Below are 55,221 nucleotides of genomic sequence, written 5' to 3' on the forward strand. Positions count from 1 at the left end.
TCTGAGGCGTTGTCGGGTGAGCAGCAATTTAAGCATTTTAACGCTCAACTAAAAGAGGGTAAACATGCCTCATATATTGCGGAATCGGCCACATACATTATGGCGGTTGATGAAACCTACGATTTCGCAATTTATGAAACAGAGACATATGCAGAGGCATTGCACCGTTGGTTGGGTGACCACGGTTACTTAACTGTTGGTCAGTTACTTGATCTTAAGCAGGTATCTGTATTGCGTGGTCGTGCAGATGCGACATATCAAATAACCAGCTCACTGCCTGATGCGATTGATTCGCTGATTGATAAGGCGAAGGGGCAGTTAGTGGTTCATCGCAAGGGAGAGTTAAGTCAGGGCGATGTTGAATCGTTGCACTTCAGTGTTGAATTAGATGCTGAGTCACAGACTGCAATTGTGACTTCATCAAAATTGCCGGTGACCATGTTCCATGTTGAGCCTGGCTCCTTGATTGAAAACTTCGAGCGTCTAGGTGAGCACTACGGTTGGAAGGCGAGTGAAGATATGTACTTGGCGCGTCAATACCAAGTGCCATTTGGTTATCCGGTTGTGACAGAGCAGGGAAATGTTAAGCGTGCGCTTGAGCAGATGCTATCGGGTTTTTCAACACTAAGAGGTGCTGTCGTTCCGTCAGTGCGTGAAATCTACGTTCTAGAGGAAGTGCGTTAATGATTAAGAAGTTATTTTTAGTTAGCGCAATTGCCGCTGCTGTGTCTGGGTGTGGTGCGCTTAAAACCTACGATGAAGTAAATGAACATGCGCGACTGAGTGGTGTAGAAGTTTTGGAGGTTGTGGAAGCCACTGAATACTCGAAGGTATTCACGATGGACCGTCCTCCGATGTTAACGGCAAAGCTTATTGAAAAGTCTGAACCTGAATGGCTGTCGGAATCTGTAGATTTGATTGCGGAGCAGTTTCCATTGAACTTGGTGTTAAGGGATGTGCTTGGTGATGATATCCGTATTCGCTATGGCCATGGTGTCGATCCAACGACGCCAGTGTCTATCTATTTCGAGGGTACAGCAAAAGAGGCGTTAAACATTCTATCGGTGTCCTCGAACTACGGTATTGATTATACAGGGGAGCTTGTAACTGTTGATAACGAGGTTATTAGGACCTTCTTTATACCTGCAGTAGCAGGGACAATGAGCTATCAGTTGGGCTCAAGTGGCGCAGGTTCGTCCGGTGGTGGGGATGCCATGTTAAGTGGCAATGTGTCTACAACAGGTTCCGGAGATGGTCAGTACTCATCGATTGGTGCAGACAACTACAGTGCGATTGAGCATATCCGCACGGGTGTGGAAGCGTTGCTTGTTGGGCGCTCTAGTGATGGTCAGGCGATAGAAGAAGGTTCGGTTGAGATTGCACCTTTGTTGAATTCTATTGTCGTGAAAACCAACCCAAGATTGATGGCTCAGATTGAGAAATACATTGCAGAAAGTGTTGTGGAACTCGAGCGCGAAGCGATTCTTGAAATTGCGGTAGTCGAATACGTATCAGATGGTTCAAGTGAAATCGGAGCAGAACTTGAAGCTGTTCTTAATACAGGTGGTTTCGTTGGTGGGATTACGGCACTCGCACCGAATTTAGGAACGTCGCTGTATGGTGAGGGGTTGAATCTTGGCTCTTCTAAAGGTGGTTCGGCAGGTACGAGTGCGCTGATTCGTTACCTAAGTAAGTCGGGACAGGTCTCGGTCAGAACGACTCAAAGAGTGAAGGCTTCAAACTATCAAGTCCAAGAAATCGATATGTCAGAGAGTCAGGAGTACATCAGTGAAACTGAGGTGACTTATGCGTCAGACAGTGCGGCCTATCCGACAACCAGTATCTCTAAGAGCATAGTTCGCGATGGTGTGAAGATGCTAGCGAACGTGACCATCAAAGAAGATGACATTTACCTGCGTTTGACGGGTGTCCTGAGTAAGTTCCTGCGTTTTGATGAGGTTGCTATCGAAAGTGTGACCATTAAATCTCCGCAGGTTCGTCAAGCGCGCTTCAATACATCGGGTAAGTACAAGTTCAATGAAACTATTGTTGTCACTCATATGCGTCAAGAGAGTGTGACTACTTCTGAGGCGAAATTCGCTGAGACAACAACGGGTAAGGCGTCATCTAAAAAGGTGATTGATACGTTGGTGTTGGTGACTCCTCGCCGTGAAATGGTTACGCATTAGTAGCGGGAGTTCTTGATGAAAGTTGAAACGGGAATAGTTATACAGGCAGTGGCCGTCACGAGTGGTGGTCAAGAGAAAACTCTCCTGAAGAAGCTAAGGGCTACTCATAAATTGAAGTATGAGTTGGCGCTGTTTCGCGATGATCAGGTTGTTAGATATGCGAGTGAATCTCCTGGTTTAGTTGGAGTGGAACTGGTTATTGATTTAGTTAGAGATCAGTTTGGTGAGTCCGTTGTTGGTGATGGCTCGTTCACTGTTATCGCTGAAGATATGCATGGTAAACCGTGTGTTTTCTTGCACAAGAATTGGGTCTGTATTTCCTTAAAGCCGGTTGTTGAGGGAGAAAGCCCAATAACGATAGGTGAAGTGTTCTCATTCGCTGGTGTGGATACGGGTGATGTGAAGGTGCGCTTACTGTCGTCTCCAAGAGAGATAGATAAGAACGCTTATGCATTGTCTGGTTTTATGCATGAAGTGAAAGTCCAGCAGAAGCGAATTCTGTCAGCTGCCGGTGTGGGGGTTGTCTTAGCGTGTTTTGGGTACATTTGGCAGGAAGTCACAAAGGTAGAGCAACAGATAATTCGCCAAGAAAAGATTGTCTACGTTGACAAGTATGAAGGGTATAAGAATGTCATATCTGAGGGTGTTGTACTGAGTCATGGTGTCGTTCCTTCGGTGGAGGCGATTACGATGCTCTCGGGTCTTCCTGATGGATGGCGCTATGAGGGAGTGACTTATTCTCGGGGGTTGGTTTCTGCGGGAATTGTGAATGCTGGGGGGTCGGTTTCTGAGCTTGAGCATTTCAGGTATGCGCAAGTGCGCCCTAGTGATTTGAGCGTAAATGGTCAGAGCGCAGGGTATGCGCGTGAGGTTCATAGCAGTCCCTCGCTCAAGCAGGATTGGACGACAAATATTGTAGCGATCAATGAGTTAAGAAATTCTGTAATTGATGTTTTTGTCGCGCTTGGTGCCAGTGTTATGTCGAACTCGGAGGTATCTAAAGGTTCGTACAGTGAGCAGAGTTTCATGGTGTCTTTCGTTGATGTACCTGCATATACGCTCATCAGTGGTGTGAAAATTTTTGATGGTATGCCGATTGTATTGCGCTCAGTGAATATGACAGAGCGTGCCGATAGTCGAGTCTCAGCCGAAATCGAATTCGTAATTTACGGGGTTAAATAGAAAAATGGATAAAAAACAAAAGAATCAAGCCGCGGTGCTTGGGGTAATGGTATCTGTGCTTGGGTATTTAGCCTACGACACGTTGTTCGATGGAAGTGTTGATCCTCGCGCTCAGAGAGCGGGACTTGCTGTGCAGAATACAGAGGATAGTGGGCGAGTGCTGGTTCATACCGTTGAGGTTGAGAAAGAAGTTGAGCCGCCAGCGGTAATGCAATTTGTAGGTTTACCTGAGTTGTCTGCATCTGATGCTGAATTGCTCTCTTTGAGTCAAGAGTCTCGATTGCTAGAAGCGAAAATCAATCAGGCGAAACTGTCGAACGAGTTAAGAGAGTTGACCGGTTCAAGTCAACGTAAGGTATTGCCGGCCGAGTTGGGTGGTCTAGTGTTCAATTCCCCGCGTAACCCTGGTGTTGAGTCTGGGATGATGCCACCACAGCATCCAGTCCAAGCGATACCAGCTGCTCCGTCTGTTGTCGATGTTAAGCAAGAGCCAAAGCAAGGGCAGAAGGACGATAAGTTAACTACTGAAGAGATCGAGTCTTTGTTCGCGCACTTAAAGGTAACTTCGGTCACATCGCGTAATGGTGCTAGTGTTGGGTGGATTCAGCTTGGTGAAAGGCGAATTCAAGCGGAAGAAGGGATGACGTTTGGTGGTGTGTTGGTGAAAGATATTAGTAGCACATACATTGAGTTTGAGCATATTGATACTGAGCATTCACGTAAGATTTTTGTTGGTTACACGCCACAAGAATCAAAGGATGCTACGTCGTCTACACATATTGAATCGGGTTACATGCCCCCTATGCATTACTAAGGGCGGAAAGATACATGCTTGATTACATTAGCAATCGAACAATCATAGATAGAACGATAGAGTATGGTGTTGCTTATATTGGTGAGCACGGTGAAGTCTGCACGTATGACATGGAGCATGATGGTGTTCATGACTTAGCTGAGTTGCTCCGAAATGATGCGTCGTTGTTTGGCGGTAAGTATTATGGTCAGTATCCAGAGATCAAGGTGCTCGATAAGCAATCGATAGATGAGCGTATTAAGCAACTGAAGATGGAGTTAGCGTCCAATCGTTCAGCATCAAATCGAATTAATGAAACTGAGGCTTCTAAGAAGCTGCAGCGTTTGCTAGAAAATGCAATTGAGCGTGAAGCGTCAGATATTCACATAGTTAATGTTCTAGGTCAGAGGACGGAGATTGGTTATCGTATTTTCGGTGATTTTGTACCCGTTAGTGAGCAGACAGCAGAGTATGGTGAGGAGGTTATTACTTACGCGGTGATGAACCTTGGTCAAGGGCGAAACTATTCAATCGTAGGGCGTGCTGATGTTACGTTTGAGATTGAATTAGAAGAAACCGTGATAGTGAATGGGCGCACCACTACAAGGACGAAGTTAACGAGTTGGCGTCTTAGTCAGCTTCCGGTAACAAAAGGCTCCAAAGTGACAATGCGTTGTGTTGAAGCGGGTGCCGGTTCGATTCCTACATTAGATCAGTTAGGTTTGGCGCCAGGGCAAATAAGAGCTGTTGAATCGTTAGCTAAGAATGCTCAAGGGTCGATGCTTGTTACGGGTGAGACGGGGTCAGGTAAAACTTCGACCATTAACTCAATTCTAGAGTATTGCATCCCAGATAATCGCTTTATTCATACGTTAGAAGATCCACCTGAGAACGTAATGGTTAAGCCCAATGCAGTCCAAACACGAGTGGATGAAAGTGTGACGGATAAGGACGGATTGAAACCAAAGGGTTTCACTCAGTTAGCGAAGGCCCTGCTCAGGAATGATACCGACTGTGTGCTGTTTGGTGAGGTAAGGGATGCTGATGCGGCGAAAGAATTTATGCGAATGAGTGAAGTAGGTAACTTTGTTCTAGGTACAATTCATACGAACAATGCTGTGTCTGCCATTAGTACCTTGGTCATGCAGATGGATGTATCTCCGTTCCAGTTAGGAGCGCCTGGTGTGTTAAGGGCTCTTGCGCATCAGCGATTGGTGAAGCGAACGTGTCAGTGTGCGTTGAAGCACTCGGAAGTGATGGCGCTTGGCGATGTGCCAGAGGTGTTGAAGCAGGCAGTTGCTAAAGTGGAAAGCCTAGATCTCAATACATCTAAGATTGTGTACGCCAACCCTGAAGGGTGTTCTATCTGTGATGGTACGGGTTATAAAGGCCGAACTGCTTTGTTTGAATTGGTGCTAGTGAATGATAAATCGCGCGCGTTCATCCGAGAGATGGATTTGACGGGTTTGATAGAATACATATCTTCTATAGGTTGGGCTTCGGTTCGTGAGCACGCTATCCACAAGATTGAAAATGGCTGGACGGATGTTATGGCGGTTGAGGCTAAGGTAGACAACCTGATCCCAGTCGAAGAGCAGGATATCTACGCAGATACCTTTTAGGTGATGTTCTAGTAAGTGAAACCGGTGAATGGCTATTGGCGATTCACCGGTTTTTGTTTAGGAAAGTGAGTTAGAAGTCAGTCTAGGTGCTACTTCTATCGCATAGAGTCGAAATAGCACGATGGCGAGTGTAAATAGAAGAGGTCCGTAGACTAGGCCTATAAGCCCAAAGATATGTACGCCACCTAGAATGGACAATAGAACCATCATAGTGTTCATGTGTCCCGCGCCACGCATAAGAAGTGGTCTCACTAGGTTGTCGATCGCGCCTACCACCCCTACAGACCAAACGGTTAACAAAAGTGCTCCTGAGTAATCCTGTGTCAGTAATAAGAACAGGATTGCAGGGATTAATACAATGGATGTTCCAAGGATTGGAATGAGCGATGCGACACTTATGATTGCACCCCAAAGCAGGCCTTGAAATCCAACCGCATACATTCCAACTCCGCCGGCGAATCCTTGAAGTAGTGCTGTGGCCAATGTGCCAAAAATAATGGTTCTGGAAACGTGTTTCGTTTGGGTTAGCAGCAGTTGTTGTTGGCCTTCGGGTAATACTACGAGTGTTTTGATGTTGGTGATGATGCGCTCGTGATCTCTCAAGAAGAAGAACAAAACGAAAATCATGATCAGAAATGCTATGACGGCATTGGTAAGGTTGGCGAGTAAAGTTCCGCCGTACTGAAGAGCTTTACTGCTGATAGAGGCGCTGTATGTGAGGATGTGTTGATTTATGTCTTGGATGGTAAGCGGTTCGAGCAGTACGTACTCGTTCAGCCACTCGAGATGTGTTTGAGACCAATCTGCCGAAATTACGTTCTGGAGTCCGCTGCTAACCGTCCACTGATAGATGTCGTGTGATGTGGTGAATGCCTGTTTGGAGATGATTAGAGAGGTGAAAACTAGAGGCGTCCATATTAAGAGTGTTGTGGCGATGCATATTACGAGTGCGCTCATGTTCGTGCCGAATTTCTTGGTGAGCTTGCCGTGTAGAGGTTGAGCAACAAGAGAGAGTAGGAACGCTATCACCAGTGAGTGGATGAACGGAAATATGAGGGCAACACAAAAGAGCATGGCTATTTTTAACCAGAAGATCAGAAAGTAGTGCTCGGTTTTCAAATTTTTCAGATTCATAGTGATTCATATAGTTGGGAGAGAGGGTAGCGGTTGATGGTATCTGTGGCGGAAAAGGTTAAGCAGGGGAAGAAGGATAACTTCGAGGTGTCTCGCAAAATCAAGTAGAGCCAGAAAAATACGCTGACAGCAGTTATTACGCTTGGTGAATCACGTATCCACGAGCATAAAACTTGTGGAGTAATTTGTTGTGAGAAAGAAAGGTTCTAAGTTTGGGATGTTAAGTTTGGCTACGGCGGTTGCATTGGTGCTACCGGCAGTAGTTAGCGCTGGGGTTTGGGAAGAAAGGGCGTTACTAGAGCGCTACGTGAGTCAACTTGATCGGATGAATGAGACATTGTTGGTTCAGGCTGAAGCGTCTGCAGACACTTCGGCGCGTTTGCAGATGGACTATGAAGCTCTGCGTGGTGATGTGGAATTGATATCGGCCAAAATAAAGCATTACTTGGAAACTCCACAAAGAGACTTTAGTCGAGGGGCGGGTGATGGTTCTAAGTAAGTGGTGGTGGTCAGGTCTGCTTTTGTTGCTGCCAGGTCTAGTGTCGGCAGAGATTGTTGTGTCTCCAGGTGGAGTCTCAGCGCAGCAAGCGTGGGATCACATATGGCCTGGGACGTTTAATTTTCTTTCAACGTCTATAGCTTCGTTTGTTGTAGCAGTAGTCCTAGTGTTTATGGGATGGGTAATGACGGGTTTGTATCTGGCATTTATCGTTAAGGGTCAGATAGATCTTGTTGATGCAGGAACTTTGTTTATCCGTTGTATGACTCTGTGCATGATGATTCTTTGGTTTGTGACGTAGGTGAAGGTATGAGTTTAATTGCTAAGCTGATGATGTCATCGGGCCAAAAGATAGATTTATTGGCTGACATTGAGGACTTGTTAAAAGAAGGTACTTCGATAGTAGATGTTGCTAATGACTTGGTGGCGTTCGGTGCGGGTGCAGAGAAAGATATTGGTCAACGCTTACTGGATCAGGTCGGCAACGGTAAGTCGGTCGCGTACGCTTTTGAAGGTTATGTATCTGACATTGTGGTTCAGACTTTGCTAGCAGGTGAGCGAGCGGAAGATCTTGCGGGAGGGTGTAAGAACGCCGTTACTGCGATTCAGAATACAGGTGGTGTGGCGGGGTTGATTGCTTCGAGTTTAGGTCCTCCGATAGCGCTGTTTTTACTGATCTTCGGCGTAGTAATCGCATTGGCGGCCAATATTTTCCCTACTCTGGAAGACATGGTGCCAATGAATATGTGGCCAGGGTTTAGCCGTAACTATTACTTGTTTGTTAGTGATGTGGCAGAGAATTGGCTAATGTATATGGGGATAGCGATAGCGACTCCTGTTTTGTTTATTACATTCTGTCGAAATGGTACCGGTGGAATTAGAGAGCTTTTGGATAAAATGCCGTTCTTTGCACAATATCGTTATGTTATTGCGTCTCAAATCATGTTCACAATGTCAACGTTGCTGCGAAATGGTGAGTCTATGGCGGATGCGTTGCGGTTCTGTGAGAGTGGAGCAAGTCGCTATCAAAAATGGAAAGTTGGTCAGATCAAAGAGAGGATGGAAGAGTCTCGGTCGGCGTCTATTGGTAGTTTGTTAGACGTTCAATTGCTCCATGTTAGGCAGTTGAACAGACTGAGAATTACCGGTTCGCTTGGTGGAGGTAATGATGAGCGTCTATTTAGAGCGGCGGAGAATCATACAGGCATGTTGTCCCGCCAGATTACAGCGTTTGGCAAGACGTCAAAGATTTTGGTAATGGCGTGTAGTGTGCTTTTGTTGTTGCTCTTGATTGGTTCGATCATGTTATTGGTAATGACGATGCGTTCGGCTATGTAGAAAAATTAATTATAGAAAGCCCAAGTGCAGTTTCTCGCTGCGCTTGGGCTTTTTGTCGTTTAGAGGGAAAGCAAAAAAGAAACGTAACTAACTTGGTGTGTTGTTGGAGTGCTCATATCGGTAGCTAGTAAGCATATTCGTCTTATGAGTAAAACAACATATAGAGAGTTAAAGATATGAAAGAAAGCATGCAAAAGTTGTTCCTGAAGTTGGGAGTTATGGCGACGATGGCTCCGTCTTTGGTGAGTGCTAACCCTATTGGAAACGTGAATCCTGACTATACGACACCAGATCACGATTACTTGGGCGTGTTCAGTAAGATTTTCAAAGATTCGTACACAACAGGTACGACTGTGATTGGTGGTGCGATTTTTCTGGTTGTCATTTTTGCCGTTCTATCGGCGTTCTGGCAGTACAACAAAGGTAAGAAGGAATTGGGAGATGTGGCCACGATCGCTGCAGTTGGCGGCATAGTTATGACAGTTGTGTTCGTATTGATTAACGCAGGTAGTTCAACGTTAGGTGGTTCATAAGTATGGCTAAAGACGAAGGTACTGTCAATGTCGTGATCGATCAGTTGGATTTTGTGCCCAACGCATTTCTCGGTTTCACTAACTTTGAGTTCATTGCGACCATTTGTGGGGCGTCGGTGGCATTTGTAATTCCTTTGTCACCATTGTCTTCGTTGATTTTAGGTAAATCAATATTTGGCGTCATAGCTGCGATGGCTCTTGGGGTTGTCTTTGGGGTGTTAGCGGCGGCTAGGGCGGAGACTCTTAAAAAGGGTAGGCCGTCCTACATGATTTGGAGTGACCTGAGAAGAAGGTTGCAGATTAGGGGAGTCCTCGGCTGGAAAGCTAAGTTCGGTTTTGTCGAGACCACCGCGTGGGATGTTTTGAATGAGCGAAAATAAAAAAAGTAAGGCCGCTGGGAAGTCAGGTGCTTTGCCTGCGTCAATGGTTCGAGCAAAGGATGAAGTGGCAAAGCATATTACAACACTGCGAGTAGCTCTGTTGTTTGTTTGCTTGACCTTGTGTGTGTCTATCTATGCGAATGTGACAGCGCTACAGCGAATCACGGTCTATATACCACCAGATTTATCTTTTGGGGCGGAGATGGAAGTTGGTGAGGTAGGAAAGGCAAATGTCTTTACGAACACTGCGTACTTGTGGATCGAATTCAATACATGGATGACGTCTGGTGACGCAGATGCAGAGCGTAATACGCAGGTTTATCGTGAATATTTCTCCCGTTCATTCCTATCTGTTATGCGAAGTGAATACGCTAGAAAGCGTCTAAACGGCTCACTGGATAGGCAAAGACGATTGACGTTGGTGCCTGGGACAATGGCAGAGGCTGAGCAACGTGTGGTTCCGGTCACAGCGAATTCATGGGTGGTCTATCTCGATGTGGTGGATGAAGAGTGGTATTTGGGAACTCGAGTAAAAAATTCGAAGGTTCGATACTCTCTGTTGGTAGAGAGAGTGGAAACTACTCCAAATCGCAACGCGATAGGTATGCAAGTTGTGGGCTTTAAAGATGAGCCACGTTTATTGGCGGAGAATGGTTGATGTCTTCAGTAAGGTTTTTGATTGTTGCGCTAGTAGCGTTTGGTTCTTGTCTGGTTACGGCTGGCACTGAATTTGTCGTCTGGGATAAGCGTCCGATAGTAACGGAATTGCATGTTGGTGAAGAGCGACTCGTCTATTTTGGGGATGACGTGTCGGTTGGGTTGCCGTCTGCATTGCGTGAGCATTTGCATGTGACATCGGCAGGAGGTGTTCTCTATCTAAATGCTTCATCTGTGTTTCCAAAGTCACGCATTATCGTTCAGTACATAGCAACCGGAGAGCAAGTATTTCTAGATGTAGTTGCTTCTAAGCGGGGCGATGCCGAGAAATTAAAGTCGCTGAAGGTGATCTCTGAAATGCAGTATGCGCAACAGACAGCTGTCGAGCAGGAGAGATTCTTAGCGTCTGCGGATGTGTCAGTGCAGGATCTGGTTCGTTATGCCTCTCAGGATAGCTATGCTCCCACTCGTTTGAAGGTGCTAGATCCGCGTGTATCGGTAACGGATATGAGTGGATTGGGAGAGTTGGATATATCTCTGATGTTCATGGGTGTATCTGCTGGTATGTATGAGTTAACACCTCTGAAGCAGTACCGCACGGTCAACTACTACCTGACAGCTATAAAGGCAAAGAATACTACGGCAAGTAAGCAATACATTCGCTATTCAGATGTATACCCCGATGTGGTGGCGGTGTCGTCACAGCATCCTTGGGTTGGTTCTCGTGGTGGGTTGGATGACACTACCTTGATCTACTTGGTAACGAAAGAGCCACTGCACAAGTACGAGGTTTATACCAAATGAATCAAAAAGTAGTTTTGTCTGTTGGGTCACTCGTTTGTTGTGGGTTGATCTTATATTCGGTTTTGGGTGGAGATTCTTCACCAAAGGAATCTGGTGTGCAGGAACCGTCATTCATTGGGGTGAATGACAGTGTTGGTGCTATTAGTGATTCGACGTCAGATACGCTGAGGACTTTGATTGCAGAGAATAGGCAAAAAGAGCAGCAATATCTGCAGTTGGAGCGTCAATTTAGAGAGCTTCAAACTAGTGTAGAAGTCAGTGGAAAGCAGCAGGGTTCAGTGGTTGGTGATGGGTCGTCAAAAGCAGAGTTGGATGCCTTGAAAAAAGAGATGGAACTGCTTAGAGCTCAGGTTGTTGAGATTGAGGTAGGAAGCGTCTCTGACGGCTTATCTGAGTCATCAGCATTGCCAGCGCAGTTGCCAGCAGTAACTCGCGAAGAGAGTGAGGGGGAGCGGGCGTCAGGTCCTTCGTATCGAGATTTAATTCCAAAGTTAGTGCTACCAGGTACGAACTTGAAGCCGTCGGGCAGTGAAGGAGTGTCGGACGGTGCTTCATTGAAATTGCCTGGGCAGGGTGGATTGTTTGCTAATGATGACGGTCTTGTGTGGTTGGATCCTACAGATGCGCAGGTTACTTATGACAGTAACGGTAATGCAGTTACTACATTCCCAAGTCAGGCATTGAATGCTCAGAAGACTGAAGCGGAGCTTGTATCGGCGGCCAAAGAAGAACCAACGCAAATACCTTTTTACACCATACCGCCAAACTCAATATTTACTGAGGTAACGAATGTAACTGCGATTATTGGGCGTGTGCCACAGGCAGGGACAGTGGTAGATCCGTTCAGGTATTCATTAACACTTGGCTCTGAAAATTTGGCCGCAAATGGGCATCACATGCCTTACTTGCACAGTATTGTCGTTTCCGGAACGGCAACAGGCGATTTCACAATGAAGTGCAGTCGAGGTTCTATAGATTCATTAACGTACATCTTTATGGATGGCACGATTCATTCAGAAACGGCTTCTTCAGCAGATCCTTATGGTTACATCACCGACGAATATGGTGTGCCTTGTATTAGTGGTCACTACATAACGAATGTAGATGAATACCTAGCGAAGAAAGGTTTGATGGCTACAGCTGTTGGTATTGGAGAGTCACTGGCGGCAGGTCAGTTAACTACGACGGGGTCTGGTGATAATGCATCAACCTCGCTTACGGGTTCCGAGTTGAAGTATGCAGGAGCTAAAGGCTTATCTGGGTCAATCAATGAACTATCTGACTGGTTGGAAGAGAGGCAGCAGGGTGCGTTTGATGCAGTGTTTATTCCTGTTGGCGAGAAGTTTAGTGTGCAGTTCGACCGAACGATAGAGATTGACTATCGAGTGAATGGTCGCAGGTTGAATCATGGTTCAAGTGTGGGTGTAAGGTAATGAAGTTTCCTAAGTGTTTGTTAGTAGTGTTGTGTGTTTCTTTGATGGCGGCATGTTCCAGTGGGGCGAAGAAGAATCAAATAATCCCAGAGTCGGACGTAACGGTGAAGGAGGTTATGCAGCGAACGTCGGGCGGAGGAGCGGGGCAGGTTTCTGCTCGTGGAGTTTTGGTTAGGCCGGCAAGTGAAGCTGAGTTACTCCAAGTTAATCATGTGGTGAATCATGTAGGTCATGCTAGTTACCGTTTGCTTCCGAATCCCACTTTGCATATTTACTTTGCGCCACAGATTGAGAGTAAGGGTGGTATGCCGAAGCCGGCATGGATGAGTGAATTCAAGATGTACGACCGCGATCATTATGCTTTACCAGGTGAGTTGTCGTTGAGTGGGGCTAACTAATGAGTGCGTTTGGTGCGGGTGTAGATGCAGTAAAAGAATTCTTTGGCGCAGATGAACTATTTAGTAAGGAGGATCTGGCGAAGTTGTATACGCGTGATCTGCCTTCGTTCGCTGCGAAGTTGCCATACAATGGCTTCGATTCTGAAACGGGAACTTTCATTCTTGAGGATGGAGTCTCGAGAGCGTTGAGTTTCACCATAGAAACAATTTCCACTGAGGGACGTTCAACGGAGTATCTCTGTCAGATGCGAGAGATGCTAGAAGACCTCTATATGGCCTTTGATGCAAAGGGTGATTCTGAGGGGCAGTGGGTTATACAGGAGTTCATCTACGATGACTCATCTGTTGAATCGATTATGACCAGAATGGAAGACTATGTAGCGCCTATAGCCAAGGGGACACAGTTCACTAACGAATATCTGAAAATGGTGCGTCACCATTTAGAGGGGTTACGTGCAGTGGATGGAGGTATCTTCACCGATAAGGAAGTTACAGGTGAAAAATGGGGTCTTAAGTTACTTAAGACCAAATACATTATATATCGCCGTGTGGTGCCGTCTGAGTCAAGACTAATCGATAGTGGGAAGTATGACCCTGCCAGAGAGGTCAATCAGGTTTTTGAAAGCTTGAAGATGAAGTTCAATCAAGCTGGCGTTAGCGTTGTAAGGGATTCATTTAATGATATTTATGCGTGGTTGTTTGCCTTCTTTAACCCACAGCCTGACACGGTGGGCTTTAAGACAAAGGCGGATTACTACAAAGCAATGACAAAGCCTGATCCTGAAATTATTTCGGGTCAGATATCGGAATCATTGTTAGTGGATTTCCCAAAATCCAGTATTGAAGACAACTGCTGGTATTTCAATGGTAAACCAACCAGATTCCTGAGGTTTGGCGGTCTTCGACAAGCCCCTCGTATTGGTCAGTTAACGGGTGAAGTTGCGAGTGGTGCAGCCGGCAGTACCACCGTGCGCTGTATGAGTGATTCAATGCCAAAGGGGACGGTGCTAACTAAGACTGTGGTGATTACGACTCAATCTGAGTTTGAATTGCGAATGCAAAAGGTTATGAAGTCCTCAAATGGTGCTACTGCAGAAAGTGAGCGCAAGTTAGCCGATCTTCAGGCAATGAGAAATTCTGAAGCGGGTGCTCGAATGAAGGTGCTCGTGACTATGGGTGCTTACATCAGTGGTGATGATCTAGATGAGTTAGATGAGAGTCAGCGTAGAGTGATCACTGCAATGAATAATAACAATGTGGTGCTCTATAAAGACGATGTTGACTCGCTGGGTCTGAATGCTTTTCTAGTGCATTTGCCAATGAATTTTCACCCACTGGAAGACAAGAAGCGATACTACTTGCGCTCGATGCTAGCGCAACATTCAGCAAACCTATCGTTTGCGTTTGGTCGCTCTGAGGGCAGTGGCAATCCAGTGATATTTGGGTTCAATCGGGGCGGTAGTCCGATGTTTGTAGACCCGTTCAATCCAGAAGAAAAATCAAAAAATTCAATGGGTTATGTCGTTGGCGGACCAGGCAGTGGCAAGTCAGTCAGCCTGTGCAATATAGCCTATTCAATACTTGGGATGAAGCGCCATCGGCTCTTTATAGTGGAGTATGGAAATTCATTCTCTGTGGCAGCCCAGGATTGGCGCGCTAAGGGTTTGTCGGTAAAAGAAATGGTTTTGAGTAAGGGCAACTGCCCTTCGGTCGCACCGTTTGCGTCAATTGATCGTGTCTTGGATGATGAAGATATTGATAAGCATGTGGGCGACGTTAACTCGGAAGAGGTTAGCGCCAGTAACGATGAAGATGAAAGCGCTATTGATCATGGTGGTGTCGATACATTAGGTGAGCTTGAGTTACTTGCCTTCCTAATGATTACAGGCTCGGACCCGAAGGAACGTGAGCGATATAACAAGGGCGATCAGAGTTTGGTAAGAAAGGTTCTTATTGAAACTGCCCGTCGTAACCGTGATGCGGGTCTCTCAGAAGGGTTGGGTAAGGCAAAGCCGACAATTACACAGGATGTAATTGATACGTTTCGACTGATGGCGAAAGAGCCTGAAATGAGTCCTCGTCAAAAAGAGGTGCTTATGGAAATGGGTCAAGCTATGGAGGGGTATACCACGGGTTTTGCGGGTCAGTTGTTCAATCGTCCTGGCGAAGAGTGGCCGGATGTTGATGTTACTTTGATTAACTTGGCAACGCTTTCTGCAGAGTCAAATAGGCCGCTACTGAATACGTTCTACACGTCTTTTTCACAGATGATCACTGCACTTGGCGAAAGTACGCAGTATGACGAAAGAGATGTTGTGTTTATGACGGATGAGGCTCACTTACTATTGTCGAATGACATGCTTTCACAGTTGATTGTTAGGCAGGTGAAGACAGCTCGTAAGCTGGGGATAAGCTGTATTCTGGCCAGCCAGAATGTTTCTGACTGCTCGGGTGAGGCCGAAAAATTGTTGAGCATGCTCGAGTGGTTCTACTGCTTGAATACGACGGTCAGTGAAGCGCGTCTTGTTGCTAAATATAGAGAATTATCAGATGAAAAGGTAGATATGATTGTATCTACAACCAAGCAGGCTCGAGCGTACACCGAAGGTGTCATCATCTCAGACAAGAATGAATATCTGATGAGGTTTGTTCCACCGAGTCTAATGTTGGCCGTCGCTATGACGGAGAGTGCGGAAAAGGCAGAGCGAATGTCTTTGCAAAAAGAGCACTCGTTGAGTTGTGAATTGGAGGCGGCTTACATGGTCGCGAGTAAATTAGACAAGGCACGTGGAATTCCAGGTGTGCTTGAATTTCCCGGTCTAGAAAGTGAGTCGTAATAATGAATAAGTTTATAGTTTCTTTGTGTGTTCTGTTTAGCGCGAGTGCGATGGCATCAACTGTAACGGCGTATGATCCGCAAGTATATTTGGACGACCAGTATGAGGTGATACAAGAGCATTTTTCTGGTTTTGATGTCACAAAGGAAGAAGGTTCGATTGTTGTAACTATCCCTACCGATAAGGGGTTCGCAGTTGGAGGTCATACTTTGACTCGTTCAGTCCGAGATAGGGTAAAGCGCCTTGGTGTATACCTGAATGAGCACAATGAATCGTTGATAAACGTGTATGGCCATACTGACTCAACCGGCAGTGCCACTCGAAATGAAGAGTTGTCATTGCAGCGTGCAAACACGGTTGTGGAGCAACTGTTGGCTGTATATGTAAACCCTTACCGTATTACCGTGAAAGGCGAAGCTGCGGAGGTTCCTAAGTGTACTAATGCAAGTGAGCGAGGAAAGGCGTGTAATCGTCGAGTAGAGATCGAGATTACATTCTCACAAATGCGTTTTTAGGGGTTGTCATGACGTTCATTGGTTTAGTTGGTTTGTTGTCAGTTTTGGCGGTTTCGACAGCGAATGCTGCACCTCAGGATTATTGGCCTGAGCGAGTAATATATTTTGTATCAGACTCAACCAGTGAGCGAGAGATCCGAAGTGGTCGTCATGCGGCTCGCGGAGCTGAGTTCGATGTGCTTCGTTTGGATGCGGGGATGGCAAGAGTAGCTGAGTTGGAGAGGTCAATTCCAGAAAGCGTAGTTCTCGCTGGTGATGAGGCGGTGTATCAATTTGCCAAAGAAAATATAGTTCCTGAGTTGCTTCAAATAGCCCCTGATATTATGGAATCTCAACACTCTACGGCGCTAGCTCGTATTTATGGTGTTGAGCGTTTGCCTGCAGTTGTTATCGATGGAGAGTTTGTTGCTTATGGTGTGTCTGTTAGCAAGGCAATTCGTGATTTCCAGTGGGCGAAGTATAAAGAGGACGGTGACTTATGATGAAGCTGAAGAGTCGAGTTGCTGTAGCGGTTCTTATGTCATTTTGTACTGTGTCTTCTGTAGCTGCGCTGGATTATGCTCATGTTCTTGAGAAGGCTCAGGAATTAAAAGATAGTGATTTCTATGGTTATCTAGAGAAGGCTAAGGAATACAAGGATGAGATGGAAGAGCGTTTTGCTCCTGTATTGGATGCGGCGTCGGATGTAAAAGAAGCGATACCAGACGAAATCAAAGGGGCGTTGACTGAGGCTCAGGTTCGTCAACAAAAAGATCCTTGGGATATAGAAGATGAATTGATGCTAGCTATAGATACGATGGCGTCTCCATTGGATTTCTTGGACTGTGTAGATCATCGTATTTTAGGTTTTTGCATCAGCTTGAAGACAAGTTGGTGGCCAAAGTTGTACTTCACGACCATACAAGAAAACTACTCGCGAGATAGTCATATTGAGGTCAGGAATACAATTCGAGATGTTCAGATTGGAGATATTTTCTCAACTGATACGCAGGATAAGGCATCTCCTACATCAGCAATGGTTGGTGGACTAGCAAGTAACATTGCGACCGGTCTAGGTAACTTTATATCGTGGTTGGGTGACTTACTTTACAGTCCAAGTAAGGATCAACCGAGGCAAGGTGAGGCTTCATCAGACACATCATTCGATGAGTCCGGCTATGTCTTCAAAGAGGTCATGGTGATGGGTAGTCCTGAGAATTTGGCCATTGATGCATACATGTCACTGATCACTTTTAACACCTGGTGTAGCTCCAGCAACATGCCTTGGGTGCCTTACTTTCATTCATCTCAAGATGTGCTGTCTTGGCGTTGGATGGCAACGAGTGAAGTGTTGTCGATGGGCTCTTATGGCGTAAAGCAATTGGCATGGGATGATATAGGTTCGGGCTATGGCTCAACTTTCCCACGAAGTGGGTATATTCAACAACGAGACCCATTCAAGGCTAGTGTGGTAGCAGCGTATCGAGGGTTTGATATTGTAACGTCGTACGATGAGTATACGAGTACAGCTGGTCTTCATGTTTCCAATACGATGGATAAGTGGGCTTCAAGCACTTGGCAGAGAGATGGTTATCTTACATCGGAAACGTCAAATAAGAAGAAACTGCAGATGATCTACCCATTTCAAGGTGAGATGTGTACTCGCTATAAGAATCGCAACTCTTTGTTTGATAGTGATATGAAGAGGTTCATGGATGGTAACGCTGCTCAGAGTGCTGCTTTTAAAGGGTATAGAGCGTTCAGGTGTTGCCGAAAGCGAGGGAATAAGTTCTTAACTAATGTCATGTTGAGAGATGGGAATTTATAAGTAACATCGAATTCATAAGTATTGAATAAAGAAGAGCGGGCCTTTGGCTCGCTCTTTGCGTTTAGGGGCGTTTTCATTAGTGGTGATAGATGTTCGCACCTGCCTCGACCTTGGCGTACTAGATAGCGAAAACCAATAGTGGTTATTTCAATGCTACATAAAGTAGGCAAGGAGCAAAAAATGGAGTTATATCGGTTAGCAATGTTTGCTAATACCTTTACCAAAATAAAGGGTATTAGCTTAAAAGTTGGTGATGAGGTTCATAGTGATATGAAACAGGTGGTGATTCCAAAGCCTGTGGAGGGTTCGGAATACTTGTCATTTACTTACTTGGGTAAAGAAGCCTCGAAGCTGAGATGGTCCAATTTCACGGCGCTAGACAAATTACAGAATGAGCAACAAAAGCAACTTGCGTTCTGGGCGGAGAGTACTCGTCTTGATAGGAAGTGGCAGGAGTTGTGGCCTGGTATGAGATCTAGTTATGAGAAGGTTTCTCGTCAAACATTTGATGAGAGTGCGTTCTTTGAGTTGGAAGATTGTGATTTTGTGAGGGGGTATATCTATCACCATGTTCGTTGTGCGTCATTAAATTATGACCATGGGCGATGTACTCGTGACTTTGATGGAAAGTTACGTTCTTTGTTGGGGGTGGCGCGCTTTAATCGTATGCGTACGCTTCTATCCATAGTTCCAAAGCTTTCAGTGACGCGAGATTCCGTAACTTGGTCGGAGTATATGATTGAGTTTATGGGTCATTTGCCGGTGGAGTTAGGTGAGTATGAGGATTCTGATGGTGGCGAATCGGAAGGTGATGAGCAACTACAGGATGATCAGCAGGGCGAGAGTGATAATTCTCAAGCTGGCGGGTCTGAAGGTGATGAGCAATCACTGGATGAGCAGCAGGGAGAGAGTGCTGATTCTCAAGGTGACGGATCGGAAGGTGATGAGCAATCACAGGGTGATCAGCAGGGCGAGAGTTCTGAGGCGCAAGGTGTAGGCTCGCAAAACAGTCAATCATCTGGTGGTGATCTGATTGGTGGTGAGCAAGCACCCGATAGTGAGGCTATTGCTGCGGAAAATGGGATAGCAGTCCCAACACCGCAAGAATTGATGGACAGCGAGAGCGAAATATTGGTCGAAGCGGTAAATGCCAATGCTGATACTGATAGTTTGCTTGATAAGTTCAAAAAGGAAGTCAATAAGCTCAGTCCGGACTTAGAGGTTCAACTGCGAGAAAAAGTTGATGATGAGCGGGTTCAATACACGCCAGCAGTAACAGGTCTTCAGAGGCAAGCTTTTGTGTCGGGAAATACTCTTCGTGAGTATATGTCAGAGCAAAAGCGAGTAAAGAGTGCATTGATGAAACATCGTCAGTTTGTACTTTCGAAGAAGAAAGAAATTTCTCGTAATGGTAAGCGCATCAATACAAAGCGTGTTGCTCGTTTGAGACAAGGGGATGTGCGTGTCTTTTCACGGACGTTGTTCTCAAAGGGAAACACAAGAGTGGATGGTCACTCGGTTGTGTTGCTCGATACCTCTGCGTCAATGTCTTCTTGTAACCTGATTGCTCGTGCGTCTCGTGCTTGTCATGCTTTGTTGGGTGGTCTAAACGCCATAGATGGGATGTCTACGAGTTGTCTTACGTTTGGCGGTACAGGAAACCGTATTGTCCATCGCGTAAAGGAAGAGCGTGAAAAGGTTACCCGAAAAATGGTAGAGCGCTTTGAGGCGATAAGCCCGGCAGGTGGTACACCGTTGGCAAGTGGGTTGTGGTCTGCGATGGCGGATGTAGCTCTCTCTGATAAAGAGGTGGGGGACATTTACATTGTGACTGATGGTTACCCTAACGATGCGGCGTGTGGCTTTATAGAAACCAGAGAAGCAGTAATGGCTCACAAAGAAACAGGTGGGCGAGTGTATTGCATTCAGATCTTAAATGGTGAGTCAACGAACGCGTCCTATGATGCAGCGTTGAGTGCATTATTTGGAACTGGTTTTGTGCAGATTACTGATCAGAGTGAGTTGTCACGGTCATTGCTAGAAGTAAGTAAGACTGCAGTTGCAGTTTAACCAAGCAGCGGTCTTCGGGCCGCTGATTTATCTTAATCGATGATAAGGAAGAAACGATGGTAGATTATACCGAAAGAAACAACGCAAGGGCCGATCTGATTGCTCGATTTGGCTGGTTTTCAATCCTGGCTGGGACGACAAATCTAGAGAAGTGCATTTCAGGTCATGATAATGGTAAAGGTGCACGCAATTTGGACATTTGCCCAAAGTGCGGAGAGCCTGACTTCTATCTGATTAAGGGTGCTGATGTGCATGGCTGTGGACGTTGTTGGAAATGCTTTGCCAAAGGGGTTGGTGATGAAAACGGAAAAAAGTCGTGGGACGGTTTTCGTATTGTCGGACTAGCTAATGGCTTAAGTTTTCCAGATGCCGTTAAGATGGTTGAAGGCTATATCGGTTTTGAGTGGAATGGTAAAAAGGCGAAAGCCACCAAGCCAATCAAGCGGATTGAGCCAAAGGTGACGGCTATCAGTCCAGAAGAGGAACAAAGACGGATTGAGTGGAAAAGGGGTATGATTAACGACCTGTGTAAAGGTGCCGTCGAGTTTGGCGCGCCAGGTTCAGAGGTTGGTCTAATGTATCTCGGGAATAGAGGGATTAAATCCTTCTCTTCCGTAAGTCCGAACAATCTGTTTTTGCATCCAAGCGTGCCGTATATTGTGACTTTTGAGAAGCCACGAGACGGCAAGTTGTCTTCTGATGATGCTGAGATCTTTGAGTGCTGTAAGCAAAGTGGTGTGATGGAGAAGATAGATTATCATGATCCTAAAACCAAGGTGCTGCCAAAGCGAATACATATGGGTTCATACCCTTGTATTTTGCAGTTGGTGAGGTGCTCACAGGCCTTTAGTGGTTACTCGATACAGCGTATATATTTGACTCAACAGGGTCAGAAATTGCGATTCGAGCCACACCACAAAGGGTTAGGTTCTAAGTTGCAGTTGTCGATACCTCATGAAGGTGGAGGCGCAAACTACTTAGATCCACCGACTGAGATCATGGCGATTGCAGAGGGGTTTGAGACATTAGCTTCAGTCAGACCTTATACTGATGCCTCATGTGCTTGTACTATTAATGCGAATGGCATTATTGCTTTTTGTCCTCCTAAAGGGGTAAAGGTGGTGCTAGTGCTCGAGGATAAAGATAGATCGGAGACAGGAGAGCGAGCGACGGATGCTTTGAGAGAGCGTTTAGCCCCGCAGGGTATTGTTGTGGTTCGTGTGGCGATACAAGTTCCCATTCCGCCAAGTGCGAGAAAGGGGATAGACTGGCTTGATGTGATGAATTCACACGGAGTTAGTCAGTTGCCTCAGTATTTCACTAATACTTCGTCTGTTAAAGATTGGTCTGTTTATGCCAATAACTAGCGTGTCAAAGATAGCGACCCTTCAATTGAAGGTGTCGCTGTTATTTCTAAGGGTTCTGCGTAATAGAGCTTTTAGCAATGATGGGTACTTATAGTCCGAATTAATCGAGATAATTAGAGATGGAACAGAATCAAGCGCAAAAGCACATAGTTGAGGTGGTAGCCGGAGATGTCATTCGCGAAGGTGATCGTCGTCCAACAGTCTATGTGGTTCCGGTTTACTGGCGTGTAGAGCTTTGCGAAGAAACGCTCTCTTATCTCGGTTCGAAACGAAATAAGCACTATCCAGAAGAGATTAAGACTGGGGTTGGTCGATTGGATGTCTTGGTTTCACGAAAGGTGGTATCAGAAGAAGATATGCCAGCTTACGCTGAAGCGGTAGCAGCGGTATATTTGTATCACCAGGCGGGCGTTAATGTTTTTGGTATGGATCGTGAAAGTGGAAGGCCTCCGAAGATAGCGACTCAATTGGCCTTATCTCAACCTTTAGCGCGTTCACTCGTCGCTAAGGACCCGTATGAGACTAAGGCTCTTCAACGTGATGGTAAGAGTTATCTTTTGGCGCATTTTGATTTTGCTGCTGCGTATTTCTATGGGGTTTCAATTGGTTCATCCGATCCTGATTCAGGTTGGGTCAAAGAAGGTCAGCGAGATGAAGATGGATTGTCAGCGTTTGGTCGTGTGTCCGGTAATTATGTTCGACGTCGTTTGAATATTGACACCGATCTGGGCAGGTTGAAAATTACATATAGGACGGTAGAAGAGTTTTTTGCAATGCCGTTGGTGAAAGAACTGATTGAGGTTAAGGGGCAGGTTTATGCTCGCCCTTACGAGTCAGTGCATGAGCAGGTGTTAAAGGCAACCAAGCATGTAGAGAGTGACAATCCTCACTTGGTTAAGTTGCGAAACAAATTTGGGAAGAAGGCGAAGAGTCTACTGTCCGAGAATCCACCGACATTTGTGGATTTAATTCCAACAGCGGCCAGGCCAACAACATTTATCGTGTTAGGTTTTAGGCCGTTGTACGCTGAAGAAACAGCAACCCGTTTAATTAAGAAAGGGTTTGCCTTATTCGGTTAGAGGTTATGTCCAGTGGGCATACTTTACCCTCGCGAGAGGATATCTCTAATGCAAAGTAAGGAAAGTAAATGGATAAATTATTTATCTACATCGCGGATGTGGTTTGGGCGATCATTAGCGCTGCCATGGAATTAGCTAACGGTATCTTTAACAGTATTGTTGGTTTTTACCTGTCAATGTCTAGTCACTATGACAGCTTGGGTCTATCTGTATGGGCTAAGATCGCAGTTACGGTGGGAGTCGTAGTGCTTCCGGTGCTAGCTGTACTGGTGTTGTATTGGTCGTTCTTTAAGGTATTGGCCTTGTTTGCACTTCCGTACATGAAAATGCGCCGTGCATTAAGCGGCATTCCTGTTCGTAAGATGTTTACGGTTATTCCTGAGTTTTTGCGTTCGCAAGTACGTGAAACTTTGGATGCTTGGCAAGTAGCTAAGGGAGCTGTAGAAAACAGTCAGTCTAAAGCTGGTGATACATCGGTTGAAGCAATGTCGTTTGTGGGTTGGGGTAGAGACCTTATGCGCAAACGTCGAACTTCCCGAAAGGCTAAAGTGGAAGAGAAGGTTTCGCCTTCTAATTCTTACAAAAGCTGGTCATCTGGTGAGCGACCGCCTAAGAAGTAAAAGTAAATGCCAAGCCCTATCATTTTTGATGGGGCTTGTTCATTTCTACTGTTCGAGTAGCTATGATCCCTGCCTTTTAGATTTCCAATTTTCATCCTTTAGCTCGCTCTTCCTCTATAAGTCGCTTGTTTAGTCGGGCGTTTGCTCGAAAGGCTAGAACAATGATCGGTACTAGCCATATAGAGGCGGTAGAAGCCAGGTTCCCAGGTGAGATCATCGGCTTAAAACCTAGAGTTTCAACAATCGCATTGATAAAGCTTAAGCAAAATTCAATAAGGTACATAGTGACTATCTCCCAGCTCGTTGATAAACACGGTTAGCGTAGCTGTTCGCCAAACGTTCAAGGCACACGGTGAACAGGTAGAACGCCAGTAGGATTCCTAGTGCTTTCCCCATTTTGATGTAGAGTTCCATCGTTTCCGCATTGCTGATGGTTTTATTGTTCAGGCTCATGTTGCCGTGCTCAATAGCGGCGACGCATCCTTGCCATAGTGTAATTAGTATGAATTCAATGAGTTCCATAATGTGCTCCATTTGTCTGTGTTTGTTTACTGTAAGAAATAACGCAATCTAAAATCAAACTTTTGAACGCTAGGGTGTGGTTTGTAAGTCGGTAGCGCGCTTTGTTTATTGAGAATATCGGATGGCAGATTCAAGCCGCAACTTTTTGAACGGTGATGCGTCGTAAAAGAATCACGACATGATGAAGCGGTAGGTATTCGGTGCCGTATCGAGAGCAGTTAACATTGATTAAGGATCAATTGAAAAATGAAACTGTTCCATAAAATTAAAACGGTGGTACCAGAATCCCTGATCACCAAGGCGAATAACCATTACCAAATCAAAGTGTTTTGGACTGTAGAGTTTAACGAAGACCTTATTCCTTTTTTGTCGAGTAAGCGTCGTGAGCATAACCCTGAGCTGCTGCAACGTGGCGTGGGCTCTCTGATCGTTGAGGTGCCATTTACTAAGTTCGAAGAGATGGCAGAGGCGATTGCTTATGCTGAAGGTAATGCGCAGTTATACCTTGTTGAGAAGACAGGCCAGAATGTGTTTGGTGTTGAGGGTCGAGGTGTTAAACCGCAGAAGCTTCAACTGAAATTGTCTGTATCTTCTCCGTTGATCGCGGATTTGATTAAGCGAGAAGACACGTATGTGTCAGTGCTACAGAAATCACCAAAGGCTCACTTGTTAGGCTTGTCGGATTATCTAGCGGCATACTTCTATGGAAGTGAGGTAGAGGTTTCAGGCGAAGAGGATCAGACTTGGGCAGACCCATACATTGATGAGTTAGAGACGCCAGAATACTTTGGTGCTGTGCGCTCGAATGCTGTTCGTCGACTTTTGGACATTAACACTCCAATTGGCATTGTCCACATGACATATAGAACGGTACAAGAGTTTCTAAACATGCCTCTGAACAGAGAGTTGGTGGAAGTGAAAGGTCAGGTGTTTGGTCGACCATATGAGTCCGCTGTTGAGAGAGTAGTGATGGCAACCTCCGTGGTGCCGCCGGAAAACGATCACATGAAGAAGCTGGTGCGTAAGTTCCCAGATAAGCAGCCAAGAGCGCTGTTTTCTAAGACACCACCCACGTTTGTTGATTTGTTTCCATTACAAAATGCAATCGAACCTCACTTTATTGTGATTGGATACCGCGCTCTATATGCGCAAGAAACGTTGAAACGTTTGGAAGAAGGTGGTTTTACATACCACAAATAAACTCCAGAGGTCGCGTGAGCGGCCTTTTTGAATCTACGTCAATCCTGACGTCGATACCCGATTTTGACATCTCCATTTGGGAGTTGCGGGTTAAATTCAAAACGGTGCTGAAGAGCATTTGGGGAGTGGTATATGTTTGTAACGGTGATTTTTTTCTTCGTAGGTTGTTGGTTGTTGGGTGCGGGTGCTTCAAAGGCAAAAACGGCGCGTAAGGTAGCCTGGGATGCCAAGAATTATCCCAAAACGGCCGAGGCGAAAGCTAAGGCTGAAACGGAAGCGAAACTTGAGCTTGATGAGCTTCGTCAATTTAAGGTGGCGGCGATGAACGCTGAAGTGGAGTCTGAAGCGGAAGCAAAGGCAAAGGCTGAGGCGGAAGCTATGGCTGCTAAAAAAGCCAAGGCGAAAGCTAAAGCGAAAAAAGCCAAAGCCAAAGCGAAAGCGAAAGCGCAGACAGCAGACACAGGCGTTAATTACGACATTCCTGCATTTATGCGAGATGCTGTGATGAAAACTCGATGGGAAAACGGTGAGTTCTCCTATTAATAACCGAATATAAATCCCTCTCAAAAGCCTTGTGCTTTTGAGGGGAGATAGTCAAAGAATGATTAGTTAAAAGGTCGTTTTTACCTAATTATTTTTAAGGTGCAATGCACCAAAATGCCGACTCCCGTCCGGCAGCCACATTGGTGGTCCCAGGGGCTCTTAATTGAGTATATGGCAACACGAAAGGGTCAAACCTTCGCCCTTAATTGGGTATACGACAACATCGTTCCGTAAGAGGGACTTAAGGCTATGACATAGAAGAGAACTTAGAGGTGGGTTCAAATCTGGTCATAGCCTTTTTCATTGGTGCTGAGTGCGGTTATCAAAGCGCGGTTTTGATAACGGTATTTGGGCAGTTCATTGCTCAATGTTAACGACGGTAAATCGTCATCCTCGTAAAGAAATTAAGGAATCAGTATGAACAAAGCAATTTTGGAAGGTGTAATTGAGTCAATAGACAGGCAAATAGGTTCGGTGGATATCACTGTACTGACAAAGGTTCGTATTGAGGTAGGAGCCGAGTCATCAGTGTCTGAGATGCCAGTAGATTGCTGTCTTTTGGGTCAGCATGCTTACGATCAGGGTCTCTTTGAGGTAGACAGTGTAGTCAGCCTTAAGGGGGTGATTTCTTTTGTCAAAAATGACAAAGGAGAGTGGCAGCAGAAGGTGATCGTAGATGACGGTGGAGAAATGGAAGTTAAGCCTAAAGGGGCTCCATTGACGACCGATACTACGGAAAAGCCTAAGCAAGAGTTGCCTATCGTTGAGATGGCCTCAGTGTCAGTCGAAGAGCGTATGAGAAAGCGAGGTAAATTACCTAAGCAACGTGAAGGTTCGGTGGATCTGACGAAGTTGGGTGGTTCGGAAACTCAGACGCAAGCGCCGGTGAGTCAGTCGATACCAGAGCCAGCTGCTGAGCAGGTGGCACCACAGTCGGTATCAGAGCCAGTTGCGGAGCAGTCTCCACCTCAGTATGGGGAAGTGCCATCAGCGACAGAGGCCGATTATGAATTCGGTATGCAGTGCGCTGATGAAATGTCGTACTCCGAATTGTCAGGCGGAAAGGCGGAGCGCGAATTTAATACTAACGTTCCTGCCCCTAAGTCTGAAGCACCTGCGCCAAAGGCATCCAATCCAAAACTCAAACGAGCTATGGGCTCAATGGGTGATCGATACGCAAGTACCGATCCTATTGAGCAAACTCAAGAGGCGTTCGCTAATGCAGAGCCGGGTATTCCGGTGTTTGTGAGGCAAGAGAGCAACGTGCAATAACCCCAAAACCCGACTGTTGAGTCGGGTTTTTTATTCGGTCAAACACAGGAATTAAGTCGGTATTGCTGGTGCTATGACTACACAGTTGTAGGTATATCCACATAGGGGGGGAGAATCAACCCCAACGCACTCCGAGCCAAGAGTGTGCGAGAAGATTGAGCGCGTGCCCTTTGCTTGAATCTTTTCTTTTTTCTTTCTTTCTCTTTTTCTTGTCGGCGGTGGTCGGCCAGTGTGACTGAGCGATGTGCAACTATGTGGATATACCTACATTCAAACGGTGAAATGAGATCGCGATACGACATTTCATCCCCTATACCCGAAAGTCTGTGATGTCTGCCTCCTTGGTTATCTGAGATTGGCCGTTGCATTAGTACGCTTGCTCGGGTCATCAATACTTATATTGTGAGTGTGTTATGAGTGATGTTTTGAAGCAGTTGATTGAGAGAAGTCGCGAAGGCGACCCTCGAGCTGTGCAGATTATTTTGCTAAAGATGAAGCCGCTGATCCATCGGGTGGTCAGTAAGTACAAAAGCCGTGACTCCCAAGACTATGATGACCTCTATCAGGAGGCGTCACTGACGCTGGTCAAGTGTATTGAGAAGTTCGATCTGACCTACGGTGATGAGTTCAAGCCAGAGCGATTCTTTAGTTACGCTCGTGTGTCCATGGATCATGCCAGCATCTGTTACCTGCAGCAATTTGATGTCGTGGCCATTCCTCGTCGCCTGTGGCAGATCCGCAACCGTATTGAGCGTGAGAACCCTGAGGACGTCAAAGAGTTCTGTGAGAAGTACGATATTTCAGAGAATCGCTTCTACGATGCTAAGAGCTTAATTGCGACCTCATCAAGTTCGCCAAGAACGGTAGAGTTTGATGCCGCCGGTGCGGAAGTGCCAGAGTCTTTAGATTCGGAATTTGTCGAGCGTCTGGTTGATACAGCACTCTCTCGTATTCTTAAAGATCACATTGAGGATTACCGCCAGTATTTCGACGATAAGGCGCTGAAAATCTTTCAGGCGGTCTACATTGAAGATAGAGAGACGAATGAAATTGCAGATCAGTGGGGTGTGGAGCCGGGTCGAGTGAGATACATTGCACTGCAAACATTGCGAGATGTGCAGGAATTGTTATTGGACTTAGGGGTTAAGCCAGCGGATTTCGTTTAATTCGAGCGTAAAATTAGCGCATTATGCCTTAGCATAAATATGCTGAATAAATGGGTTATTGTGGCTTTTCGGAGTCCAATAACCCATTTTTTTGTAGACCATTGTTTGTGGTACTATAGTAAAATTATACACACAACACATCTACGGTAATCGGGTAGCATTTAGAGATGGTGGTCTCTTACTTGATTACGGAGGGCGAAAGATAATTATGTCTAGTAAGGTACCTACCAGTAAAGTGTCGCGGTTTCTCACCGATGCAATAGTCCAAGGGCGAATCATTCCACCTGGCGAGACTTTTTCAGAGCGTCAGTTGGTTAATCGTTATGGGTTCAGTCGAGCGCAAGTCCGCGACATACTATTAAAGCTGGAAACCCGTGGTGGGCTTCTTGACCCGCATGGTTCCAAAAAAGGTAGGGTAGCCACTAGGTTGTGTCACACTCAAAGTAAGACATTTCTGGCGTTGCTTGAGGTTGTGGTCAACCGCCGTTACTTTCTGGGTTCAGAAGTCTCCGCTCAAATGAGAGAGCGTACCGAGCAAATAATTCAGTATCTTCGTTCTCTTGTTGAGAAGGCTCAGCCAATCAAGCACCTTCTTGACTCTGGAGGTGGTCTTACTCGAGAACGCGTTAAAGAGTTAAGGAAACAGAAGCTCAGTGCATTTGACGCGGAGCAAATAGAGATAAAGGCGCAGGTCGATGCCGTGTTCGATGAGTTCATGAGGGCGTATCAGCTTGTCTACGTATCCGTATTGAATGAGTGTGACTGTATTGTTCGTCGTAAATTCTTAGAGTCTGCGTTAATCAGTCTTCGTCGCTTCCGTTATGCTGCTTATGATGCAGGCGTGTTGCCGGTTCTAGAGTTAATGACAGATTTGATCGAGTCATTAGAGAGTCATTTGGACGGTGATCAGGTGAGCCAGCACGTCTACATGGATAAAGTGTTGGATGGGATCAGAGAGCGCTGCGTTAGGTTGTACAGTCAGGATACAGTCATAGAGCGGAAGCCTTATGTTGAAGGTAAGGATGAAAAGGCCTTCGCTCAGTTGTTGGAATTGTACATGAGTGGTATCTGGTCGGTGGGTGAGAGCATTCGTGAAAGCACACTCATGACTCAGTTTGAGATTAGTCGCTTTCCGATGCGTAATACACTGTTTCGGATGGATGGGTACGGTTTTGTCACTTTATTGGGCAGGCAGGGCACTGTCGTCAACGGATCAAATGGACAAGCTCTTGATTACGAAGAGTTATTAAAGATTGTAGTGGCCTCTCAGGTGGGGTTCACTGAAACGGAACTAGTGTCTAAGGCCAGGGAGCTGCAGGAGGCTATCCATGACGTGTCAGGGTATTATCAGGGTGGTGAAATTGGCCAAGACTACGTGCGCAAGCGTATCGCTCAGAGTGTCGCCTCTTACTTTATCGTGATGATACGCCAGGGGCGCTTGAAGTTATTCAGTGATAGTGTGCTTCTGGTATGGGCAGACGGCATTCGAGTGGCTTTAGAGGGTGCGACAACGGCCTCGAAAGTCTTCGAGGTTTTAGGCGCAACAGAGAAAATGTTTAAAGGTTTAGCGGAAGTCTCACCACGCAACATGTTGGCGCTGTATAAGCTCGTTTGATACAAAGGTCCGGGTGGTCAAAATTTAGTAGCCAACCTTACTAAGAAATTAGGGGTTGGTTTTTTATAGGCGAGCGAAATCGAGCTGAGGGCGCAAGGCTTTCAACTTTCTTTGGATGTGAAAGTATGGAACGCTATCACGCAGTTATTAGCTACGAGAAATAGAGTTACTCATTCCAGTTCTGTTCAGGCGTTATGGTTCGCACAGCTCATTAAAATGAGCGCGTGTTTTCTCGTGGTTGTGCCTGTTGGTACCGGTCCTGCCAGCAAAGATAAACTGAGCCTAAGGCAGTAGGGTTCAGGTCACCACGTTGGTAATCTAACGCGTGTGCTATCGGTGCTGTTGAGACCGAGGAGCTAATTGCATGAACTCATTCGTGGGTAGTGCTTGTCCTTTGTGTTTTAAATCATGGTAATTCAATAGGAACCCTTCAACGCGATTGTTTTGGGCGGCTACAGTGAACTCATTATCGGTTTTCGTCAGCATTTTAATGATGCTGCGTGACTCGTTGTAGTAACACATTGAAGATCGCTTGATCAGTGCTCGGTACTTCTTTCCTTCCTCTTTGGGGAGATTCGTGAAAAACAGTGGAGACACAATAAAGAGACCGTACTTCGTGTAATGGATTGCTGAGTCTTTTTTGTTGAAACTCATTCGCCCATCGTCAATCTCTTGTTGGATGTAACCAAGCATTCCACTTTTCACTTCTTTGTCTGCGGCCAGTTTTCGTGCTTCACGACTCTGGGAGACTTTAAGCCAGGGCGGAACGTTCTCGTTACCAAGAGGGATGAGTTCGGCAGTTTCTTTGCTTTCATCACTATCGGTGTCCTTATCGTTGCTTTGTTGAGGTGGTGCAACGGTGGATACTTCTGGTGAAGGTGTTGCCTGCTTCGGCGTTTCGGCAGGGCCAAATGATGGGATAATCATATCGACATCATCATCAACAGCTTGCTCTTTTGGTGGGGTAACCACTTTAGAGGTAGGCTTTTTCGCTTTGGACGTTTTTGAGGTGGTGTCCGCAGCTGGAGGTGGTGTTGATTTGGCGCTCTTTTGTGCTTTAGCAGTTTTTGCGCGTGTTGGCGCACGAAGACCTGCAGGTTTGCTCGGTGCTTCAGTGGTTTCCAGTGTACCAATCTCGCGAGATGGCGCTGGCTTGGGTGGTTCGAGATCGAGAGGCTTCTCAACAGTAGAGACTTTAATGCCATGGTCTGACGAATCATCCATTTGGTTGTGTTCGGGCTTACTTTCTAGAGGTTGATTGACATAGATTGCCTCATGAAGCTCGCCATCAATTTCTTTCGTTAAAGGTCCGCAATTTAACGTCCCTAGCGTCTTTTCGCTGAATTGTACGTGTGCACCTTGTGTCAGCGTGTCAGCGTAGTCGAAGCCCGGAAAGAATTCGGCTTTGAAGGCCAAGTAGGACAAATCACGTCGAGTTTGCTTTCGTTCTGTATAGAAGTCGGCCCACCACAATGAATCCCCAGAGGGTGCTTTCAGAGTAACGTTATTGTCCAGCAGCAGTTGGTAGGTGTGATTAGCTTTAGGAACGCTGACGCCTTTTTGTTGCAGGAGTCGATTGGCAATCTCAACTATCTGTGTTGCTGAAGCGAAGACAATGTTACCGGCACGCTCAACGTGGGACATTTTATCGCTGTGTCTTTTGTTAATGATTAAGTTGTACTTGCTAGGGTTAGCCAAGATCTCTTTAAAGGTGTTGAGGTAGGCCAAATGCAAGGGTTGGTCAGCTTGCGATTGGCTAGTTGAATGCAACATATGCGGTTGGTCATTGTTCTCAAGGAAGACTTCAACACTGGTTTTATCGCCTTGAATGACGCTGTTGTGGACAGCGCTATCGTGTCCATGATCGGAGCTGATGGCATGAAGCATGTCGATTAACAGGGTGTCGCTGGAGTCCGAAATCCACTTGATTGCGCGATGGGGCACGCAGTCTAAAAGCATGGAAGGGGCGGCCAGTTCGTGGCTGTTTTTATCATACGCATTCGAGCCAGCTTCTTTACGACGCTGAAAGCGATAGGCTACTTTCTCTTTTTCACTCGGAATGTGTCCATACATAAAGCTCCAATTCACCCAATTGTCTTTCACAAGCACTTTAAAACTCACGTCAGTAAATGCTTTGCCGGCATCGTGCATCATGGCTGATACAAATACTGCATAAGTGAAGGCTGGAAGGAGCTGCTGGATCTTTTCCTCATCTTTATCAGGAAAATAGTTGTATTGCATAGAGGCGCGCATCGCGTAGAGCGCGGTTTCTAGAGTGTGTTCAAGCAAGCCATATTTGTACGAGTGGTGATTGCTCTCACTAGCAGGTACAGCTTGAAAACGAATGGCGAGATGCTTGATGACATGCATGTAAAACTCATTCCAGAGTTTGTCATTAATGCCGGCGCACTCTTTGATTTGAAACACCAATTGTTGTCGGTATTCGGTATTTAGAAGTGAATCCGCATCAAGAAAGATCAGTTCGTCCTTATGGCCTGCGCCACTGACTCTTCTCTCTTCCTGTTTGGCACTGATGGCCACTACGTTCGACTTCTTCTTCTTAAAAAACATATCCCGATCCAATGTGTTGGTACTTAATGCGGAGGGGGATATCGACCATTTCGACCATAAGAATTCAGTGACAGACCAAAAAGGGAACGCGACAGAGCGTGGAAACTGTGATCGCGAGACTAAAAACAGACGAATTAATCGTATTTTTTTGGCGATACATGACTTAGGCCAGTGTGGCCAAGTGTAGCGCGGTAGATTGGAGGCATGCATTGGTAGTAGGCACAGACATCATCAACAGTATTGTTTGGCATGGCGCTCCCATTGAGCGTTCAAAATGTCAGATGGCTGACCTTACTTATACGCAGGCTTGTGCTTTAGGGGAGAGACTTCGTGAGCGTTTAGTGGCGAAACCTTCAGAGCGATTTAAATCGCAACGACAGGCGGACGCGCTATCGAAGTTGCTAAAACGAAGTGGAGTGCGCCGACTATTAAGTCGAAGCTACAAGATGGCAGGTTTGACCCCAAAGGGTCAGATAGCCTTGATTGAGGCGTTGGAGCGTAGGGTGACGCCCGGTGATCTGGATAAAGGAAAGATTAGCGCGCCTGATGTGGCGGGTTATACCGAGATTCCTCAGTTGACCGCACTTGTTGCTCAGACGTTGTTGGTGTTGACGATTGTAGGTATTCGCACGGAGGAAGATTTATTGTCTGTACTGGATGATGATTACGAAACGTGCGCTCGTTCTGCGATTAAAGAGTTTGGCTTAAGAGAGCCGTCAAAAACAGGTTGGTCTAGAACCTACCTGCATACGATGGAAGTGGCTTTCTACGGTGTGGTGCGAATGATGCAGATATCACCACCAAGCCCAAAGGTGGAAGCGTGGTTGAATGATCAGTCGCGTGAAGATTTGAATGATTATTGTCAGCGTGTCGTCTCAATGGTTATGGAAAGCCAATTCAGACCATTTGACGGGAGTTAATACGTGAATTTTGATTGTGGCGAAAAAGATCGCATTGCAAATACGGCGTTAGTATCGCTGTTAAAGTCCTTCTATTTGAAGAATGTTTATCATGATAGTGAAAATCGATTTGGCATAGGTGCTGCATCGGACCTCATTAAAGTGGTAGTGCGCGCATTAGATAGCGGCGTGAATGTCTGGAATGAAATATCAGAGATTCATAAGGAGACAAAAAGCGGAGTAGTTTTAGTTGATGAACGGGCTACCCAGTTATTAATAAAGTCTTTGGAAGGAAAAGTGACATATGAGTATTAGTTCACTACAACGTCGTGTCGCAAAAGCGCATTCATTCGAAATTGATGGTGGCGTCATATTACGTGCGGTAAATGAGTGTATTGAAAAAAATTCCCATGAACATCTGGCTGAGATGATTGGGTGTTCGGTTGAGCAGGCGAAAGAAATATTATCGATGCCTCACTCTGTAATATTGTTTCATGCGCTAGATGAATTTTATTCGTTGCAGTCTGTTGCTTCATCTTTATTTAAGCAGTCGAGTGAGAAGAGTCGCACTGAGTTCTTTGTGAAATATGTTGAGTTTATCAAGATCTACAAAGAGACGGTTAAGCTAATTGGGTTGAATGCAAGTATCGATCAGGTGCTTGAGATGACTTGTCAGAACATTTTTAAACGTCGAGACTGGCCGAAACTACGATTCGTTTTCGCTACGGAAATTGAGGCTATCTACAAGGGCCACCAGCAGCGTAAGAAAGAGGTGCTGAACAAACGCGAAGGCGAGATTGAAGTGGAGTGGAATGATCGAATCAAACACTCTAAAGGAAGGAAGTTAACTATCGCCGATAAGGTGCGTATTAGTAATGCAGAGGCAGGTTTGTCTCCAATGCGCTCAACGATGAGTGATGCAGAATACGTCATCAAGATTGCCGAAGAAAGCCTTGTGGATATCGTACAGATAAATCAACTAGTGTAGTAGGAGTCAACAATGGCTATTCAGAAAACGGTTGTGCTTGAAGAAGATAGCGCAGACGCTAAAGCGGTAGAACCGCAGATCGACATTACCATGACGAAGGCTGAGCAAGACAGCATTGGTATCGTTCTTCATTCGAAGGACGCGCTAAAACTGCTTAACTCAGAGACCGTGTCTACTGGTAAGAACAAAAAGACCTTCCTTCCAGGGTTGCAGTGGTTTGACACTCGCCTTACGAATGTCGTTAACAGTGCAGGTAACGATGATCCCTTTGCCGATCAGTTGCTTCTTGATCTAGAGCGTCAGATTGACACTTTAGGTGAGACGATTGTCGCGAAGACCGAAGATCTGCAAGCGAAAATCAAAGAGTTGTTTGATTACAATGAGGCGACACTTAAGAAGAATGTCTCAGCGCATATTGCTGAGGTGAGTGTTAAGTTGAACTACCCATTATCAAACCGCATGTTGTGGGTCATTAAGGCCGTTGATCGCATGTTGTTCTTGGTCTATCAGGCAGAGAAACACAACATCATCTACACCCGTGCTGCGAAAGAGTATCGTACCGACGCGAAGCGCATGGTTCGTAACTTATTCCGAAGCTTGAACAAGTTCAACCATACGGGCATTACTCGTACCGATGTAGCTCATGCGACAAAGCGTACAGAGATTGCTTACAACCAGAACAAAGACATTGCGTTGACACTTCCGGTTCTGCTGATGGAAGAGCGAGCGGATTGCGCTCCATACGTGGCCACTCGTCACGGTGATCGCTTGGACAAGAAGACTCGTGAAATGATTGTACGTTTGTACGCTGATGCCGATCGCCAGTCTCACGAGGAAATCTCAGAAGACCAGTTGATGAAGTCAGAATCTGATGCACCAAGTCGTGGATTGGATGATGCCTTGGCGAGTGAGGCGGCTCCTGATTTTGCTGTCCAGTCAGTCAAATGATCGTCAGTATCAGAAATTAATTATCGAAAAGTTGGGTAATTTTTAGCTGAAATAGGTGATGACAAAAAGCGTAACTGGAGTGATCTAGTGCGCTTTTTTGCATTTTGGCGAGGACGAAAAGTGTGGTTGACGGTGGTTCGAGGTCAGTTTGAGTCATTTGTGAATGACGCGAAGTGTGTTTAATGGGTGTATAGCGAGGACGGAAAGTGTGAATAAGTCGTATTGGGCGAGGACGGAAGGTGTGAATGAGTAATAGTGTCATAGGGGTTGAAGGGTGATTTTCGGGGTGGCTCCCTCTATATAATATTTATAGGCTAGATATCTTAGTTAGGTTGGGAATTTTGAGAGCCATTTTAACAGGGTCAGTTTTTTGATATTTGGGTGAGATGGTTTTCAGAAGTGTGGCAAGATGGATTGTGGCGGGGTTGGTTTGGACTACCTAGGGCACAGTTGAGAATTGGTCGAGTTGAATAGAAGGTTTGGGAGTGAAGATTAAATTGAAGTTCAGCTGGACAACATGAGTGAGTGATACTCGTAGAAAGGTCGGTCCTAACTCGCGTTGCGAGGACGGCGATGCGGTGAAACGCTATTTTTGTTACCCGCATGCTTTTACGAAGTAAGAAATAGTCCAAGAGTTTTTTGGATTGAAGCCCTGCAATTATGTTGCAGGGCTTTTTGATCTTGCGGGGCGGAGGAGTGGTGGGTTGATTGTGCGGGGTTTTAGTTGCTTGCCTGTCTTGATCTTTTTTTGTGAATAGATGTGTGAGCGGTGTCAAACATTGCCCTAATGAGTGGAGTTCATAAATCTACTATAGGTACTAGCAATGAAGGCTTTAAGGGCTTTAAAAATCGTTTTGATGTGTGTGGTGGCTCCGTTTGCTGTCGCTTCACAGCCAGTGCAGCTTCATGGGGAGCTGAATGGGTACACTCGTGTGGTTATTGATGCCAACTATGAGCAGAAGAACCCGCTTCAGAAGGTGGTTTCTTTAGAGTTACCAAGTTCCATCCAGAATGTCGGTCAAGGCATTAATTTTGTCATTTATTCGACGGGTTACCGTTTAGCGGATCTGGATGCTGTATCTCCAGAGGTGCTAGAGCTTCTCACGTTACCGGTGCCTTTAGTGAATACCACGTTTGTTCAAGTGACTGTTGAGCAGGTGATTGACGTATTGATTGGTCATGGTTTTGCGATTGAGGTTTCAGATGCAAGACGTGTGATCACTGTGGTTAAGAAGGTGTAGTCATGCGTAAAGAAAAGATGTCTCTGAAGGATTTGGGGGTTGAGGATGATTTGGCAGTGGAGTCATCTCAATCGGTTGATGTTAAGAGCGATGATGTTGTTGAGCCTTCTGTGTCGGAAGAGTCAGAGGTTGATAATGGTGGGATTCAAGGTTCGGTTGAAGACGGTCTACTGGCTGAAGATGATGAAGTCGTAGTAAAGAGCCCTGGTAAATCTTTAGTGAAGCGTGTTGCGCTGGCTTCTTTATTGGCGGTGATTGTGGTGGGGGGCGGTTATGTCACCTATCAGGGTGTTAAGCCTATGATTGAGAGTTTCACCTCGTCAGGTGAGCCTGTGGTGGTGTTTGATGCTCAGGGTTCAATTCAAGCTTTGACGATTGATGTGAATAGCTTGCGAAGTGACATGAATGCGTTAAATGCGTCAGAGCGTTTAGTTGAGCTCGAGGCGGCGTCTGCGCGATTGAAGCAGTTGGAGTTGCTGTTTGGTAATACGGTAGCTCAGTTGCAGGGGGTTTCATCTGGTTTGCAGGAGTATCGAGATGCCAATGATAAGGCGATTGCTGAGTTGACTGAGCAGTTGGCGAGTGGCACTAAAAAGCATGAGGCCTTAGAGCGTCGTGTAACGAATATGAATCGCACGTTAAGTAGCCTTGAGGAGCGATTATTTGCAGAGCTAGAGAAGCAGCTGAGTGATGTTTCTCATTCAATAGCGCCACCAGCACAAAAAAACAAAACGGGTACTTCAGGGGCGACTACAGCCAGTTCTGAGAGTGCGGAAGTGTCAGTGACATCATCTGTTCCAGAGGTGACACGTTTGGGGCCGTTATTCTTGAAGCAGGTGGTTGATATTGGAGGTCGTAATATCGCTATCATCACTGATGGGTTGTCCGGTTCAATTCAGTTGGTGAGCGGCAATTCTTTTGGCCACTGGTATGTCAGTGAAGTGAATAAAGAGCATTTGGTGGCTCGTCATAAGCTGGATGGGCGAATGGTTAATCTGGTGGTGTCCGAATGAGAAAGGTAAGTGTTCTTCTGTTGGGTTTGCTGTCAGGTTTCGTGGTGGCTTCGGAGCAGCGTTTAGTGGCTCCTTTGGAAGTTGAATCAATTCGCGTAGTTGATAGTCAGTTAGGTACTTCGAAGGTGGATTATCGCGTTGATGGTCTGGAGATCGAGTTGACGGCTGAAGATAAGGTGAAGGCGAGAAATTGGTATTTATCGGAGGAGGACTGGGCGAAGTATAAGTATGCGATGCAGTACACGCCTCGTGGTCTTGTGAGTCCTAATTTAGAGCCGCCGATCGTACTGGGTGTCATGGCAACGAATGATCGTGCTCGCACTCGATACGCGAACATTATGAATCGCTTGGAACTGGATCGTCAGGAACGAGAGATTGCATTCCAGCAGGCGGCGAATGTTTTGTTGGCTCAAATGAAGCCAGATGAGGTGGTTGAGTTGTCTCCTATTCAGCAGCAGTTTGGTCAGAAAAAGACGGCGCTCAATAGTGTGTTTCTTGATGCATCGTCGTGTGATGTTGAGTGTAGGCGCTTCCTAATGCGTTCGTTTGCTGGCACATCGAGTACGACACAGCTCACTTATTACTATTTCAATGGTAATGAGTCGCAAGCTAGAAGTGTTGTACTGGCGTCAGGAGTGTCGTCTGCGGATATTGAGCGTAAAGATGTGTATTTCCTTGATGGTTCTGAGTTGATAAAGCGTTATGAGAGTAAGCACAATGTACCGTTTAGGGTGTATCAGAATGGTGAGCAGACAAGGGTATTTGAAGTTACTCGTTTCTAGTGTGCTGTTTGTTGGTTCGATAGGGGATGTGCACGGTAGTGAGAAGTGTATCCCTTATTTTTTTCGGCATGTAGCGGCTCAGGAGTCTATACCGGCGGACAAGTTCTATGCTCTAGCGCTGCAAGAGTCCGGGATGAAAATGCAGGATGGATCGTTTGGCCCTTGGCCGTACGTGATAAACCACAAGGGTAAGGCTTTTGTATACCCTGATTACCAGGCGTTGGTGTTGGGTGCAAATGAGTTTGTTGGGAAGGGGTATTTGACCTTTGATGTGGGTTACTTTCAGGTCAACTGGCGCTGGCACTCGGAGAGGGTTAAGAGTTTGGCCCACTTTGCACATCCAGTGGTGAATGCGAGGGTGGCTGCTCAAATATTTCGGGAGCAGTACCGTAAGCATGGGGATTGGTCAGTGGCGGCGGGTCGTTACCATAATCCATCAAATACCAATGGTTTTGCAGACCGATACGAATCGAGTTACCGCGATTGGGTAGTCAAGATAGGTAGAGAATACCGTTGTTAGTGGGAGTCCGTTGATTTTGGGGATTCTCTAAAAGAATTACCTCAATAAGTATTGGGGGTTGTCGGGAAGTATTGAATGAAAAATGTAGTTCGTGTGTTGTTGTCTATTGTTGTGGTGTCCTTTGGGGCGACGGCGTCAGATTCGGTTCAGGTGTTGAATTTGGATATTGAATCGCAGCACCATCGTATTACCGGTATGGAAGATCGTATGGATGAGATTAATCGTGCGTTCCGTCAATCTGTTGCTGATGTAGGTGTGATAGGCCGAAAGGATTTAAAGGTGTTGTCGATTTCTGAGGAGAACTCGGTACCTTTGGAAGATTTGGTAGAGGATATTGATGCTGGAGTTGCGGCTGAAACTATTCAGGCTGAATTTGAGAGGCGAGAATTAGCACAGCAGATAATGGACGGTAAGATTACGGTTAAGGATATTGAGCGTTTTGTCGTTTCTAATATGTATCCAGTCACCACTAAATTACAATCTAAGCGAGCGTTGTCTGATGTATTGTTATTTGATGAAGAGAAGAGTGCGATAGTTCCTGAGTCATTTGTGGTTATTGGTGTCGATGCATATTCATTGGATTGGTTGACGGTGAATATTGAGGAGGTGAAACGTTTAGGGACGTTGATATATGTTTCTCAGATTGACCGTCATGAGGATATGTTGGCATTAAGGCAGTTATTCCCGGGCTTTGATTTTGTGCCGGTGGATGTGTATGACTTAATGAAGATGTTGGGTGTTGATCATTATCCGGTTCTGGTTACAAAGGCTGGGGCTTTTCAGTAGTCAAAAAAAAGCCAGATCTCAATATTCGAGGTCTGGCTGGGTAATGACTAAATACTAAAGAGATAATACAAAAATTACATTAAGTTCAAATACTAAAAACACATATGAGAGCAAAGAAAGGATAGGGTCTTTGCTTTCGGGGTGAAGCATAACCGATTTTTTCTTGTCGCAAATGGGGTGTAGTATTATTTGCGGGGTATCTCGCAAAGCTCTGCTGGTTTAGGGTTGCTTGTCGGTAATGGCGGGTTTTACTCTGTCAATATCGAAGTCCTCAGTACGCCAATTCCCTTGTTTGGTGCTGTTAATAGTTATGTAGCAAATACCATTCTTTAATATCGTCAACGTGGCATTGTGTTCAACGATGCACTCTTTGATGAACTCTTTTACCTCGATTCCTATTTCTTTGATTGATTGACTGTGCGTTAGGATGGCAAAGCTGTAGTCGATGGCATCTAGCAGAGCTTCTGTGAGCTCTAGCATTAAGATTGGCATGCAAGATTCATCTTCGGGATAAAAGTCCTCTGTGATGTTATAGATACTTAGTCTGAGGTTTCTGTGCATGTCGTTATGGTTGTGGTCGATGGTGATAACGATATGGTATGTCTGAATCCGGGGTGGTGGGAAAATTGGGTGGTGTTCTAGGATCGTGCTCGCAAAAAGAAGATGCCAAGCAAATAAGGGTTTAACCGGTCCCCTAAAAGACAGGCCGGTCTCAGACTGGTTAAACCCTTTGGCTTTGCATTAGATTTGCATCCACTAGTGTGAATAAAGAAAAATAAAAAACACGCTGATGAGGTAATTCTATTCTTTATGGGTGATGTATGGGAGGTTGGAATCTAACCTTGCATAGTTGCTTGTTTTGTCTTCCCTTTGTGTGCTTACACTCTCATTGGTGTGAATGGGTGGTAATGAATGGTTGGTGGTGGTTATGTGTGTATAAGATTGTGTTACCCACTGATAGCTAAAAAGTTACTAACAGGCGAGTGAGCTTCTTGGAAAATTCTCGGGGAGTATACGAAAAGTTATCCACACTAGCAGTAATTAGTGGCTCTACTCTTATTGAGGTGCAGTGTGCTTGGTGGGCTGTTTAGGTTCTTTTGTGGGTCGCTTAAAGGTGGTCATTTATGAAACTGCGCTTTGCTTTTATCCCTAGAAGTGAAATATTTAGACTCTTTCGTGCTAACAGCACGCAATACAGCAAATGTGGGTGCAAACATACATTCCGGAGCGTCTTCGTTGGATTGTCCCTGTAAGTTTAGATGGTGGTTATTTAAACGGAGGGTGAGTAATGAAAATTGTTGGGGTGTTGGCGGGTTTGTCAGTTCTGTCGGTGGGTGGTGCGTATGCAATGGATTCGCATACAGGCCCGTTATTGCCGTTTGAGGGTGTTGTGCCACCAGCGATAAAGACTTTGTGTTCCGAGAAAGAGACGGTGTACTTTAACTGTGAGACAGGCCGTAAGACCATTATTTCGCTGTGTGGTGACTTGGGTGAGCGAGAGGGGGAGTTTGCGATTAATGAGCATGCTCCGTCATCTGATGCCTGGTTGCAGTATCGCTACGGTACTGTTGGTCATATCGAGTTGGCTTATCCGGAGGATAGGCGGTTGTCTGCTTTTGAGTCGGAGGAGCACTTTGCTCGCTATACATCGGCATTAACATCGGTGAGCTTTGATACTGGTGATGCGCAATACGATCTTATGGATTTGACGGTGCTTGAGGTTGAGCCCAATGAGCGATTTACCAACCTTGATGTGATTGATGGAAGAACCGGTGTGCAGGTAGAGTTTGCTTGTCGTGCTCCACGCGATGATATTGAATCGGAGCTTTATGATATGACGACAGCTGCGCGTGTTATTCATAGTGCGAGGCATTAGCGTTTAGTGACTTTATTGTGCTTGTGGTGATGGTGGTTCTAATGCGAGCATGTGCGCCGAATTTATAGTTTCAAATGAAATGTACGGTGTGCGGAGATTGAATGCCAAGCGATAACAATGAAAACCTTCCAGCGTTCAAAGAATACTTGTTACTTAAGTTACTGCAGACCTCGTGTATTTTTGCCTTACTGGTGGTGGTTGTCTTCTGTAGTTATTACTTTGAGATTCAATTGCTCATCGATGTTTGGTCGAAAAGTTTGTTGTTGATGTTAGCGACCATAATGACCGGTATGGTGATGAAAGAGCCTGGTGTGGGTGAAGTCCCTGTGACTTACTTGTTTGGTCTGTCGTTGTTTCTGGCGACACCTTTCTTTGCGGTAGCTTGGGGTTTGTATCGAAATTTTGTTTTGCCGACTGATGGGGATATGGAAGTTACGATGGGCTCGCTCTCTCTGGGCGTTTTTGTGTGTCTAATGATTGTGATATTTGGTCGTAAGTTGGGAAGTGAGCTTTGTCGTTCCAATGCGTGATTTAAGTGGAGGGTTATACGGCTTATAGGCGGTATAGGTAACCACTTAATGTTTGAGTTACTATCTTCCCTATTGTGTTTGGGTTGATGTAATTTGGTCCTTCTGAGCGGCTTTTATCATTTTTTCCTGCACAAGTTTAATTCCTTGAGGGGATATGCCGTGAGGTTTACGGCGCTCATCGTGAATGAGTCGTTTAATGGCTTCATCGATGGGCCAGAGTCGCTGTTCTATGTCTGCTGATTGTGAGGGAGTGAGTCTAAGTCCAAAGCTATACTCATCAAGTGCTTGTTTGAATGCTTCGTGATAGCCAAGCTTTGAGATTGGAAAGCCTATCAGTTCGTCGCGTCCATTGGGGTTGTATTGATAAATGCGCCACTGTGGTGAGTAGCATACTTGCTCTTCCCCGTTCTTATTGATGCCTACTTTGCGATGTAGGTATAGCGTAAAGTTAGTTGCAAGCGCTGAACGCGATTTGGTTGTGGTCGGTTTGGTGAGTTTTCTTGCGACTCGGTTATCGGCTTCTTGTTGAATGAGTGACTGATTCAATGTTTCGGCTTTTTGCAGGATTTCCATTTCAGATAAATCAGGCATCTTCGAGAACAGCATTCGCTTATAGTGTTTCTTTCCCGCAGCGGCCGATACAATGATGTTAAATCCTCGTAGTTTCTTGGTTCTGGCACAGATGATGTCGTAAATCGCCATGTCTTGATTGTGTCTCTGTTATTAATGGTGATCGTTGAGTGGTACTGCTTAACAGCCAAGTTCAATCTGCATAGCTGACATTAGTTTTCGGAAAGTCCGGCTTCATTCTAATCAATCTTGCTCAAACTATCTTTGCGTTAATGCCCAAAACGATTCTTGCCGTCCGTGCCTTTGATGAATCCAAGGTAGATGGTCATGCCAATGGAGCCTGCATAAGGTACAAGGTTGAGTGCACACCACCAGCCATTCTTATCCAGATCATGCAGTCGTCTTACTTGGGTTGCTACTGACCACCAGACCATAGCTATGAGGATGGTTAGGGCGATGATGCCTGGAGCTGAATCAAGACCGTACGATGCGAATGAGTGGGCTTCGTGCATATTCTTAAATATCAGTCGCAAGGCTATGATGATACTTATATTGAACGTGACCATTATCCAGTAGTGAAGTCTTGGTGCGCGTCCTGAGAAAGAGAAGATTTTCATTATAAGTGTCCGTTATTTCATGGTGTGAGGTTTCATTCTACTGCGAGAAAATCATCTAGTGCTTCACGAAATCTAAAGTTTCAAAATGCCGTAACTCACGGTAATAACTCTTTGGTAGTTAAAGAATGCCGACACGCGCCAGAACTAATCCTGTTTCTCATACCGATAGACGTAAAGCAATTCTGCTTACGTTAAAAACTACTGATAGGTAGTTAAGGATGATGAAATGAAAAATATGAAAAACACTCTAAATCTTATTCTGGTTGGTCTGTTCTCTGTCCTATTAATGGGATGCGCCACCAGCAACTCTTCTAGCAAGTTAGATGGTCGTATGGTGACAACGTTAAAGCTGACACCTGAGTTAGTGAATGATGATGGGGTGATTGTTATCCCTATGAATTCTCAACTCTTAAGTGAGATGGGTGTGGAGTTCGCTTTTATGGAAGATTATTTCGTGAGTCCATATGATGCGGATCGAGTTGAAGGTTTGACGCCTGAGCAAATCGTGGATATTTATGCGATGAGCTGGGATGTGACAGGCTTGCATAATAATTATGTAGTTCGTATCGAGCTGAGTTCTGAAGAAGTGTCAGAGTTTCTTGATGGGCGCCATGAGGTGTTCATTTGGTACCATGCTGTTGATGCGGTCATGGTCGGGCATAACCAAGTTAAGGTTGTGGATGTTCGCGATGGTCGAGAGCCTTTGGCTTCTGTCTATCGTCGTAACTAACTAATAACGGACTTCTCTTTTTTGAGGAGTCCGTTTTTTTTGGTATTTGGTGGGTTAGAAAGGACAGTTTTGAAACTCTGAGGGATCTTTTATAGTTGGTTCTAGAGGTTCTAGAGGTTCTAGAGGTTCTAGAGGTTCTTGTGTTGGTGTGTTTTCAGTAAGGTAGGCTGGTGGCTCGCACTCTATAGAGAACGAATCATACTTCAGCATCATTTCTAGATCGCATTCGTCTGAGGGTTCTCTGTATGAATTCAGTAGTGAGTCGATTTCTTCCTTAGCAGTATGAGTAAACTCGTCGCATTGATCTGCGTAGTACGGTTCGTATTGATTCGTCTCTTCTGATGATTCTATGTAGGACTCCATTAGTGAGTTAATTTCTTCTTCTTCCATCGGTGCGGTGTCGATAGCTGACGCTACATGGTAATCCTCGTATTGCTTCAATATGGCTTGGTAATAAGGGTCGTGAAGCATGCCTAAGAGCGCGTTTGCTATCTCATTGTGTCCAGCTGGCGTGTCACCATTTCTATAGCCACGGTGCTCACGGATCTGAAATTGGAGTAGGTCTTTGTATTGGCCGTCTCTCGCTATATGAATAGAAGATCTTTCGTCTTTTGAGTGGTCGTTGGTTTTAATGCTTAGAATGAAGTCACCGTGTTTAGAGTGCCTTGTACGGGAGGCGATGCAGTGTCGCATTTCAGAGCCCTCACGCTTAATATCTGTTGCTATGTGTAATTCAGTCACCACGCCGTTATCGAGGGTGCTGTTTAGGTGCTCGGTGATCTCCGTTAGTCTTGCTTCACGGTCGTGCTTGGATAGAAAATACGCGCTATAGAGGGCGAGTTTACCTAGTAATTTCTTGGTGACTTCTAGGTTGTCGATATTGTCCATTAGTGGGATTTGATAAATGTGTAGGGTTCCCTGTGGTATTCCGTGTTTCCTATCCATATATCGTGGAGCGGTATAGTAGTATTCGAACATTTCAGGCATGTGACTGTCTATCCAGCCTAAGGTTTTTGCGATGGGCGCCAGTGTCTTTTGTTGGCTCTTGAGTGCGGTGTGTATCACAAAGCCTAGTTCACGGTGGCTTCGTAATAGTTTGTTTAACTTTATTAGGTTTTTGGGGTTGTTTCGCTTGCAGTTGTCGATACCGGAAATCGTCTGCACTTCAGTGAGTGAAAGTCCGCTGTCGGCATAGCGTAAGTACGTGGTTAGATTAGCACTGTTGAGCATGTGTATGGCTTGATAAAACCCATTGGCTGTTCTGTTGGTGCGTGTCCACCAGCGAAAGAGAGTAATTGATTGCTCTCTTAATGTGATGTCTGTTTCTAGCGTGTAGTAACAGTATGTGGCTTTTCTAATGTAAACAGATTGGGTAATGCGGGGTGGATTGGTGCGTTCTTTTAGAGGTTTCCAAGTCTCAATATGTTCGTGCAATTTAGTGTCGTGTAGGCCGATAGGGTAGGCGTTAATAGCGGTCTTGATTCTAATACCGGTGCTTAGGTAAATGTCATTCTTGATGTTATCAAATCGACGCTTATAGGTGTGAGAGAGTAGCCAGCCTGATACATAGTGGGTTATTTCATCTGGGTGATGAAAGTCGGCAAGGCCGTGTTGCTTGATGATCTGAGTAAACCGTATGGCTTCGATGGTATTCATTACGCTGTTTTTGTCGATGGGTAGATTAAGGTTTTTGCTTTTTTCAAACAGGCGTGTGATTGAGTGTGTGGCTGTCTCATAGTTTATTACTTTCAATACAGGTCGGTACAAGAAGCTTAAAAAATCCTGTGAGTAGTGAATCCGGCCTTTGCAGAGTGCTACTTGGGTTACATTGATGTCGAATGCTTTGATGATGGAGTCAGCGGAGTTGAAGGGTTCATTTATCCCGTCTTCGTACTTTGGGTTGTGCAGGAAGTAGGTCACAAAGTTCAATTTGCCCTTGGTGGCGCTGTTGGTGATGTGGTAACCGTTTTTTGTGATCACATTGCGTGAGCCAAAGCTTGCTTCTTCGCACTCATAGTCGAACCCTGAGATTCTAGATTGTTTGAAGTTTGGTTCGGTTGGTTGTTCAAAACAATTACTCGATGACCGTGTTTCACTAAGAAAGATGTCCAAGTCTTTGTAGCGGTAAGGGATAGGTAATCCAAGTGCTTCAAAAACGGCGCTGGCCACTGCGCCACCAGCGACTACGGTAGTAGTAGAGAATACGTCTTTATTGTTCTTGAGTACCTCGCAAATCTCTTTCTCATAATTGGGAAATTCACGTTCTATGATGATCATTACCTTATCAGCAAATTCAATGCTGGTTATGTCTTTCTTGAAGTCTTGCATGCTTGTGTTCCAAACGGTTAAACATCTGTCTATTTTCCTATGGGGTGGTCTTCGCTAAAGCGGGGTGACTGTGGGATTGATAGTGAGCAGTGTGATAGTAAGCGGTGTGATACTTTGCGTTATGACCGGATTTTATTGGTATAGGGGTAAGGTTTCCTTGGGGTTAAGCGCGACAAATAAAACACAAGATAGGGTGAGGCGAAATAAGCTAGGGAATACCGACAAGTAATCAGAGGTGTAAGTTGCCGAAGAATAGATACCGGAAGTCACCAAAACCAATCAGGGTTACTGTTTTCGGAAATCGCGAGAAGTAAGCAGAGAGTGTGGGGTGTGATATTAGATGAAGTGAATCACCTTCTACTTATTAAGGTTGCTTTGTTGGGGTGCTTGCTTATGAAATCATGTTTGGAGGGTCGATATTAATGCGAACATTAACAGTAAAGGATGCAGAGGGTAATTTTGGTGAGTTACTTCTTAGTGCTCAACATGAACCTATCAAGATCAGCAAAAGCGGCGAAGGTGTTGCGGTGGTTATGTCTGTTCATGATTATGAGGAGTTAGAGGCGATGAAGGCTGATTACCTTCAGTATTGCTTCGAGGCTGCAAAGCGAGATTTAACTCAAGGAAATCTTTAACTATTAATGAGGTCTAAAAAAGCCCGTATTGCAAAGGCAAATACGGGCTAATAAGGGAAAGTAGTTTACGAGGCTTTGAGTTGGTCGTAGTCTGCTTTTACTTGGTTTAACTGAAGTTGCAGCTGGGAAATTAGTTTGCTTGTCGTTTGTGTGCCGTAAGGCGTATCGAATAACTGGCCTTTTGATTGAAAGCCGGTGGCTTGCGCTATTTCCACTGGTTCGATACTGGATTCTATTGCCTCCCACACCTCACTAGGAGTTGATTTATTAACGATCGCTTCATCAAAGGTATGTAAGCCGCTGCCATCATTGCAAAGTCCAAACTGCACGTTAAATGAGCATATATCCTTGATGTTGATATGAATATCAAACTGATCAGTGAGTCCTTTCACACTAAAGTCTGCATCACCCGCACCCGCGCCGCTAATGTCGAACTCACCTTTGGCAATTGCGTTTCTAATGTCAATGAAAAGCTCTAGGTGGTCTTCCGACAAATGCTTGAACCAAATAATTAGGTTGGTTGCGCATTGGTGCTTAATTCGCGTGGCGTATAAGTTTTCGTGGAGTTGAGTTGCTGTTGTTCTAATGTCGTGAACGTTCTTATTGATGGTGTTTGTTATATCGCGCTCGTCCTTACTCTCAACGTCTGATGTGGAGGCAATCAGGTACTCGGTGAAAGGGACTTTGTAGAGTTGGCCTACCTTTTCGATCTGAGTAATATCTTCATTGGATATATTGAGAGCGAGCTCTACAGTGCTCTTGATTGGGGCGAGTAGGCCGGCTTGCTTGTCGATCTGGATGGTATCGAAGAAGGCATTATGTGATTTTTCTTGCAGGTCGAATATCGCGTTATAGAGTGATGTAGGGAACTGTGTGAAGGAATTAGCTTTAATGCGATTGATAGTCGTGATGTCATCGTTTGTTAGATTCAGAGTGATATGCGGCATGCTGTTGTCCTTGCTGGTGGTCTCATTGAGCTTTTAGATTACCAGTCATGCTCTGTCGCAAAAGTCAGCGACTTGTGGTGTGCATTGAAGTCTAGCCATTGTGGTTATTAGGGCGTTAATTATTAAAAGTGTTTGGTGTATCAGTCCTTATTGTAGTCCTGTGGTGGTGCACTGTAATTCTGAATAATCAATATGTTACTTTGCAAATTTCCATGAAACCAATTGTATTACCCTTGTGTGTTTGGGGGTGTAGTATTGCGCTCATTAGCAGTGTTACATAATGGTTGTTGGGGTGAGAAAAATGACGGGTATCAATAAGCAGGGTTCAAGTGTGTTCATTAAAAGGTTGTTGGCCTTTAGGGAAGAAGTTTGGGAGGAAATACACCCACTACAGATGATAGCAATTCTGGAAGTTTTGAGTTCCCCATCGTATACAGTGAGTGCGCAATACATGAGTGATAAGTACGGAATATCTCAAGCCTCGGCAAGCAGGCACTGCAGAAAGTTGACGCACAGGGCATCACCAACTACGGATGGTTATGGGCTTTGTGAGTGGATCTTTGATGGGTCTGATCACCGTACAAAATACCTCTCACTTACAGCTAAAGGCCGAGAGACAGCGGGGTATCTTGGAAGGGTGTTCATGTAGGCAAGGCGTTTGGTAAGTGTGCCACCTTCTGACACGATGGTATCCAGGGAAGTGATTTCGCTAAAATGCCACCAGCGCTGAGGTGTTGTTGGTGGTTTGAGATAAGAAAAAACCAAACAAGCAATGCTCATTTGGTTTTTGGATGGTTAGATTGCAGCGACAGCATTTTTGTAATGCTTACCGTAAACCTCGATAATTTCTTCCTTGGTGAAACCCCGTACAGCAAGTGACTCAATGGCCTCTTGTGGATCAGAAAGTAGAAAACACTCGTAGTTGTGCAGTTCATGCAAAATGATCTGTTGTCGAGAGTAGTCGCGTTGCTGTTGTTGTTCAGCTTCGCGGTACAGCTTTGCCAGTTCAGTTTGGTAGTGAGGCATGTGTTCAATCATGCACACTAGACCGCCCTCATCTTGCACGTAGTCTTCTTTATTACCAGAGAAGCCAAGTTCTTCAGCTCTCTCAAGCTGTTTCATTAGTCGATAGTTACTAAAGGCATAGAAAGCGCCGTATGTTTCCATTAAAACGGTTTGCTTATCGCCTATGTACGCTTCAATCGTCTTCATTTTTATCTCCCAAAATCGTTCACCGATGATTGTGTTGGCCTCTATTGGCTAACAGTGAAGGTATGGTTCTTCTATTGGGTTGAAGAATGTGTTGGTGCGGTAAAGGTCGGGAACAGTCTTTGGATAATTCCGTGGTGTTTGGACAAAAAAAGATATGAACAAGGAGTGCTGGCTTTCTTGTCGGTTATAACGCTATTCATTAAATATGAATGAGGTAAATCGAGAATGAAATGTATTAAGGCGCTTCCGAAAGATAAAGCAATCAAGGTGGTTGCCATTGCAAGTGTGGTAGTGGCGTGGTTTCTATTACTGTTGACGGTTCTAGCCGCTTCTCTTGGTTTTAATAATGGATTTAAGACGTTTGAGGAGGCTGAGTCGATTATTCGATGTGGTGTCTACAGTGCAGTGGCCATACTGTTACTCCCTGCGATTACTACAGCCCTGTGTTACCGATTTCGTCGCGAGTAAGTTTGCTCGTGTTAAGCCGATAAAGACTCTGCACAGCTAAATTGCGAGTTCGATTTTCTCTTACAGAAAGCATTAGGTGATTTCCGCTTAGTAAATGCCGTGTGGCGCATGTTTAAAGACTGTAAGGAAAATGAGATATGGAATATTTAGTTGAGGTTGCCAATCGTACTGGTCTGGGTAATGAAATCAGATCTCAGTATTTTTTGGTTCTTGATGAGAGAACTCAAGGGGGTGCATGTTTGTCATTTGCATCCCTGATGGTGAATTACGCTAGTTCTCGTAATTTGTCCATTAAGACTAGATTCAGTCATGCTCTGACCAAGAGTGGTTACTGTTTTACTGAGGTGTCTCTATTGGATGGTGCGTTTGATGTTCATTCTAATGATATGACGGCATTCAGACTGTCGGCTTCATTAGGTTTGACGGTTGAATTGCCAGGTTCGTCTCCACGTCAATATAACCTAGTTCAAGACTTCTTAGTTGATTCGACTAAGGGTTTACCGATTAATTATGGTTCGCTGGTGGTTCAGTACCATCATCATAATTGGCACTATATTTCGATGCAGCAAGCGTTGGAAGATGTGGCTGAGTGTGGGTTTATAGCTCGTAAAAGTATTGAACGTAAGAGTTATGGTTTTGCGAAGAAATACTTGCAGCGTCAGAGTGCGATTTTGCAAGGTATCGTGCGATTTGAAGGTGGTGACAAGGGCGACTTTCACGTTCTTGGACCGTTGTTGACAGAAATAGATGAGCAAATTGCTCTTTGTACTGAAAAGCAAATGCAAGTGCAGATCAGCTAAGTGGTTTGGATGGAATGAGGGTGTATCCCTTGTTCCATTTTTTCTATGTGGCTGTGCTATCTTATCGATATTAAAGTGGTGAGAAGGAAATGTTGACGATGGAATTGGATCTTACTGGTGATCAGGTTGAGATATTGTTGCGATTAGTTCTTAGAGAGCTTAATGGTATTTGTGGTGACGTAGAATACGAAGAATTGAGTAAGGTAAAGAGGGCTCTAGTGAGTGGATTGGAGCGTTCGGCCAGCACTGAAGGTGTTGTTGAGCCGTAAAGGATTCTGAACTGGATGTTTTTGTGTTTCGGTTTTTGCTTACATGAGCCACGAGTGATAGTTCACTCAGTGAATTCGCTACTCTAGTGAAGGGAGAAACCACCAGCGGTTAACAGTGTTCGATCACGCTGAAGCAATTATTTGGAAACCATTATTGGTTCTGGGAGGTGATTGCTCAGGAACGTCTTTACAGTAAGACATACTAACGACATTTGAATCCCAAAAAGGATAGGCGAGATTAATCCCGTTGCTGGGTTAATGGAAGTGGAATACGGCATTGCCATATTCCACTTTTTTAATTTAAACGGTCGTGGTTTTGCGGACTTGAACGTCTGGCCATTAACACTAGTGAGATAGGCAACGCGATTGCCAAAAAGCTGATAGCGGCACCTGCTAGTATGCATTCTGTTAGTTCGATTAAAGTTTGTGACATAATGGAATCCTACAAAGTGATCGCCCCTTCATGCTTTATGTATGATATTCCATAATGCTAACTTCTATTACGCTGTAAACATACTTTTCGTTCTTTCATATTTCGCGGATCTGGATTCTAGTGTGTCGCGGCCTTGTAAGCGCAAGTGTAGATACCTTGATTGGCGTAGCCTGAGTAAATCAGAGATATTGTAGTGTCGCCATTAATACAGAGAGTGATCAGGGATTCGCCCAAACGACCCGCAGTATGAATCCTCTTCCAATACCATAGCTTCGTTATTCTTGTTTTTTCCCATTCCCATAAGGCTTTTCCAGCATTTAGGAAAAATCTGCAAAGTTATATTTCTGGAAGTTTTCATCTCGCTGATAGTTTAGATTGCCAGTTGCTTACATTGGTAAATGGGAAACTTAGATGAAAAAATTGCGGTTAGTGCCAGTTCTTATATCGGTTCTTGGTGCTTTTCATGTCTCTGCGAATGAACTTAAAATTGATGTTATTGCAACATCACATGATTCAGCATCGACTATTGGGCATCTTACATATGGGAATATTGAAGGCTGTGTGTATGATTCGAAATCAGACAAACATGATGAAATCACGTACATGAATATTGAAAATAATGAGGTGGTACTTAATATACAAACACCCATTGGTTTCTTTGATGAAAGCCTGCCAACCACCGCAGTTATATCAGGTGGTGATGGTGCAAGACACGAACCTATAACTATTGATCTCACGGCATCCAATGACGGTCGGTATGGTGCAGATTCGGGAACTCAACCGGAGGTTGCAAAGCTGAGAGGTCTTTTATTTGCCAAGAAAGCGTTAGTTGATCAACCTACGGTTTCTGTGCGTCAAGGGATGAAGTCCACTCAACTTGAGTGGCATTTAGATGAATCGATTATGTATTCGTATAACAAGTGCGAAGAAAGTGTAGTGCTAGCGAATATGGGAGATGGAAAGTAGTTGGAGTGATCGCCTAAAAGGCAAAAACCCTAATCTCATGGTGAGAGAATAGGGTTTTGTGTTTTGGTTTAGCTGTTTGTTATTTCTGGAATATTTAAGGTTCTTAAGAATTCCATAGCAACGTAATTGGCGTAGTCGTCATACACTTCGTAATGCGAATAATCACCCAATTCTGGTCGTTTATCTAGGCATTCTTCAGTGGTATCCCACGCATCTGTTAGAGACATTTTAAAGTTTCTCGTCACATCATCATCACTTTCAAAATCTACTTTTTCTAAAGGATGAATGGTCGGTACGATTATCCCTGTAGAGTCGATAAAGAGCCCGTTGCTGTGAATGATGTATTCATGTCCCGTTCGGACAATCTCAGCGTCAGCAATTATCGAATACAGGCCGTCGACAATGATCTCGCTTTGAACTTGCTCGAAGTGTGCAAGCTCTGCCATCTCCCCAGTGTCTTTGAGAGGGTAATTCTTAACGAAATCCTCAATGCAAAGTAGTGGGTTGCTTACAGCTTTCTTTTCTTCAGTCATCGTTATTTTTCCTTAATGAGTATTAACTTCTTAGAATTTGCCCAAGGGCATGCCTGACTAGGTATGCCTTTTTCGGTTGTCTTTGGGTCGTGTTGAGTTGCTTGTGTGGATAGGCAATACAAGCTCTTAAAATGGTTCGTCATGTTCGTGAGAAGCGGTTACTTGTCTTAGTAGGCATGAATGAATGATAAGAGGAAGTCAGAATTCATATGATTAAATCGAGAGAAGGTCAGTCCATCCCTAAAGTGGTATTTCAAGTTCGTGTAGGTGATAAATTTCATACGGTATCTAGTGAAGATATTTTCAAAAACAAAACGGTAGTGGTCTTCAGTTTGCCTGGTGCTTATACGCCCACCTGCTCGAGTACGCATTTGCCGAAATACAATGAGTTAGCTGAGGAGTTTTATCAGCATGGCGTTGATGAAATTGTCTGTATATCGGTTAATGATACGTTTGTAATGAACGCATGGAAGGAAGATCAGGACGCAGAAAACATTACGGTAATTCCGGACGGGAATGCCGATTTTACTCGTGGAATGGGAATGCTGGTGGATAAGAGCGACTTAGGCTTCGGTCAGCGTTCGTGGCGCTACAGTATGCTTGTCGAGAATGGTGTGATCACTAAGATGTTTATTGAGCCTAATGAGCCAGGTGATCCGTTTAAGGTGTCTGATGCAGATACTATGCTTGACCATATTGCTCCGGGCTACGTTCCTAAGCCGACTGTTGCAATTTTCACGCTCCCAAGTTGCCCTTACTGTGAAAAAGCGAAACAGGCTTTGGTCGCTGCAGGCCTTAAATATGAAGAGGTAGTGGTGGGTGTTGATTTGAGTCGCAGAGCTATGCGTTCGATTGTCGGTGATACGACATTCCCTCAAGTGTTTGTGGGTGGGGAGTGTATTGGTGGTAGTGATGAACTAGAGGTTTACTTAAATCGCTAATACTGTCTCATTGAGATTTTCAAATGGAGTGGCTAAGGCTACTCCATTTTTTTTGAAGAAAGTTTTACTTAGAAAAAACCTTTAACGAGGTTGCCCCAAAGTCCTTTCAGGGAAGATAAGTTATCTTTGTGCCTGGCATCCTGCTTCAAGTAAGTAAAGTACCAAGTACCTTCGAGGCATTGGCGCGCTTTGTCGTTGTAGATCTTACTGTAAACTTCAGCTTGAGCTTTCTCTTCGTCAGTGCCGAAAATTAGGTTTCCAATGGGAAGGTTGGGGTCCATTTCGTCTCGCGCTTGGTTGAAACACTTATCGGAAATCTCATTATGTTTGCGGGCGTATTTGCGTTGCTCGAGGGAATTGGCGGAGTAAAACTCTGCTGCACTTGCTGAGTATGCTGCGATGGCATGGTAGGTGAATGCGGTTATCAATAGTGTCAATGCTAATAAGAGGTAGTGAGTGAGTTTCGCTTTCATGCCAGGCCTTTTCACGTGGGGGGTGTGTGAGATGCGTGTATTTTAAAGGTTGGCGTATGATGTGGTAGGTCTTTAGCTTTAGATTAACTATAAGCCTGAGTTATGAATGATGGACGGAGGACCCATTTTGGCCATTCCGTTTTTGTATCTGAGGTGGATAGATCAGAATTTATATCCGACAGTGGCCATTAGCATTTCGTTGTTTGTGCCTTTGATGCGTTGTTCTTTGTAACTTGCGTCCAATGCTAGGTGCTTCTTAACTGTCATGTTAAGGCCGGCGCCGAATTCACCTCCGAAGTCGGTGTCTGAAACGCTCATTCCATTGCCTGATAGATTGCTTATTGCGAGCACGCCACCAGCAACAAGATAGGGGTGCAGGGTGATGTTTTTGTCAGATGCGATGTCATTGCCTAGCTTTAAATCGAAGTTTGTTTCAAATACACCGAGGTCGATGTCTGCATAAGTCGGTTGGTAGTACGCCCCGTTGTAGTATGCGGTTTCGAGTCTTTGTGTTCTGGCTGTGTAGGTAATGCCAGTGTTGAATGTGATGTAGGGATTGATTGATTGGTCGAACTGTATTGCTACGCCATTGAGGGCGGAGTCGCTATTTTCCATATTGAGTCGAGCGTAACCTACGGAGATAGAAAAGCTATTTGTGCTGTCAGGTGTATTTTGGTTAGGTTTGGTGTTGTCTGCAGTGCTAGCAAATGCGCTGGATGAAACGGCGATGATGGATAATGCAATAAGAGACTTGTTCATGTTTGTTGGTGGTGTCTGATATGAATGTGAGGTGTTGATACTATCGAGAAAACGCAGTGTATTAGACTGCGCAAACAAACATTTCGATTAGAGTCTATTTGAAGTGCCTCAGCGCACTTTAAGGTCATGATACTGAGTAGCCATAACACAGTGCCCAAGTGCAAACTCCAATTGTGGATCGAAGTCGTTTTTGTCCCATTCAGGGGTACCTGGGAGAATGGCTGTGAATACCTTGATTTCCAAGTCTGTGCTATCAGGTAGATTGTATTCATCGGCGTATGAAGGGATGGTTTTTGATGCGAATAGCGCGTTTAAAGCATCTAATGGACTGTTACCTTTCGCTGAGTAGCGAACTTTATCTGCTTCAAAATCCAATGCTGCAATAAAGGTAATTTCTGGTTCACTTGTTTTAGCGTTCGTCATTCGATTCATTTCCCTTTGAATGATGGTATTGGGTACCACCATATCAAAGAACTGTGGATGGGAAAACGGAATTGGGGGTGGGGTGTTCTGTTTCATGCTCAAAAAGAAAACCACACAAGCTAAGCTTGGTGGTTTTTTTGTTAGCGTCCGTATTTGATACGGAGCTGTCGCGCTGGGTGGAGTTGTTCAAACTCCTGCCATAACAATTCTTGGTCTCTTTCAAAAGCTGCAACTTCTGCCGCCTCTGCTTTTTCCTCGATGATTTGTTGAGCTAGTTCAGCGTTAAAATTTTTCATAGTAGCTTCCTTATTAACCTTTCGGTCAAGTTATATAGCTCGGAATTGAGCTTACAACCTTATTAGTACAGGTGGCCGTCGCGCAATTGTGT

General features: G+C 45.1%; 60 protein-coding genes (1 of these 60 cut by a window edge). 45 read left to right on the top strand and 15 right to left on the bottom strand.

Going from position 1 to position 55,221, the window contains the following annotated elements; all coding sequences use genetic code 11:
- The 5 genes in view from A6E01_RS19180 to A6E01_RS19200 are tightly spaced (at most 15 nt apart) and all read left to right on the top strand, a layout consistent with a single transcriptional unit that may run on beyond the window.
- Window positions 1-684, top strand: the 3' portion of a protein-coding gene (locus A6E01_RS19180; RefSeq protein WP_065211100.1) for a hypothetical protein. It extends 252 nt beyond the left edge of the window; only the last 684 of its 936 coding nucleotides appear in the window; its start codon lies beyond the left edge, outside the window; its stop codon occupies window positions 682-684.
- A complete protein-coding gene (locus tag A6E01_RS19185) occupies window positions 684-2,189 on the top strand; it encodes a hypothetical protein (protein ID WP_065211101.1) in 1,506 nt (501 codons plus the stop codon). Before A6E01_RS19180 ends, A6E01_RS19185 begins: the two co-directional genes overlap by 1 nt.
- Before the next feature lie 15 nt (window positions 2,190-2,204).
- Window positions 2,205-3,371 (top strand): hypothetical protein, encoded by a 1,167-nt coding sequence (locus A6E01_RS19190; RefSeq protein ID WP_065211102.1) that lies wholly within the window; start codon window positions 2,205-2,207, stop codon window positions 3,369-3,371.
- A 4-nt stretch (window positions 3,372-3,375) separates the two neighbouring features.
- Window positions 3,376-4,185 (top strand): hypothetical protein, encoded by an 810-nt coding sequence (locus A6E01_RS19195; RefSeq protein WP_065211103.1) that lies wholly within the window; start codon window positions 3,376-3,378, stop codon window positions 4,183-4,185.
- Window positions 4,186-4,199: 14 nt separating this feature from the next.
- Complete coding sequence (locus tag A6E01_RS19200; RefSeq protein WP_065211104.1) at window positions 4,200-5,786, top strand: GspE/PulE family protein; 1,587 nt, start codon at window positions 4,200-4,202, stop codon at window positions 5,784-5,786.
- Between the two features lie 57 nt (window positions 5,787-5,843).
- On the opposite strand, the gene A6E01_RS19205 is transcribed toward A6E01_RS19200, so the two are convergent.
- Entirely contained in the window at window positions 5,844-6,920 is a 1,077-nt protein-coding gene (locus tag A6E01_RS19205; protein WP_065211105.1) for an AI-2E family transporter, read from the bottom strand.
- A 190-nt stretch (window positions 6,921-7,110) separates the two neighbouring features.
- Between A6E01_RS19205 and A6E01_RS19210 the strand changes: the two genes are divergently transcribed.
- The 17 genes from A6E01_RS19210 to A6E01_RS19290 all read left to right on the top strand — a co-directional run bounded on the left by A6E01_RS19210 (window position 7,111) and on the right by A6E01_RS19290 (window position 23,257).
- Window positions 7,111-7,419 carry an RAQPRD family integrative conjugative element protein gene (locus tag A6E01_RS19210; protein WP_156744643.1) on the top strand — a complete coding sequence of 103 codons (309 nt, stop codon included), beginning with the start codon at window positions 7,111-7,113 and terminating at the stop codon, window positions 7,417-7,419.
- Entirely contained in the window at window positions 7,406-7,720 is a 315-nt protein-coding gene (locus tag A6E01_RS19215; protein WP_065211107.1) for a hypothetical protein, read from the top strand. Before A6E01_RS19210 ends, A6E01_RS19215 begins: the two co-directional genes overlap by 14 nt.
- 8 nt (window positions 7,721-7,728) lie before the next feature.
- Window positions 7,729-8,757, top strand: a complete 1,029-nt coding sequence (locus tag A6E01_RS19220; protein ID WP_065211108.1) for a type II secretion system F family protein — start codon at window positions 7,729-7,731, stop codon at window positions 8,755-8,757.
- A 188-nt stretch (window positions 8,758-8,945) separates the two neighbouring features.
- Complete coding sequence (locus tag A6E01_RS19225; protein ID WP_167714340.1) at window positions 8,946-9,290, top strand: DUF2976 domain-containing protein; 345 nt, start codon at window positions 8,946-8,948, stop codon at window positions 9,288-9,290.
- A 2-nt stretch (window positions 9,291-9,292) separates the two neighbouring features.
- The gene (locus tag A6E01_RS19230) at window positions 9,293-9,670 is read left to right on the top strand and encodes a DUF3487 family protein (RefSeq protein WP_065211110.1); all 378 of its coding nucleotides are present in this window, start codon (window positions 9,293-9,295) and stop codon (window positions 9,668-9,670) included.
- Complete coding sequence (locus A6E01_RS19235) at window positions 9,657-10,328, top strand: DUF2895 family protein (RefSeq protein WP_065211111.1); 672 nt, start codon at window positions 9,657-9,659, stop codon at window positions 10,326-10,328. The genes A6E01_RS19230 and A6E01_RS19235 overlap by 14 nt, the downstream gene beginning before the upstream one ends.
- A complete protein-coding gene (locus A6E01_RS19240) occupies window positions 10,328-11,131 on the top strand; it encodes a TIGR03749 family integrating conjugative element protein (RefSeq protein ID WP_065211112.1) in 804 nt (267 codons plus the stop codon). The genes A6E01_RS19235 and A6E01_RS19240 overlap by 1 nt, the downstream gene beginning before the upstream one ends.
- The gene (locus tag A6E01_RS19245; RefSeq protein WP_065211113.1) at window positions 11,128-12,564 is read left to right on the top strand and encodes a TIGR03752 family integrating conjugative element protein; all 1,437 of its coding nucleotides are present in this window, start codon (window positions 11,128-11,130) and stop codon (window positions 12,562-12,564) included. Before A6E01_RS19240 ends, A6E01_RS19245 begins: the two co-directional genes overlap by 4 nt.
- A complete protein-coding gene (locus tag A6E01_RS19250; protein ID WP_065211114.1) occupies window positions 12,564-12,962 on the top strand; it encodes a hypothetical protein in 399 nt (132 codons plus the stop codon). The genes A6E01_RS19245 and A6E01_RS19250 overlap by 1 nt, the downstream gene beginning before the upstream one ends.
- Complete coding sequence (locus A6E01_RS19255; protein ID WP_065211115.1) at window positions 12,962-15,799, top strand: conjugative transfer ATPase; 2,838 nt, start codon at window positions 12,962-12,964, stop codon at window positions 15,797-15,799. The genes A6E01_RS19250 and A6E01_RS19255 overlap by 1 nt, the downstream gene beginning before the upstream one ends.
- Window positions 15,800-15,801: 2 nt before the next feature.
- Complete coding sequence (locus A6E01_RS19260) at window positions 15,802-16,314, top strand: OmpA family protein (RefSeq protein WP_065211116.1); 513 nt, start codon at window positions 15,802-15,804, stop codon at window positions 16,312-16,314.
- Window positions 16,315-16,322: 8 nt separating this feature from the next.
- Complete coding sequence (locus A6E01_RS19265) at window positions 16,323-16,796, top strand: DUF1525 domain-containing protein (protein WP_065211117.1); 474 nt, start codon at window positions 16,323-16,325, stop codon at window positions 16,794-16,796.
- Window positions 16,793-18,121, top strand: a complete 1,329-nt coding sequence (locus tag A6E01_RS19270; RefSeq protein ID WP_065211118.1) for a TraU family protein — start codon at window positions 16,793-16,795, stop codon at window positions 18,119-18,121. Before A6E01_RS19265 ends, A6E01_RS19270 begins: the two co-directional genes overlap by 4 nt.
- A 180-nt stretch (window positions 18,122-18,301) precedes the next feature.
- Window positions 18,302-20,191 (top strand): vWA domain-containing protein, encoded by a 1,890-nt coding sequence (locus A6E01_RS19275; protein ID WP_065211119.1) that lies wholly within the window; start codon window positions 18,302-18,304, stop codon window positions 20,189-20,191.
- 56 nt (window positions 20,192-20,247) lie between these two features.
- A complete protein-coding gene (locus A6E01_RS19280; RefSeq protein WP_065211120.1) occupies window positions 20,248-21,558 on the top strand; it encodes a toprim domain-containing protein in 1,311 nt (436 codons plus the stop codon).
- Between the two features lie 119 nt (window positions 21,559-21,677).
- Window positions 21,678-22,637, top strand: coding sequence for a hypothetical protein (locus A6E01_RS19285; RefSeq protein WP_065211121.1), 960 nt, complete (start codon window positions 21,678-21,680; stop codon window positions 22,635-22,637).
- 68 nt (window positions 22,638-22,705) lie between these two features.
- Window positions 22,706-23,257, top strand: a complete 552-nt coding sequence (locus A6E01_RS19290; protein WP_065211122.1) for a hypothetical protein — start codon at window positions 22,706-22,708, stop codon at window positions 23,255-23,257.
- Window positions 23,258-23,545: 288 nt separating this feature from the next.
- Here A6E01_RS19290 and A6E01_RS19300 read toward each other — a convergent pair whose 3' ends face one another.
- A complete protein-coding gene (locus A6E01_RS19300) occupies window positions 23,546-23,779 on the bottom strand; it encodes a hypothetical protein (protein ID WP_065211124.1) in 234 nt (77 codons plus the stop codon).
- Between the two features lie 246 nt (window positions 23,780-24,025).
- On the opposite strand from A6E01_RS19300, the gene A6E01_RS19305 reads away from it, so the two are divergent.
- The 5 genes from A6E01_RS19305 to A6E01_RS19325 all read left to right on the top strand — a co-directional run bounded on the left by A6E01_RS19305 (window position 24,026) and on the right by A6E01_RS19325 (window position 29,575).
- Entirely contained in the window at window positions 24,026-24,979 is a 954-nt protein-coding gene (locus tag A6E01_RS19305; RefSeq protein WP_065211125.1) for a hypothetical protein, read from the top strand.
- A gap of 132 nt (window positions 24,980-25,111) precedes the next feature.
- Window positions 25,112-25,522 (top strand): hypothetical protein, encoded by a 411-nt coding sequence (locus A6E01_RS19310; RefSeq protein ID WP_065211126.1) that lies wholly within the window; start codon window positions 25,112-25,114, stop codon window positions 25,520-25,522.
- Window positions 25,523-25,939: 417 nt separating this feature from the next.
- Window positions 25,940-26,794 carry a hypothetical protein gene (locus tag A6E01_RS19315; RefSeq protein ID WP_065211127.1) on the top strand — a complete coding sequence of 285 codons (855 nt, stop codon included), beginning with the start codon at window positions 25,940-25,942 and terminating at the stop codon, window positions 26,792-26,794.
- A gap of 413 nt (window positions 26,795-27,207) precedes the next feature.
- Window positions 27,208-27,960: a sigma-70 family RNA polymerase sigma factor gene (locus A6E01_RS19320; protein WP_065211128.1), complete on the top strand. Its 753-nt coding sequence runs from the start codon at window positions 27,208-27,210 to the stop codon at window positions 27,958-27,960.
- A 208-nt stretch (window positions 27,961-28,168) separates the two neighbouring features.
- Window positions 28,169-29,575 carry a GntR family transcriptional regulator gene (locus A6E01_RS19325; protein ID WP_065211129.1) on the top strand — a complete coding sequence of 469 codons (1,407 nt, stop codon included), beginning with the start codon at window positions 28,169-28,171 and terminating at the stop codon, window positions 29,573-29,575.
- A gap of 330 nt (window positions 29,576-29,905) precedes the next feature.
- Here A6E01_RS19325 and A6E01_RS19330 read toward each other — a convergent pair whose 3' ends face one another.
- Window positions 29,906-32,146 (bottom strand): TraI domain-containing protein, encoded by a 2,241-nt coding sequence (locus tag A6E01_RS19330; protein ID WP_065211130.1) that lies wholly within the window; start codon window positions 32,144-32,146, stop codon window positions 29,906-29,908.
- 209 nt (window positions 32,147-32,355) lie between these two features.
- Between A6E01_RS19330 and A6E01_RS19335 the strand changes: the two genes are divergently transcribed.
- From A6E01_RS19335 to A6E01_RS19375, 9 genes are all read left to right on the top strand, one after another.
- A complete protein-coding gene (locus A6E01_RS19335; RefSeq protein WP_065211131.1) occupies window positions 32,356-33,066 on the top strand; it encodes a hypothetical protein in 711 nt (236 codons plus the stop codon).
- Window positions 33,067-33,069: 3 nt separating this feature from the next.
- Window positions 33,070-33,360 carry a hypothetical protein gene (locus A6E01_RS19340; protein ID WP_065211132.1) on the top strand — a complete coding sequence of 97 codons (291 nt, stop codon included), beginning with the start codon at window positions 33,070-33,072 and terminating at the stop codon, window positions 33,358-33,360.
- The gene (locus tag A6E01_RS19345) at window positions 33,350-34,033 is read left to right on the top strand and encodes a hypothetical protein (protein WP_065211133.1); all 684 of its coding nucleotides are present in this window, start codon (window positions 33,350-33,352) and stop codon (window positions 34,031-34,033) included. Before A6E01_RS19340 ends, A6E01_RS19345 begins: the two co-directional genes overlap by 11 nt.
- A 12-nt stretch (window positions 34,034-34,045) precedes the next feature.
- Window positions 34,046-34,981: an AcaB family transcriptional regulator gene (locus A6E01_RS19350; RefSeq protein ID WP_065211134.1), complete on the top strand. Its 936-nt coding sequence runs from the start codon at window positions 34,046-34,048 to the stop codon at window positions 34,979-34,981.
- A gap of 824 nt (window positions 34,982-35,805) precedes the next feature.
- On the top strand, window positions 35,806-36,222 hold the full coding sequence (locus tag A6E01_RS19355; protein ID WP_065211135.1) for a hypothetical protein: 417 nt from the start codon (window positions 35,806-35,808) through the stop codon (window positions 36,220-36,222).
- 2 nt (window positions 36,223-36,224) lie between these two features.
- Window positions 36,225-37,235: a hypothetical protein gene (locus tag A6E01_RS19360; RefSeq protein WP_065211136.1), complete on the top strand. Its 1,011-nt coding sequence runs from the start codon at window positions 36,225-36,227 to the stop codon at window positions 37,233-37,235.
- The gene (locus A6E01_RS19365; RefSeq protein WP_065211137.1) at window positions 37,232-38,017 is read left to right on the top strand and encodes a hypothetical protein; all 786 of its coding nucleotides are present in this window, start codon (window positions 37,232-37,234) and stop codon (window positions 38,015-38,017) included. Before A6E01_RS19360 ends, A6E01_RS19365 begins: the two co-directional genes overlap by 4 nt.
- The gene (locus A6E01_RS19370; protein WP_065211138.1) at window positions 37,977-38,537 is read left to right on the top strand and encodes a lysozyme family protein; all 561 of its coding nucleotides are present in this window, start codon (window positions 37,977-37,979) and stop codon (window positions 38,535-38,537) included. The genes A6E01_RS19365 and A6E01_RS19370 overlap by 41 nt, the downstream gene beginning before the upstream one ends.
- A gap of 75 nt (window positions 38,538-38,612) precedes the next feature.
- Window positions 38,613-39,323, top strand: coding sequence for a DUF2859 domain-containing protein (locus A6E01_RS19375; RefSeq protein ID WP_065211139.1), 711 nt, complete (start codon window positions 38,613-38,615; stop codon window positions 39,321-39,323).
- A 219-nt stretch (window positions 39,324-39,542) separates the two neighbouring features.
- On the opposite strand, the gene A6E01_RS19380 is transcribed toward A6E01_RS19375, so the two are convergent.
- The gene (locus tag A6E01_RS19380; RefSeq protein WP_156744645.1) at window positions 39,543-39,884 is read right to left on the bottom strand and encodes a hypothetical protein; all 342 of its coding nucleotides are present in this window, start codon (window positions 39,882-39,884) and stop codon (window positions 39,543-39,545) included.
- Window positions 39,885-40,611: 727 nt separating this feature from the next.
- On the opposite strand from A6E01_RS19380, the gene A6E01_RS19385 reads away from it, so the two are divergent.
- Entirely contained in the window at window positions 40,612-41,199 is a 588-nt protein-coding gene (locus A6E01_RS19385) for a hypothetical protein (RefSeq protein WP_065211141.1), read from the top strand.
- A 101-nt stretch (window positions 41,200-41,300) separates the two neighbouring features.
- The gene (locus A6E01_RS19390; protein WP_065211142.1) at window positions 41,301-41,729 is read left to right on the top strand and encodes a hypothetical protein; all 429 of its coding nucleotides are present in this window, start codon (window positions 41,301-41,303) and stop codon (window positions 41,727-41,729) included.
- Between the two features lie 69 nt (window positions 41,730-41,798).
- On the opposite strand, the gene A6E01_RS19395 is transcribed toward A6E01_RS19390, so the two are convergent.
- Window positions 41,799-42,431, bottom strand: coding sequence for a hypothetical protein (locus A6E01_RS19395; protein ID WP_065211143.1), 633 nt, complete (start codon window positions 42,429-42,431; stop codon window positions 41,799-41,801).
- A 137-nt stretch (window positions 42,432-42,568) separates the two neighbouring features.
- Window positions 42,569-42,916 (bottom strand): DUF805 domain-containing protein, encoded by a 348-nt coding sequence (locus A6E01_RS19400; RefSeq protein ID WP_065211144.1) that lies wholly within the window; start codon window positions 42,914-42,916, stop codon window positions 42,569-42,571.
- Between the two features lie 226 nt (window positions 42,917-43,142).
- Between A6E01_RS19400 and A6E01_RS19405 the strand changes: the two genes are divergently transcribed.
- Window positions 43,143-43,646: a hypothetical protein gene (locus tag A6E01_RS19405; RefSeq protein WP_065211145.1), complete on the top strand. Its 504-nt coding sequence runs from the start codon at window positions 43,143-43,145 to the stop codon at window positions 43,644-43,646.
- Window positions 43,647-43,700: 54 nt separating this feature from the next.
- Here the strand turns inward: A6E01_RS19405 and A6E01_RS19410 are convergent, their stop codons facing one another.
- Window positions 43,701-45,974, bottom strand: a complete 2,274-nt coding sequence (locus A6E01_RS19410; RefSeq protein ID WP_065211146.1) for a PcfJ domain-containing protein — start codon at window positions 45,972-45,974, stop codon at window positions 43,701-43,703.
- Between the two features lie 422 nt (window positions 45,975-46,396).
- Here A6E01_RS19410 and A6E01_RS19415 point away from each other — a divergent pair, with 422 nt between their 5' ends.
- The gene (locus A6E01_RS19415; protein WP_065211147.1) at window positions 46,397-46,609 is read left to right on the top strand and encodes a type II toxin-antitoxin system Phd/YefM family antitoxin; all 213 of its coding nucleotides are present in this window, start codon (window positions 46,397-46,399) and stop codon (window positions 46,607-46,609) included.
- A 65-nt stretch (window positions 46,610-46,674) separates the two neighbouring features.
- On the opposite strand, the gene A6E01_RS19420 is transcribed toward A6E01_RS19415, so the two are convergent.
- Both A6E01_RS19420 and A6E01_RS19430 read right to left on the bottom strand, forming a co-directional pair.
- A complete protein-coding gene (locus A6E01_RS19420; protein ID WP_065211148.1) occupies window positions 46,675-47,556 on the bottom strand; it encodes a hypothetical protein in 882 nt (293 codons plus the stop codon).
- Window positions 47,557-48,351: 795 nt separating this feature from the next.
- Entirely contained in the window at window positions 48,352-48,768 is a 417-nt protein-coding gene (locus A6E01_RS19430) for a DUF7659 family protein (RefSeq protein ID WP_065211149.1), read from the bottom strand.
- 225 nt (window positions 48,769-48,993) lie between these two features.
- On the opposite strand from A6E01_RS19430, the gene A6E01_RS19435 reads away from it, so the two are divergent.
- The 3 genes from A6E01_RS19435 to A6E01_RS21480 all read left to right on the top strand — a co-directional run bounded on the left by A6E01_RS19435 (window position 48,994) and on the right by A6E01_RS21480 (window position 50,305).
- Window positions 48,994-49,236, top strand: a complete 243-nt coding sequence (locus tag A6E01_RS19435; RefSeq protein WP_065211150.1) for a hypothetical protein — start codon at window positions 48,994-48,996, stop codon at window positions 49,234-49,236.
- A 137-nt stretch (window positions 49,237-49,373) separates the two neighbouring features.
- Complete coding sequence (locus A6E01_RS19440; RefSeq protein ID WP_065211151.1) at window positions 49,374-50,036, top strand: hypothetical protein; 663 nt, start codon at window positions 49,374-49,376, stop codon at window positions 50,034-50,036.
- Between the two features lie 98 nt (window positions 50,037-50,134).
- Window positions 50,135-50,305 (top strand): hypothetical protein, encoded by a 171-nt coding sequence (locus A6E01_RS21480; RefSeq protein WP_167714341.1) that lies wholly within the window; start codon window positions 50,135-50,137, stop codon window positions 50,303-50,305.
- A 295-nt stretch (window positions 50,306-50,600) separates the two neighbouring features.
- Here the strand turns inward: A6E01_RS21480 and A6E01_RS21335 are convergent, their stop codons facing one another.
- Window positions 50,601-50,738 (bottom strand): hypothetical protein, encoded by a 138-nt coding sequence (locus A6E01_RS21335; protein ID WP_156744646.1) that lies wholly within the window; start codon window positions 50,736-50,738, stop codon window positions 50,601-50,603.
- 411 nt (window positions 50,739-51,149) lie between these two features.
- Between A6E01_RS21335 and A6E01_RS19445 the strand changes: the two genes are divergently transcribed.
- Window positions 51,150-51,704 carry a hypothetical protein gene (locus A6E01_RS19445; RefSeq protein WP_065211152.1) on the top strand — a complete coding sequence of 185 codons (555 nt, stop codon included), beginning with the start codon at window positions 51,150-51,152 and terminating at the stop codon, window positions 51,702-51,704.
- A 68-nt stretch (window positions 51,705-51,772) separates the two neighbouring features.
- On the opposite strand, the gene A6E01_RS19450 is transcribed toward A6E01_RS19445, so the two are convergent.
- Complete coding sequence (locus tag A6E01_RS19450; RefSeq protein WP_065211153.1) at window positions 51,773-52,237, bottom strand: hypothetical protein; 465 nt, start codon at window positions 52,235-52,237, stop codon at window positions 51,773-51,775.
- A 209-nt stretch (window positions 52,238-52,446) separates the two neighbouring features.
- On the opposite strand from A6E01_RS19450, the gene A6E01_RS19455 reads away from it, so the two are divergent.
- A complete protein-coding gene (locus tag A6E01_RS19455; RefSeq protein WP_065211154.1) occupies window positions 52,447-53,178 on the top strand; it encodes a glutathione peroxidase in 732 nt (243 codons plus the stop codon).
- Window positions 53,179-53,246: 68 nt separating this feature from the next.
- On the opposite strand, the gene A6E01_RS19460 is transcribed toward A6E01_RS19455, so the two are convergent.
- From A6E01_RS19460 to A6E01_RS21340, 4 genes are all read right to left on the bottom strand, one after another.
- Window positions 53,247-53,651, bottom strand: a complete 405-nt coding sequence (locus tag A6E01_RS19460; RefSeq protein ID WP_065211155.1) for a hypothetical protein — start codon at window positions 53,649-53,651, stop codon at window positions 53,247-53,249.
- 162 nt (window positions 53,652-53,813) lie between these two features.
- Window positions 53,814-54,410 carry an outer membrane beta-barrel protein gene (locus A6E01_RS19465; RefSeq protein WP_156744647.1) on the bottom strand — a complete coding sequence of 199 codons (597 nt, stop codon included), beginning with the start codon at window positions 54,408-54,410 and terminating at the stop codon, window positions 53,814-53,816.
- A 108-nt stretch (window positions 54,411-54,518) separates the two neighbouring features.
- Window positions 54,519-54,833, bottom strand: coding sequence for a hypothetical protein (locus A6E01_RS19470; RefSeq protein WP_065211157.1), 315 nt, complete (start codon window positions 54,831-54,833; stop codon window positions 54,519-54,521).
- A gap of 140 nt (window positions 54,834-54,973) precedes the next feature.
- The gene (locus tag A6E01_RS21340) at window positions 54,974-55,129 is read right to left on the bottom strand and encodes a hypothetical protein (RefSeq protein WP_156744648.1); all 156 of its coding nucleotides are present in this window, start codon (window positions 55,127-55,129) and stop codon (window positions 54,974-54,976) included.
- Window positions 55,130-55,221: the final 92 nt, after the last annotated feature.

This window comes from Vibrio breoganii (genome assembly GCF_001677275.1).
Taxonomy (GTDB): Bacteria; Pseudomonadota; Gammaproteobacteria; order Enterobacterales; family Vibrionaceae; genus Vibrio; species Vibrio breoganii.

Bases quoted from the DNA above. Each gene is read 5' to 3' on its own strand.
- A6E01_RS19235 (WP_065211111.1), top strand. From the start codon at position 9,657: ATGAGCGAAAATAAAAAAAGTAAGGCCGCTGGGAAGTCAGGTGCTTTG.
- A6E01_RS19270 (WP_065211118.1), top strand. From the start codon at position 16,793: ATGATGAAGCTGAAGAGTCGAGTTGCTGTAGCGGTTCTTATGTCATTT.
- A6E01_RS19325 (WP_065211129.1), top strand. From the start codon at position 28,169: ATGTCTAGTAAGGTACCTACCAGTAAAGTGTCGCGGTTTCTCACCGAT.
- A6E01_RS19390 (WP_065211142.1), top strand. From the start codon at position 41,301: ATGCCAAGCGATAACAATGAAAACCTTCCAGCGTTCAAAGAATACTTG.
- A6E01_RS21335 (WP_156744646.1), bottom strand. From the start codon at position 50,738: ATGTCACAAACTTTAATCGAACTAACAGAATGCATACTAGCAGGTGCC.
- A6E01_RS19305 (WP_065211125.1), top strand. From the start codon at position 24,026: ATGAAACTGTTCCATAAAATTAAAACGGTGGTACCAGAATCCCTGATC.
- A6E01_RS19285 (WP_065211121.1), top strand. From the start codon at position 21,678: ATGGAACAGAATCAAGCGCAAAAGCACATAGTTGAGGTGGTAGCCGGA.
- A6E01_RS19225 (WP_167714340.1), top strand. From the start codon at position 8,946: ATGCAAAAGTTGTTCCTGAAGTTGGGAGTTATGGCGACGATGGCTCCG.
- A6E01_RS19245 (WP_065211113.1), top strand. From the start codon at position 11,128: ATGAATCAAAAAGTAGTTTTGTCTGTTGGGTCACTCGTTTGTTGTGGG.
- A6E01_RS19420 (WP_065211148.1), bottom strand. From the start codon at position 47,556: ATGCCGCATATCACTCTGAATCTAACAAACGATGACATCACGACTATC.
- A6E01_RS19185 (WP_065211101.1), top strand. From the start codon at position 684: ATGATTAAGAAGTTATTTTTAGTTAGCGCAATTGCCGCTGCTGTGTCT.
- A6E01_RS19250 (WP_065211114.1), top strand. From the start codon at position 12,564: ATGAAGTTTCCTAAGTGTTTGTTAGTAGTGTTGTGTGTTTCTTTGATG.
- A6E01_RS19320 (WP_065211128.1), top strand. From the start codon at position 27,208: ATGAGTGATGTTTTGAAGCAGTTGATTGAGAGAAGTCGCGAAGGCGAC.
- A6E01_RS19410 (WP_065211146.1), bottom strand. From the start codon at position 45,974: ATGCAAGACTTCAAGAAAGACATAACCAGCATTGAATTTGCTGATAAG.
- A6E01_RS19380 (WP_156744645.1), bottom strand. From the start codon at position 39,884: ATGCACAGAAACCTCAGACTAAGTATCTATAACATCACAGAGGACTTT.
- A6E01_RS19455 (WP_065211154.1), top strand. From the start codon at position 52,447: ATGATTAAATCGAGAGAAGGTCAGTCCATCCCTAAAGTGGTATTTCAA.
- A6E01_RS19445 (WP_065211152.1), top strand. From the start codon at position 51,150: ATGAAAAAATTGCGGTTAGTGCCAGTTCTTATATCGGTTCTTGGTGCT.
- A6E01_RS19315 (WP_065211127.1), top strand. From the start codon at position 25,940: ATGAACAAAGCAATTTTGGAAGGTGTAATTGAGTCAATAGACAGGCAA.
- A6E01_RS19215 (WP_065211107.1), top strand. From the start codon at position 7,406: ATGGTTCTAAGTAAGTGGTGGTGGTCAGGTCTGCTTTTGTTGCTGCCA.
- A6E01_RS19375 (WP_065211139.1), top strand. From the start codon at position 38,613: ATGAAAAATGTAGTTCGTGTGTTGTTGTCTATTGTTGTGGTGTCCTTT.
- A6E01_RS19310 (WP_065211126.1), top strand. From the start codon at position 25,112: ATGTTTGTAACGGTGATTTTTTTCTTCGTAGGTTGTTGGTTGTTGGGT.
- A6E01_RS19255 (WP_065211115.1), top strand. From the start codon at position 12,962: ATGAGTGCGTTTGGTGCGGGTGTAGATGCAGTAAAAGAATTCTTTGGC.
- A6E01_RS19220 (WP_065211108.1), top strand. From the start codon at position 7,729: ATGAGTTTAATTGCTAAGCTGATGATGTCATCGGGCCAAAAGATAGAT.
- A6E01_RS19395 (WP_065211143.1), bottom strand. From the start codon at position 42,431: ATGGCGATTTACGACATCATCTGTGCCAGAACCAAGAAACTACGAGGA.
- A6E01_RS19430 (WP_065211149.1), bottom strand. From the start codon at position 48,768: ATGAAGACGATTGAAGCGTACATAGGCGATAAGCAAACCGTTTTAATG.
- A6E01_RS19190 (WP_065211102.1), top strand. From the start codon at position 2,205: ATGAAAGTTGAAACGGGAATAGTTATACAGGCAGTGGCCGTCACGAGT.
- A6E01_RS19460 (WP_065211155.1), bottom strand. From the start codon at position 53,651: ATGAAAGCGAAACTCACTCACTACCTCTTATTAGCATTGACACTATTG.
- A6E01_RS19240 (WP_065211112.1), top strand. From the start codon at position 10,328: ATGTCTTCAGTAAGGTTTTTGATTGTTGCGCTAGTAGCGTTTGGTTCT.
- A6E01_RS19275 (WP_065211119.1), top strand. From the start codon at position 18,302: ATGGAGTTATATCGGTTAGCAATGTTTGCTAATACCTTTACCAAAATA.
- A6E01_RS19370 (WP_065211138.1), top strand. From the start codon at position 37,977: ATGGTGAGCAGACAAGGGTATTTGAAGTTACTCGTTTCTAGTGTGCTG.
- A6E01_RS21480 (WP_167714341.1), top strand. From the start codon at position 50,135: ATGGAATTGGATCTTACTGGTGATCAGGTTGAGATATTGTTGCGATTA.
- A6E01_RS19470 (WP_065211157.1), bottom strand. From the start codon at position 54,833: ATGACGAACGCTAAAACAAGTGAACCAGAAATTACCTTTATTGCAGCA.
- A6E01_RS19465 (WP_156744647.1), bottom strand. From the start codon at position 54,410: ATGAACAAGTCTCTTATTGCATTATCCATCATCGCCGTTTCATCCAGC.
- A6E01_RS19415 (WP_065211147.1), top strand. From the start codon at position 46,397: ATGCGAACATTAACAGTAAAGGATGCAGAGGGTAATTTTGGTGAGTTA.
- A6E01_RS19280 (WP_065211120.1), top strand. From the start codon at position 20,248: ATGGTAGATTATACCGAAAGAAACAACGCAAGGGCCGATCTGATTGCT.
- A6E01_RS19385 (WP_065211141.1), top strand. From the start codon at position 40,612: ATGAAAATTGTTGGGGTGTTGGCGGGTTTGTCAGTTCTGTCGGTGGGT.
- A6E01_RS19405 (WP_065211145.1), top strand. From the start codon at position 43,143: ATGAAAAATATGAAAAACACTCTAAATCTTATTCTGGTTGGTCTGTTC.
- A6E01_RS19365 (WP_065211137.1), top strand. From the start codon at position 37,232: ATGAGAAAGGTAAGTGTTCTTCTGTTGGGTTTGCTGTCAGGTTTCGTG.
- A6E01_RS19330 (WP_065211130.1), bottom strand. From the start codon at position 32,146: ATGTTTTTTAAGAAGAAGAAGTCGAACGTAGTGGCCATCAGTGCCAAA.
- A6E01_RS19205 (WP_065211105.1), bottom strand. From the start codon at position 6,920: ATGAATCTGAAAAATTTGAAAACCGAGCACTACTTTCTGATCTTCTGG.
- A6E01_RS19265 (WP_065211117.1), top strand. From the start codon at position 16,323: ATGACGTTCATTGGTTTAGTTGGTTTGTTGTCAGTTTTGGCGGTTTCG.
- A6E01_RS19195 (WP_065211103.1), top strand. From the start codon at position 3,376: ATGGATAAAAAACAAAAGAATCAAGCCGCGGTGCTTGGGGTAATGGTA.
- A6E01_RS19450 (WP_065211153.1), bottom strand. From the start codon at position 52,237: ATGACTGAAGAAAAGAAAGCTGTAAGCAACCCACTACTTTGCATTGAG.
- A6E01_RS19355 (WP_065211135.1), top strand. From the start codon at position 35,806: ATGAAGGCTTTAAGGGCTTTAAAAATCGTTTTGATGTGTGTGGTGGCT.
- A6E01_RS19360 (WP_065211136.1), top strand. From the start codon at position 36,225: ATGCGTAAAGAAAAGATGTCTCTGAAGGATTTGGGGGTTGAGGATGAT.
- A6E01_RS19230 (WP_065211110.1), top strand. From the start codon at position 9,293: ATGGCTAAAGACGAAGGTACTGTCAATGTCGTGATCGATCAGTTGGAT.
- A6E01_RS19440 (WP_065211151.1), top strand. From the start codon at position 49,374: ATGGAATATTTAGTTGAGGTTGCCAATCGTACTGGTCTGGGTAATGAA.
- A6E01_RS19260 (WP_065211116.1), top strand. From the start codon at position 15,802: ATGAATAAGTTTATAGTTTCTTTGTGTGTTCTGTTTAGCGCGAGTGCG.
- A6E01_RS21340 (WP_156744648.1), bottom strand. From the start codon at position 55,129: ATGAAAAATTTTAACGCTGAACTAGCTCAACAAATCATCGAGGAAAAA.
- A6E01_RS19345 (WP_065211133.1), top strand. From the start codon at position 33,350: ATGAGTATTAGTTCACTACAACGTCGTGTCGCAAAAGCGCATTCATTC.
- A6E01_RS19400 (WP_065211144.1), bottom strand. From the start codon at position 42,916: ATGAAAATCTTCTCTTTCTCAGGACGCGCACCAAGACTTCACTACTGG.
- A6E01_RS19200 (WP_065211104.1), top strand. From the start codon at position 4,200: ATGCTTGATTACATTAGCAATCGAACAATCATAGATAGAACGATAGAG.
- A6E01_RS19290 (WP_065211122.1), top strand. From the start codon at position 22,706: ATGGATAAATTATTTATCTACATCGCGGATGTGGTTTGGGCGATCATT.
- A6E01_RS19435 (WP_065211150.1), top strand. From the start codon at position 48,994: ATGAAATGTATTAAGGCGCTTCCGAAAGATAAAGCAATCAAGGTGGTT.
- A6E01_RS19350 (WP_065211134.1), top strand. From the start codon at position 34,046: ATGGCTATTCAGAAAACGGTTGTGCTTGAAGAAGATAGCGCAGACGCT.
- A6E01_RS19300 (WP_065211124.1), bottom strand. From the start codon at position 23,779: ATGGAACTCATTGAATTCATACTAATTACACTATGGCAAGGATGCGTC.